General features: G+C 66.0%; 56 protein-coding genes and 1 riboswitch (2 of these 57 cut by a window edge). Of the genes, 12 read left to right on the top strand and 44 right to left on the bottom strand.

Annotated elements, in window-relative coordinates:
* Positions 1-532 carry the 5' portion of an alpha/beta fold hydrolase gene (locus CH291_RS13385; protein ID WP_094687701.1) on the bottom strand. The gene continues 206 nt to the left of window position 1, outside the view, so the window shows 532 of its 738 coding nt (coding positions 1-532); it begins with the start codon at positions 530-532; its stop codon lies beyond the left edge, outside the window.
* Positions 533-568: 36 nt separating this feature from the next.
* Here CH291_RS13385 and CH291_RS13380 point away from each other — a divergent pair, with 36 nt between their 5' ends.
* Entirely contained in the window at positions 569-880 is a 312-nt protein-coding gene (locus CH291_RS13380) for an antibiotic biosynthesis monooxygenase family protein (RefSeq protein WP_068053714.1), read from the top strand.
* 6 nt (positions 881-886) lie between these two features.
* Here CH291_RS13380 and CH291_RS13375 read toward each other — a convergent pair whose 3' ends face one another.
* On the bottom strand, positions 887-3,199 hold the full coding sequence (locus CH291_RS13375) for a putative bifunctional diguanylate cyclase/phosphodiesterase (RefSeq protein WP_094687700.1): 2,313 nt from the start codon (positions 3,197-3,199) through the stop codon (positions 887-889).
* Between the two features lie 175 nt (positions 3,200-3,374).
* Positions 3,375-3,812 carry an OsmC family protein gene (locus CH291_RS13370; protein WP_068053702.1) on the bottom strand — a complete coding sequence of 146 codons (438 nt, stop codon included), beginning with the start codon at positions 3,810-3,812 and terminating at the stop codon, positions 3,375-3,377.
* A gap of 101 nt (positions 3,813-3,913) precedes the next feature.
* On the opposite strand from CH291_RS13370, the gene CH291_RS13365 reads away from it, so the two are divergent.
* Positions 3,914-5,143, top strand: a complete 1,230-nt coding sequence (locus tag CH291_RS13365; RefSeq protein ID WP_255183034.1) for a lipase family protein — start codon at positions 3,914-3,916, stop codon at positions 5,141-5,143.
* Between the two features lie 76 nt (positions 5,144-5,219).
* Positions 5,220-6,548, top strand: a complete 1,329-nt coding sequence (locus CH291_RS13360) for a serine hydrolase domain-containing protein (RefSeq protein ID WP_094687699.1) — start codon at positions 5,220-5,222, stop codon at positions 6,546-6,548.
* A 122-nt stretch (positions 6,549-6,670) separates the two neighbouring features.
* Here the strand turns inward: CH291_RS13360 and CH291_RS13355 are convergent, their stop codons facing one another.
* From CH291_RS13355 to dacB, 19 genes are all read right to left on the bottom strand, one after another.
* On the bottom strand, positions 6,671-9,211 hold the full coding sequence (locus CH291_RS13355) for an ATP-dependent Clp protease ATP-binding subunit (RefSeq protein ID WP_094640916.1): 2,541 nt from the start codon (positions 9,209-9,211) through the stop codon (positions 6,671-6,673).
* Between the two features lie 275 nt (positions 9,212-9,486).
* Positions 9,487-11,010, bottom strand: coding sequence for a lysine--tRNA ligase (lysS, locus tag CH291_RS13350; protein ID WP_068283965.1), 1,524 nt, complete (start codon positions 11,008-11,010; stop codon positions 9,487-9,489).
* 36 nt (positions 11,011-11,046) lie between these two features.
* Positions 11,047-11,469 carry a rhodanese-like domain-containing protein gene (locus CH291_RS13345; protein WP_068053696.1) on the bottom strand — a complete coding sequence of 141 codons (423 nt, stop codon included), beginning with the start codon at positions 11,467-11,469 and terminating at the stop codon, positions 11,047-11,049.
* Between the two features lie 11 nt (positions 11,470-11,480).
* Positions 11,481-12,050 (bottom strand): cysteine dioxygenase, encoded by a 570-nt coding sequence (locus tag CH291_RS13340; protein WP_231893966.1) that lies wholly within the window; start codon positions 12,048-12,050, stop codon positions 11,481-11,483.
* 173 nt (positions 12,051-12,223) lie between these two features.
* On the bottom strand, positions 12,224-13,024 hold the full coding sequence (locus tag CH291_RS13335) for a type III pantothenate kinase (RefSeq protein WP_094687698.1): 801 nt from the start codon (positions 13,022-13,024) through the stop codon (positions 12,224-12,226).
* Positions 13,025-13,028: 4 nt separating this feature from the next.
* On the bottom strand, positions 13,029-13,460 hold the full coding sequence (gene panD / locus CH291_RS13330) for an aspartate 1-decarboxylase (protein WP_068053679.1): 432 nt from the start codon (positions 13,458-13,460) through the stop codon (positions 13,029-13,031).
* A gap of 4 nt (positions 13,461-13,464) precedes the next feature.
* Positions 13,465-14,373, bottom strand: coding sequence for a pantoate--beta-alanine ligase (gene panC / locus CH291_RS13325; protein WP_094687697.1), 909 nt, complete (start codon positions 14,371-14,373; stop codon positions 13,465-13,467).
* Positions 14,370-15,281, bottom strand: coding sequence for a Rossmann-like and DUF2520 domain-containing protein (locus CH291_RS13320; protein WP_068053674.1), 912 nt, complete (start codon positions 15,279-15,281; stop codon positions 14,370-14,372). The genes panC and CH291_RS13320 overlap by 4 nt, the downstream gene beginning before the upstream one ends.
* 114 nt (positions 15,282-15,395) lie before the next feature.
* Complete coding sequence (locus tag CH291_RS13315; protein ID WP_094687760.1) at positions 15,396-16,721, bottom strand: DUF6779 domain-containing protein; 1,326 nt, start codon at positions 16,719-16,721, stop codon at positions 15,396-15,398.
* A 90-nt stretch (positions 16,722-16,811) separates the two neighbouring features.
* Positions 16,812-17,282 carry a DUF3180 domain-containing protein gene (locus CH291_RS13310; RefSeq protein WP_094687759.1) on the bottom strand — a complete coding sequence of 157 codons (471 nt, stop codon included), beginning with the start codon at positions 17,280-17,282 and terminating at the stop codon, positions 16,812-16,814.
* On the bottom strand, positions 17,279-17,821 hold the full coding sequence (folK, locus tag CH291_RS13305) for a 2-amino-4-hydroxy-6-hydroxymethyldihydropteridine diphosphokinase (protein ID WP_094640913.1): 543 nt from the start codon (positions 17,819-17,821) through the stop codon (positions 17,279-17,281). Before folK ends, CH291_RS13310 begins: the two co-directional genes overlap by 4 nt.
* Positions 17,818-18,222, bottom strand: coding sequence for a dihydroneopterin aldolase (gene folB / locus CH291_RS13300; protein ID WP_068053664.1), 405 nt, complete (start codon positions 18,220-18,222; stop codon positions 17,818-17,820). Before folB ends, folK begins: the two co-directional genes overlap by 4 nt.
* Positions 18,219-19,067, bottom strand: a complete 849-nt coding sequence (folP, locus tag CH291_RS13295; RefSeq protein WP_179271960.1) for a dihydropteroate synthase — start codon at positions 19,065-19,067, stop codon at positions 18,219-18,221. The genes folB and folP overlap by 4 nt, the downstream gene beginning before the upstream one ends.
* Positions 19,068-19,086: 19 nt before the next feature.
* Positions 19,087-19,686 (bottom strand): GTP cyclohydrolase I FolE, encoded by a 600-nt coding sequence (gene folE, locus CH291_RS13290; protein WP_037195562.1) that lies wholly within the window; start codon positions 19,684-19,686, stop codon positions 19,087-19,089.
* A 219-nt stretch (positions 19,687-19,905) separates the two neighbouring features.
* Positions 19,906-22,782, bottom strand: a complete 2,877-nt coding sequence (ftsH, locus tag CH291_RS13285; RefSeq protein WP_094687696.1) for an ATP-dependent zinc metalloprotease FtsH — start codon at positions 22,780-22,782, stop codon at positions 19,906-19,908.
* Between the two features lie 297 nt (positions 22,783-23,079).
* The gene (gene hpt / locus CH291_RS13280) at positions 23,080-23,631 is read right to left on the bottom strand and encodes a hypoxanthine phosphoribosyltransferase (RefSeq protein ID WP_094641392.1); all 552 of its coding nucleotides are present in this window, start codon (positions 23,629-23,631) and stop codon (positions 23,080-23,082) included.
* Positions 23,632-23,642: 11 nt separating this feature from the next.
* Complete coding sequence (tilS, locus tag CH291_RS13275) at positions 23,643-24,635, bottom strand: tRNA lysidine(34) synthetase TilS (protein ID WP_094687695.1); 993 nt, start codon at positions 24,633-24,635, stop codon at positions 23,643-23,645.
* The gene (locus CH291_RS13270) at positions 24,635-25,720 is read right to left on the bottom strand and encodes a zinc-dependent metalloprotease (RefSeq protein WP_373455127.1); all 1,086 of its coding nucleotides are present in this window, start codon (positions 25,718-25,720) and stop codon (positions 24,635-24,637) included. Before CH291_RS13270 ends, tilS begins: the two co-directional genes overlap by 1 nt.
* Complete coding sequence (dacB, locus tag CH291_RS13265) at positions 25,717-27,120, bottom strand: D-alanyl-D-alanine carboxypeptidase/D-alanyl-D-alanine endopeptidase (RefSeq protein ID WP_094640908.1); 1,404 nt, start codon at positions 27,118-27,120, stop codon at positions 25,717-25,719. The genes CH291_RS13270 and dacB overlap by 4 nt, the downstream gene beginning before the upstream one ends.
* A gap of 142 nt (positions 27,121-27,262) precedes the next feature.
* Here dacB and CH291_RS13260 point away from each other — a divergent pair, with 142 nt between their 5' ends.
* Both CH291_RS13260 and CH291_RS13255 read left to right on the top strand, forming a co-directional pair.
* Positions 27,263-27,754: an inorganic diphosphatase gene (locus CH291_RS13260; RefSeq protein ID WP_068053642.1), complete on the top strand. Its 492-nt coding sequence runs from the start codon at positions 27,263-27,265 to the stop codon at positions 27,752-27,754.
* A 63-nt stretch (positions 27,755-27,817) separates the two neighbouring features.
* Positions 27,818-28,267 carry a PAS domain-containing protein gene (locus CH291_RS13255; RefSeq protein WP_032395173.1) on the top strand — a complete coding sequence of 150 codons (450 nt, stop codon included), beginning with the start codon at positions 27,818-27,820 and terminating at the stop codon, positions 28,265-28,267.
* A gap of 49 nt (positions 28,268-28,316) precedes the next feature.
* Here CH291_RS13255 and CH291_RS13250 read toward each other — a convergent pair whose 3' ends face one another.
* The 3 genes from CH291_RS13250 to CH291_RS13240 form a co-directional block, all read right to left on the bottom strand.
* Positions 28,317-29,393, bottom strand: a complete 1,077-nt coding sequence (locus tag CH291_RS13250; RefSeq protein WP_094640907.1) for a GGDEF domain-containing protein — start codon at positions 29,391-29,393, stop codon at positions 28,317-28,319.
* A gap of 78 nt (positions 29,394-29,471) precedes the next feature.
* Positions 29,472-29,936 (bottom strand): MarR family winged helix-turn-helix transcriptional regulator, encoded by a 465-nt coding sequence (locus tag CH291_RS13245; protein ID WP_256980836.1) that lies wholly within the window; start codon positions 29,934-29,936, stop codon positions 29,472-29,474.
* A 1-nt stretch (position 29,937) separates the two neighbouring features.
* Positions 29,938-30,765 carry a crotonase/enoyl-CoA hydratase family protein gene (locus CH291_RS13240; RefSeq protein ID WP_068053633.1) on the bottom strand — a complete coding sequence of 276 codons (828 nt, stop codon included), beginning with the start codon at positions 30,763-30,765 and terminating at the stop codon, positions 29,938-29,940.
* A 119-nt stretch (positions 30,766-30,884) separates the two neighbouring features.
* Between CH291_RS13240 and CH291_RS13235 the strand changes: the two genes are divergently transcribed.
* Positions 30,885-31,382 (top strand): 2-oxo-4-hydroxy-4-carboxy-5-ureidoimidazoline decarboxylase, encoded by a 498-nt coding sequence (locus tag CH291_RS13235; RefSeq protein ID WP_068053631.1) that lies wholly within the window; start codon positions 30,885-30,887, stop codon positions 31,380-31,382.
* Between the two features lie 37 nt (positions 31,383-31,419).
* On the opposite strand, the gene CH291_RS13230 is transcribed toward CH291_RS13235, so the two are convergent.
* Positions 31,420-31,644 carry a DUF6480 family protein gene (locus tag CH291_RS13230; RefSeq protein ID WP_068283967.1) on the bottom strand — a complete coding sequence of 75 codons (225 nt, stop codon included), beginning with the start codon at positions 31,642-31,644 and terminating at the stop codon, positions 31,420-31,422.
* A 28-nt stretch (positions 31,645-31,672) separates the two neighbouring features.
* On the bottom strand, positions 31,673-32,317 hold the full coding sequence (locus CH291_RS13225) for a TetR/AcrR family transcriptional regulator (RefSeq protein WP_179271959.1): 645 nt from the start codon (positions 32,315-32,317) through the stop codon (positions 31,673-31,675).
* 52 nt (positions 32,318-32,369) lie between these two features.
* On the opposite strand from CH291_RS13225, the gene CH291_RS13220 reads away from it, so the two are divergent.
* From CH291_RS13220 to CH291_RS13210, 3 genes are read left to right on the top strand one after another with little or no spacing between them, the layout of a single operon-like run.
* Complete coding sequence (locus CH291_RS13220) at positions 32,370-33,374, top strand: hypothetical protein (protein WP_094687692.1); 1,005 nt, start codon at positions 32,370-32,372, stop codon at positions 33,372-33,374.
* A 4-nt stretch (positions 33,375-33,378) separates the two neighbouring features.
* Positions 33,379-34,368 (top strand): allantoicase, encoded by a 990-nt coding sequence (gene alc / locus CH291_RS13215; protein ID WP_094687691.1) that lies wholly within the window; start codon positions 33,379-33,381, stop codon positions 34,366-34,368.
* 37 nt (positions 34,369-34,405) lie between these two features.
* On the top strand, positions 34,406-34,879 hold the full coding sequence (locus tag CH291_RS13210; protein ID WP_068053615.1) for a YbaK/EbsC family protein: 474 nt from the start codon (positions 34,406-34,408) through the stop codon (positions 34,877-34,879).
* Positions 34,880-34,909: 30 nt separating this feature from the next.
* On the opposite strand, the gene CH291_RS13205 is transcribed toward CH291_RS13210, so the two are convergent.
* Positions 34,910-35,410, bottom strand: coding sequence for a hypothetical protein (locus CH291_RS13205; RefSeq protein WP_094687690.1), 501 nt, complete (start codon positions 35,408-35,410; stop codon positions 34,910-34,912).
* Positions 35,411-35,561: 151 nt separating this feature from the next.
* Entirely contained in the window at positions 35,562-36,893 is a 1,332-nt protein-coding gene (locus CH291_RS13200) for an aminotransferase class V-fold PLP-dependent enzyme (RefSeq protein ID WP_094687689.1), read from the bottom strand.
* A gap of 54 nt (positions 36,894-36,947) precedes the next feature.
* A riboswitch (SAM riboswitch) is annotated at positions 36,948-37,063 on the bottom strand.
* Positions 37,064-37,272: 209 nt separating this feature from the next.
* Here CH291_RS13200 and CH291_RS13195 point away from each other — a divergent pair.
* Positions 37,273-41,205 (top strand): Pls/PosA family non-ribosomal peptide synthetase, encoded by a 3,933-nt coding sequence (locus tag CH291_RS13195; protein ID WP_256980839.1) that lies wholly within the window; start codon positions 37,273-37,275, stop codon positions 41,203-41,205.
* A gap of 6 nt (positions 41,206-41,211) precedes the next feature.
* Positions 41,212-42,549, top strand: coding sequence for a M1 family metallopeptidase (locus CH291_RS13190; RefSeq protein WP_094687688.1), 1,338 nt, complete (start codon positions 41,212-41,214; stop codon positions 42,547-42,549).
* 85 nt (positions 42,550-42,634) lie between these two features.
* Here CH291_RS13190 and CH291_RS13185 read toward each other — a convergent pair whose 3' ends face one another.
* The 13 genes from CH291_RS13185 to CH291_RS13125 form a co-directional block, all read right to left on the bottom strand.
* Complete coding sequence (locus tag CH291_RS13185; RefSeq protein WP_094640899.1) at positions 42,635-42,829, bottom strand: hypothetical protein; 195 nt, start codon at positions 42,827-42,829, stop codon at positions 42,635-42,637.
* A gap of 59 nt (positions 42,830-42,888) precedes the next feature.
* Complete coding sequence (locus CH291_RS13180) at positions 42,889-43,509, bottom strand: hypothetical protein (RefSeq protein WP_068053601.1); 621 nt, start codon at positions 43,507-43,509, stop codon at positions 42,889-42,891.
* Between the two features lie 30 nt (positions 43,510-43,539).
* Complete coding sequence (locus CH291_RS13175; protein ID WP_094687687.1) at positions 43,540-44,796, bottom strand: MFS transporter; 1,257 nt, start codon at positions 44,794-44,796, stop codon at positions 43,540-43,542.
* Positions 44,793-45,449: a GntR family transcriptional regulator gene (locus CH291_RS13170; RefSeq protein ID WP_094687686.1), complete on the bottom strand. Its 657-nt coding sequence runs from the start codon at positions 45,447-45,449 to the stop codon at positions 44,793-44,795. The genes CH291_RS13175 and CH291_RS13170 overlap by 4 nt, the downstream gene beginning before the upstream one ends.
* 123 nt (positions 45,450-45,572) lie before the next feature.
* A complete protein-coding gene (locus tag CH291_RS13165; RefSeq protein WP_094669129.1) occupies positions 45,573-45,770 on the bottom strand; it encodes a hypothetical protein in 198 nt (65 codons plus the stop codon).
* A 113-nt stretch (positions 45,771-45,883) separates the two neighbouring features.
* Positions 45,884-46,294 carry a DUF2752 domain-containing protein gene (locus tag CH291_RS13160; RefSeq protein WP_094687685.1) on the bottom strand — a complete coding sequence of 137 codons (411 nt, stop codon included), beginning with the start codon at positions 46,292-46,294 and terminating at the stop codon, positions 45,884-45,886.
* 31 nt (positions 46,295-46,325) lie between these two features.
* Entirely contained in the window at positions 46,326-46,667 is a 342-nt protein-coding gene (locus CH291_RS13155; protein ID WP_094687757.1) for a cupredoxin domain-containing protein, read from the bottom strand.
* A gap of 23 nt (positions 46,668-46,690) precedes the next feature.
* Complete coding sequence (locus tag CH291_RS13150) at positions 46,691-47,665, bottom strand: HEAT repeat domain-containing protein (protein ID WP_094687684.1); 975 nt, start codon at positions 47,663-47,665, stop codon at positions 46,691-46,693.
* Positions 47,666-47,674: 9 nt separating this feature from the next.
* Positions 47,675-48,301 carry a HEAT repeat domain-containing protein gene (locus CH291_RS13145; protein WP_094687683.1) on the bottom strand — a complete coding sequence of 209 codons (627 nt, stop codon included), beginning with the start codon at positions 48,299-48,301 and terminating at the stop codon, positions 47,675-47,677.
* A 34-nt stretch (positions 48,302-48,335) separates the two neighbouring features.
* A complete protein-coding gene (locus tag CH291_RS13140) occupies positions 48,336-50,390 on the bottom strand; it encodes an FUSC family protein (protein ID WP_094687682.1) in 2,055 nt (684 codons plus the stop codon).
* Positions 50,391-50,412: 22 nt separating this feature from the next.
* Entirely contained in the window at positions 50,413-51,705 is a 1,293-nt protein-coding gene (locus tag CH291_RS13135) for a GAF domain-containing protein (protein WP_068053582.1), read from the bottom strand.
* Between the two features lie 44 nt (positions 51,706-51,749).
* Entirely contained in the window at positions 51,750-52,517 is a 768-nt protein-coding gene (locus tag CH291_RS13130; protein WP_094687681.1) for an acetoin reductase, read from the bottom strand.
* A complete protein-coding gene (locus tag CH291_RS13125) occupies positions 52,514-53,572 on the bottom strand; it encodes a 2,3-butanediol dehydrogenase (RefSeq protein ID WP_094687680.1) in 1,059 nt (352 codons plus the stop codon). Before CH291_RS13125 ends, CH291_RS13130 begins: the two co-directional genes overlap by 4 nt.
* A gap of 229 nt (positions 53,573-53,801) precedes the next feature.
* Here CH291_RS13125 and CH291_RS13120 point away from each other — a divergent pair, with 229 nt between their 5' ends.
* On the top strand, positions 53,802-55,643 hold the full coding sequence (locus CH291_RS13120) for a flavin-containing monooxygenase (protein ID WP_094687679.1): 1,842 nt from the start codon (positions 53,802-53,804) through the stop codon (positions 55,641-55,643).
* Between the two features lie 61 nt (positions 55,644-55,704).
* Here the strand turns inward: CH291_RS13120 and CH291_RS13115 are convergent, their stop codons facing one another.
* Complete coding sequence (locus CH291_RS13115) at positions 55,705-57,078, bottom strand: NAD(P)/FAD-dependent oxidoreductase (RefSeq protein ID WP_094687678.1); 1,374 nt, start codon at positions 57,076-57,078, stop codon at positions 55,705-55,707.
* A gap of 63 nt (positions 57,079-57,141) precedes the next feature.
* Positions 57,142-57,328 carry the end of a carboxylesterase/lipase family protein gene (locus CH291_RS13110; protein ID WP_094687677.1) on the bottom strand. Its footprint extends 1,286 nt past the window's final position, so the window shows 187 of its 1,473 coding nt (coding positions 1,287-1,473); its start codon lies beyond the right edge, outside the window; its stop codon occupies positions 57,142-57,144.

Here is a 57,328-nt window from a genome sequence, read left to right as displayed (position 1 = left end):
AGAAATGCCGCGTCCCCCATTCCTGCGAGATCGACTCGAAGAAGTCCACCTCGCCGTGCAATCGCCAGCCGTCTTCGCTGCGAACGAAAGAGTCCAGAAAATATTGTCCCGCAACATCTCCGAAGAATGCGAGTACTGCGTCGGCGTCGGGAAAGGGCTGGGGCCAGGCCCGCATCATGGCGGCCCAGTCGTCTGCGGTGCGGCCCCGAAAGTCCGGGGCGATGTCTTCGATCACGAGCGCAGTCACCAGGTCGGGTCGCTGCGCGGCTGCACACCACCCGTGCAGTGCGCCCATCGAATGACCGATCAGCACGCTGGGACCCAGCCGGTCGAGATGCTCGAGCAGGTCGGCCACGAAGTACTCGGTGGTGGGCTCCGGCGGCGGAGGGCGACGATGCCCCGGTGCGTCGTAGGTGTGCACGTGCCCGAATTCTCGAAGCCACGGAACCTGCCTACGCCAGGTGGCAGCACTGCCCATCAGCCCGTGCAGCAGCAGAATCGAACGGCCGGATCCACCCTCGTCGTAGAGCATCACCGCCGAGCATAACGGCGGAGTAATCTCGCGAGCATGGCCATTGTGAAGATCAACGCGATCGACGTACCCGAGGGCGCGGGCCCCGAACTCGAGAAGCGATTCGCCGCGCGCGCCGGGTCGGTCGACGGCTCCCCCGGCTTCCTCGGGTTCCAACTGCTGCGGCCGGTCAAGGGCGAATCGCGCTACTTCGTCGTCACCCAGTGGGAGAACGAGGAGTCGTTCCAGGCGTGGTCGGCAGGACCGTCGCGGGAGGCTCATGCCGGTGCCCGTTCCCCGAAGCCGGTGTCGTCCGGAGCGTCGCTGCTCGAGTTCGAGGTCGTATTGGACGTGCCTGCTTCTTCGTGAAGCCGCTCAGATGTGTTGGCGCGCGAGCTTCCACTCGAGTTTCGTCGGCATCTCCGAATCCAGTTTTGCCACGGCATCGGCCAGGAACTCAGCGGGCATCGGTCTTCCCAGGAAGTAGCCCTGGGCACCGTCGCAGCCGAGTTCGCGAAGCGCATCCAGTGTGCCCGCGTCCTCGACCCCCTCTGCCATGACCCGCACCCCGAGGCTTCGAGCCAGGTCGATGGTCGAGCGCACGATCGACGCGTCGGTGTCGTCGGTGTTCATCTTCGACACGAACGAGCGGTCGATCTTGAGAGTCTGCACCGGCAGACTCTGCAGATAGGCCAGCGAGCTGTAGCCGGTGCCGTAGTCGTCGATCGCGATGGTGACGCCGAGGCCACGCAGAGACGTCAGCGCATTCACCGAACGCACCGGATCGGTCATCGCAGTCGTCTCGGTGACCTCGAATTCCAAGGCATGAGCGGGAACCGCGTATTTCGCCAGCGCTGCTGCGACCTGCTCGGTGAGTGTCTCGTCGAGTAGGTTTCTCACCGAAAGATTCACCGACACAGACAGATAGACACCGCGTCGACGCAATTCGCTGCACTGCGCCAACGCCTCGTCCAGCACGAGCGCGGTGATGGCGGGCAACATGCCGGTGCGCTCGGCGTCGGGCAGAAACATCGAGGGTCCGATCAGGCCCTCACGCGGGTGCTGCCACCGCAGCAACGCCTCGACGCGGTCCACGCTGCCGGATTCCAGATCCAGGCACGGCTGAAAGAACACTCGAAGCTGGTGGTCACGAATGGCTGTGTCGAGTTCACCCAGCAACCGCATCTGATCGTGGCGGTCGCGATCCATGTCGGGTTCGTAGCGGCCGACTCGAGTGTGGCCGGCCTTCGCGGCCGTCAACGCCACGTGGGCGCGCTGAAGCATCGCCTCACCGTCGATCGGACCGGCCTCCGGATTCTCGATGCCGCTTCGACTGACGTCCGGCTCCTCGGTCGACGCGATTCCGACGACCGCGTCGAGCGCAACGTTGATATCGTGCACGAACATCGTTCTGCTGACTGCGAATTGGAGCCGCTCAGCGGTATCCGACACGTCGATCTGGGCGGGACGCCGACGCATGGCGACGACGAACTGATCCCCACCGAGCCGACCCACCAGGTCATCGGATCGCACCGATGCGACCAGACGGTGACCGATCTCGCGCAGCACACTGTCTCCCACGCTGTACCCGAAGGTCTCGTTGATCTGGGCGAAGCGATCGATGTCCACCACGAGTGTGAAGACGTCCGACTCACCACGCGTGGCGAGCATCGTGTCCAACCGCTCTCGGAGCAGCCGTCGACTGGCCAGTCCCGTGACCGCGTCCGTGCGAGCCACGTCCTCGAGCACTGCGGCCTGCAGGCGCAGCGTGGTCAGGAAGCACGCCATGCGGCACCCGACGAGGGCGATGACCAAGGCCGACGAGGCCACGATCACCCAACCCCACTGATCGACGGGTATCCCTCGGGCCAACTGAACAGCCATAACGAAGGGCGTCACAGCGACCGCGACACTGAGTCCGAGAAATCTCACGCGCCCGAATCTGAACGGGCTGGACCGGTCCACACGCGAGACCGTTCTTTCCGGAATGTGCAGGGCGATCACCCCGAAACAAACGTAGGCTGCCAGCCACAGCGTGTTCAGGAGGGTCGAACGGTAGAGCTCGTGGCTGCCGACCGCCGCATAGGACGCGAAGTCGGCAGCCACGAGCAACACCACTCCCGCCGCGGCTGCCAGGAACGGCACCGTGGTCGCCCGGGTCAGCAGGTACAGACTGCCGACGAGCGTCAGCAGAAACGCGTCGACGGTGAGGTAGACCGTGGCCGGCCACAGTTCCAGCGCCGACGAAAACGACCACGACGAACCGTCTGAGATGACGAAGACCCAGGTGGCGAGTCCGAAGCCGACTGCAACCACCAGACATTCGAGGAGCTCCTCGACCCCGAACACGAGCCCGTTCTCGTCGGCGGCTCGGGCGAAACCGATGGCGATCACCAGATAGCCGATCAGGTAGAAGACGTCGGACGAGGAGAACGTCGGTACACGCCCGCCGCCGACCTGCGCCATCGACACCAACGCGTCGCCGATGCCCCAGGAGCCGACACCGACGGCCATGTACTTCCAGGTCCGCTTGTCCGGACCGGGTTCCCGACGGTATCGGTACACGAACGCAGCGACTGTGGCCAGGAGCACGATTGCGTACAACGCACTCTGGGGTAAACCCGCGGGGGCTATCGCGTACGCCGCGACTGCGAGAACACCGAGGCCCAGGAAGCGCGTCCACAACATGGTGGGGCTGATCCTTCCTAGGCCGGTCGGTGCATACCCCGAACGTACGCATCAGCCGATCGAACCCGACGTTTGATCACGATTCGTTGCTGATCCACCCTGCAGATGGGTCGAGAAACGAACTATTTCAAACCTGACGATTGTTCGCCAGTCTCACTTCGGGCGATTTGTCCGTTCAGCCCTCGAGAGCCGCGTCCAGCGTGATGTCCACGCCGGTGAGAGCCTTGCTGACAGGACAAGTTTCTTTTGCCGCCTGAGCTGCTTTCGCGAAGCCGTCAGCGTCGAGACCCTCGACTTCGCCCCGCACGGTCAGCTTGATGCCGGTCAGCTTGAAGCCCGGCTCGTCGGGCCCCAGCGAGACATCGGCGGTGACCTCGAGGCTCTGCGGGGTGCCGCCCGCCTCCGCGATCAACGCAGACAACTGCATCGCGTAGCAGCTCGAATGAGCCGCGGCGATCAGTTCCTCGGGACTGGTGGTGCCGTCTGCATTCTCGGCGGCGCGCTTGGGAAACGACACATCGAAAGTCGCTGCGCCGGAACTGGACAGCTCCACCTGGCCGGAACCCTGTTCCAGCGTTCCGTTCCAAGCTGTGCGTGAAGTGCGAGTTGGCATCGAACCGAATCCTTTCGTTGTCGACCCTGTGTAGGCCTGTTTCTCAGGCTAACGTCAGCGGGGTGACCGGGCTACCGAGTGCGAGGATGTCGACACGACGGGTGCGACAAACGATAAAGTTCTCGCGCACGGCGACGATCGCGGCAATCGCGATGCTGTCGATCGTCGGATTCTCGACGCCGACGGCCGAGGCAGGCCCTCTGACGGACTTCTACGACACGCCGGTCGCGACGGCCGCCACCGCGCCGCCCGGCGAGGTGCTTCGAACCCTGCCCGTCAACTCACCCAAGGGGTTCGGACTCGGATTCGACATCGAACGCATTCTCTATCGCTCCACCGACACCCACGATGACCCCATGGTCGTCTCCGGCTATTCGATGACACCCACGGCTCCGTGGACCGGCCCCGGACCGCGGCCGGTGATCGCCTATGCGCCTGGCACTTCCGGACTGGCGGACCGTTGCGCCGGTTCGGTAGTTCTCGGGACAGTCGGCTCGTCGCCGGCCATCCTGCCGCTTCTGCTCGCCGGATATCGCGTCGTCGCAACCGATTACCAGGGCCTGGGCACCCCAGGCGGACACACGTACCTCAACCGAATCGCCTCGGGCCGAGCTCTGCTCGACGCCGCCAGAACCGCCGACTATGACGCCCCCGTGGTGTTGTTCGGTTACTCGGAAGGCGGATTCGCGTCGGGGGCCGCTGCCGAACTCGCCGCCACCTATGCCCCGGAGCTGAACATCCGGGGAGCGTATGTCGGTGCGCCACCGGCAGATCCGACGCTCAACATCGACACACTCGACAACACCGGTCTCGGTAGCGCCGTGCTCTTCGCCGTCGATGGAATGATCAACGCCTACCCGGATCGGGCGGACAGCATCCGTAGCCTCTTCGACTCCGACGGAATCGCCGCACTCGACGCCGCACAGAACTGGTGTACCACCGACCCCGCGGCCGCCGCGACAGTGCGCACGACCGAACTGACCCGCGACGGACGACCCCTCGACGATCAACTGAGCAACCCGGTTCTGGCCGACATCATCGAGACCAACACCGTCGGGCGCATCGCCCCTGTCATGCCGGTGTACCTCTCGCACGCAGTCGAGGACGACACCGTGCCGATCGAGCAGAGCCGCACCCTGCTTCGACGCTGGAGCGATCTGGGTGCCGACATCACCTACCGCGAATACGACCTCCCGGCCATACCGGTCGAGGGCGCGAACCACCTGCCCGGAGCTCTCGCGGCCTACTCCGACGTGATGCCCTGGATCGCCGGGCTGATTCACGCAGGAGTGGAGCCTGCAGGAGTGGAGCCTGCAGGAAAGACCCGGTAGGCAGCAGCTGATCTCAGGTGTGAAATCAGGGTGTTCACCGAGGCGTCGACCTCGATGAGGTTGGTTCACTCCAACCATGCGCATCGTCCACGCCCTGCTCACCGTCGCAGCAGTCCTGACTGCGGGCTCCCCCACCCCACCGGACCCCGGCATGGCGTCGGAAATCCAGGTCGTCGCCGAGGAACTCGGATTGCCGGGGGTTGCGTTCCGCGTCGTCGCCGAGGACGAGGTGTTGGAGGACGTCGAGTACGGGGTGGACGGGGACGGGGTGCCGATCGACGAGAGCACGCCGTTCGTGTGGGGTTCGGTATCGAAGTCGGTGACGGCGGCGACGGTGTACTCCCTCGCCTCGCAGCATCGCCTCGATCTGAACGGAACCGTGAATTCGATTCTCCCGGAGGTCGATTCGGTCGTTCCCGGCGATGTCACGATCGACGACCTGATCCACCACACCAGCGGACTCCCCCACGACGTCACCGAACTGGACGTGTGGGGACGTTCCGAGCGAGCGCTCGACGTCGTCCCCACCCTGGACGTCACCGTCGCCGACCGCGGCCCCTTCCGCTACTCGAGCCTCAATTACCTACTGCTGCAGGCGATCGTCGAGAAGGTCACCGCCGAACCCTTCGCCGACGTCGTAGCCCGCGAGACCGGAGTGCACACTGCCGGTGCCGTCACACCCGGCCACGTACCGTTCTTCACCTTCCCGCGCAGCATCGACACCGGCATCGACTCCGCGGGATTGGGCTACGGCTATCTGAGCGGATCCATCGCCGAGCTCTCCCGCTACGTATCCACGCAACTGACCGCACCGGCGTCGAACAGTTCGGATACGGTGCCGACGGGTTCGGGCACGGCGTACGGATACGGGTGGTACGTCGAGACGCTGCCCGACGGTACCGAGATGCGATGGCATTCCGGCGCCGTCCCTGGCTATTTCACTCACGTCGCACTCGTTCCGGAACGACACCTGGCCGTGGTGTTCGCGACCAACCGATACGGTGAACTCGACGCCGACCACCTCGCCTCCGCGGCCCGCTCCCTCGTACTCACCCGACTCGGTATCGACGAACCCCGCGCCGCCGGACTCGGTCTCTACGAGATAGCCCTGATCGGATCGACTGCACTCGCGATGTTGTTGGCGATATGTGTCACGAGAACCCTCCTCGGATTCGGAGCCGCTCCCGGAAGATGGGCACTCGCGCGTGTTCTGACTGCCCTCGGCGCAGGCGGACTGCTGTACTACTCACTGCCCGCACTCGCCGGAGCACCGATCTCGACCCTGGCCCGCTGGGCTCCTGACCTCGCGCTGCTGTTCTGGATCCTGCTCGCCGAACTTGCCCTCATCGCCGTTGCCCTCGGCGCTCGGGTCTGGATCAATGCGCCTTTGTTGCAGTCTGACTGACTGAAAGCCACATTGATCCACAAAGGGGACGGGCGAACGGGGCGGGCGAACGGGGACGGGCGGACACACGACAACGGGCGACCCTCCGAAGAGGATCGCCCGTTGGTTGGGATTGGTGAAATTTACTCGCTGTCGCTGTCTCCGGTGGCCTTGGCCAGGTCGACCGGGACCTCGTCGGGGACGATGATGGCTTTCTTCTCGCCGCGGAACGTGAACTTCGCGTCCTCGCCTGCGCCTTCGCCGTCCCAGTTCTCGACGTCGACCAGGATGATCTGGCCGGCTTCGATTTCGCCGAAGAGGATCTTCTCCGACAGTGCGTCCTCGATCTCGCGCTGGATGGTGCGACGCAGTGGCCGCGCACCCAGTACGGGGTCGAATCCGCGCTTGGCCAGCAACGACTTGGCCTTCTCGGTGACCTCGATCGCCATGTCCTTGTTCTTGAGCGCACCTTCGACTCGGTTGAGCATGAGATCGACCATCTGGATGATCTCGTCGCGCGTGAGCTGGTGGAACACGACGATGTCGTCGATGCGGTTCAGGAACTCGGGGCGGAAATGCTTCTTCAGCTCGTCGTTGACCTTCAGCTTCATCCGCTCGTAGTTCGAGCCGGTGCCTTCACCCGAGGAGAAGCCGAGGCCCACTGCCTTCGAGATGTCTGCGGTACCGAGGTTCGAGGTGAAGATCAGCACGGTGTTCTTGAAGTCGACCGTGCGTCCCTGGCCGTCGGTGAGACGCCCGTCTTCGAGCACCTGCAGGAGCGTGTTGTAGATCTCCGAGTGGGCCTTCTCGATCTCGTCGAACAGCACGACGGAGAACGGCTTGCGGCGGACCTTCTCGGTGAGCTGGCCACCCTCTTCGTAGCCGACGTATCCGGGAGGAGCACCGAACAGACGCGACGCGGTGAAGCGGTCGTGGAACTCGCCCATGTCGATCTGGATCAGTGCGTCGTCCTCGCCGAAGAGGAAGTTCGCGAGAGCCTTCGACAGCTCGGTCTTACCGACACCGGACGGGCCGGCGAAGATGAACGAGCCCGACGGACGCTTCGGGTCCTTCAGACCTGCACGGGTACGACGGATCGCCTTGGAGACGGCCTTGACTGCCTCGACCTGGCCGATGATCCGCTTGTGCAGTTCGTCTTCCATGCGGAGCAGACGAGTGGTCTCCTCCTCGGTGAGCTTGAAGACGGGGATGCCGGTCCAGTTGCCCAGAACCTCGGCGATCTGCTCGTCGTCCACCTCGGCAATGACGTCGAGGTCGCCCGAGCGCCACTGCTTCTCGCGCTCGGCACGCTGACCGACGAGGGTCTTCTCCTTGTCGCGCAGGTTCGCAGCCTTCTCGAAGTCCTGTGCGTCGATGGCCGATTCCTTCTCCCGGCGTGCGTCGGCGATCTTGTCGTCGAACTCACGCAGGTCTGGCGGCGCGGTCATCCGGCGGATGCGCATTCGCGCGCCCGCCTCGTCGATGAGGTCGATCGCCTTGTCGGGCAAGAACCGATCGTTGATGTACCGGTCGGCCAACGTGGCGGCCGCGACGAGGGCACCGTCGGTGATCGAGACGCGGTGGTGTGCCTCGTAGCGATCGCGCAGACCCTTGAGGATCTCGATGGTGTGCTCGACGGTCGGCTCGCCGACCTGAACGGGCTGGAAACGACGCTCGAGGGCGGCATCCTTCTCGATGTACTTGCGGTACTCGTCGAGGGTGGTGGCACCGATGGTCTGCAGTTCGCCACGAGCCAGCTTCGGCTTGAGGATCGACGCTGCATCGATGGCACCTTCGGCGGCACCTGCGCCGACGAGCGTGTGCAGCTCGTCGATGAACAGGATGATGTCGCCGCGGGTGTTGATCTCCTTGAGCACCTTCTTCAGGCGCTCCTCGAAGTCACCGCGGTAACGGCTGCCGGCCACGAGCGAGCCGAGGTCGAGGGTGTAGAGCTGCTTGTCCTTGAGCGTTTCGGGAACCTCGCCGTTGACGATGGCCTGCGCGAGGCCCTCGACGACTGCGGTCTTACCGACACCGGGCTCACCGATGAGGACGGGGTTGTTCTTGGTACGACGCGAGAGCACCTGCATGACGCGCTCGATTTCCTTCGCGCGACCGATGACCGGGTCGAGCTTGCCCTCGAGCGCGGCCTGCGTCAGGTTGCGACCGAACTGGTCGAGGACCAGCGACGTCGACGGGGTGCCCGCCTCGCCGCGGCCACTGCCGGACTCGCTGGGCTCCTTGCCCTGGTAACCCGAGAGCAGCTGGATGACCTGCTGGCGCACGCGGTTGAGGTCGGCTCCGAGCTTGACCAGAACCTGAGCTGCGACGCCTTCGCCTTCGCGGATCAGTCCCAGCAGAATGTGCTCGGTGCCGATGTAGTTGTGGCCGAGCTGCAGTGCTTCACGCAGACTGAGCTCGAGTACTTTCTTGGCGCGCGGGGTGAACGGAATGTGACCGGACGGAGCCTGCTGGCCCTGGCCGATGATTTCCTCTACCTGGCTGCGTACTCCTTCGAGGGAGATGCCCAGCGACTCGAGAGACTTGGCTGCGACGCCTTCGCCCTCGTGGATGAGGCCGAGCAGAATGTGCTCCGTGCCGATGTAGTTGTGGTTGAGCATCCGGGCTTCTTCTTGAGCCAGGACGACAACACGCCGCGCGCGATCGGTGAACCTCTCGAACATCGCTCTCCCTCACTTCTTGGCGGGTGGTTGCTCGCCCGCCAGTTCTTCTAGCGCTGCAGTGTCCATAACACTGCGGTCGCTTGTGCATTTGAAGGTAAGACTGCTTCTCACTGTAGTTGGCCGACGTTACGAACGCCGACCCTCCACCCCTGAAATGCTGCGCAACCGCCCACTCGTACGGACTTCCGTGGCTGCTTACTGTTCATAACGCAGGCACTATGCAAAACGTTTCCCATCGGCTGTCCGCTGCTGGCGAACAGTCCTTTACCGTCCGATCAGGCCTGGGACGGCTTGACGATCGGAAACAGGATCGTTTCGCGGATGCCGAGGCCGGTCAGCGCCATCAACAAACGGTCGATGCCCATGCCGGTTCCGGTGGTCGGCGGCATGCCCTGCTCCATCGCGGCGAGGAAGTCCTCGTCGAGCACCATGGCCTCGTCGTCGCCGGCGGCGGCCTGACGGGCCTGATCCTCGAAACGCTCGCGCTGGATGATCGGATCGACCAGCTCGGAGTAGCCGGTGGCCAGCTCGAACCCACGGACGTACAGGTCCCACTTCTCGGTGACGCCGGGCTTGCTGCGGTGCTGACGCGTCAGCGGGGACGTCTCGACCGGGAAGTCGCGGACGAACGTGGGCTCGGTCAACGCGTCGCCCACCTGGTGTTCCCACAGCTCCTCGACGAGCTTGCCGTGGCCGTAGATCGGGACGCCGTCCTTGCGCGGCACCTCGACGCCCACCTTGTCGGCGATCGCGAGCAGCTCGTCGACGGTGGTGTCGGGGGTGACGTCGAATCCGAGCGATTCCGACAGCGACGGGTACATCTCGAGCGTCGTCCAGTCGCCGCCGAGGTCGTAGGTGGTGCCGTCGGGCAGCGTCACGACCGTGGATCCGAGCGCGGCCATGGCCACTTCCTGAACCAGCTCACGGGTCATCTTCGCCGAATCGTCGTACGTGCCGTAGGCCTCGTACGTCTCGAGCATCGCGAATTCCGGCGAGTGGGAGGAGTCGGCACCTTCGTTGCGGAAGTTGCGGTTGATCTCGAAGACCTTCTCGATGCCGCCGACGACGCAGCGCTTGAGGAACAGCTCCGGTGCGATGCGGAGGTAGAGATCGGTGTCCATCGCGTTCGAGTGGGTGACGAACGGGCGAGCCGCCGCGCCGCCGTGCAGCGTCTGCAGCATCGGCGTCTCGACCTCGAGAAAACCACGACGCTCGAGTGCGTTGCGCAGTTCACGAACGACGGCGATGCGCTTGCGGGCGGTCTCGCGCGAGACCGGGTTGGTGATCAGGTCCAGGTAACGCTGCCGGATGCGCGTCTCCTCGTTGAGCTCCTTGTGCGCGACGGGCAACGGCCGCAACGACTTCGACGCGATCTGCCAGGCGTCGGCCATGACGGACAGCTCGCCGCGACGGGAGCTGATGACCTCGCCGTGCACGAACACGAAGTCGCCGAGATCCACATCGGACTTCCACTCCGCCAGAGCGTCCTCGCCGACGCCGGCCAGGCTGATCATCGCCTGCAGTTGAGTGCCGTCACCCTCCTGCAGCGTCGCGAAGCACAGCTTGCCGGTGTTGCGCACGAAGATGACGCGGCCGACGACTCCGACGATCAGGCCGGTCGTCGTATCGGGTTCGAGCTCGGGGAATTCGGTTCGGATCTCGAGCAGCGAATGGGTCCGCGGAACCGACACCGGGTACGCCTCGACCCCGCGCTCGAGCAACGAAGCGCGCTTGGCGCGACGAATCCGTAGCTGCTCCGGGGTGTCGTCGGCCGGCTGGGTAGAAGCTGTATCACTCACGCGCAGACACTTTACAGTCCAGGACTGTCGAGACGATCAGTGCGCTGCGACGGCCTCGGCTTCACGAACGCAGTGCTTGGCCTGCGTCAACACCCCGAGCAACCCTGCCGACTTCAGTGCTTGATAGCCGCCGACCAGATCGGTGGCCTTGTGCAGACCCAGCAGCTTGAGCGACGCGGCCGCGAGCGAGGAGGTGTAGCCCTCCGAGCAGATGACGACCCACTCCACGTCGTGATCGACGGCGATCGCCAGGCGCGCATCGCTCGTCGGGTCCAGACGCCATTCGAGGACGTTGCGTTCGATGGCGAGCGCTCCGGGCAGGGTCCCCTCGACGGCGCGCTGCGCCTGCGGGCGGATGTCGACGACGACGGCTCCGCGGGCGACGGCGTCGCGCAGCTCGAAGACGGTCATGCGATCGATGGTCTCGCGCGCGGATTCGAGCATTTCGACGATGGTCATGGTCTGGATGGTCACAGTGCGGCCTTTTCGGGTGCGTCGGTGAGCTCGCTACGGGTACGACGCAGCGTGGACCGTTCGGTCACTTCGTAGTAGGACATCGCCGTCAGCGGCGGTGAGTAGGCGTGCACGCTGAGGGTGGGCCCGGTCGTCGCCGACGTCGGATCGTGCATCACGTCGTGCACCCAACCGAGCGGGAAGGACGCCTGGTCACCGGCGTCGAGACGACGCTGCTTCAGTCCTGTTCCAGCCCAACGATATTCGAGTAGCGATCCACTCAGAACGGTCAGCGCGCCGAGCGACCCCGCATGGTCGTGCAGTTCGGTGGAACGATCGGGAACCCAGCTGATCAGCCAGACGTCGAGATCGTCGTCGGAATGCAGCCTGGCGGCCCAACGCTCCTCGCTCGGCCAACGGTCACCATCGGGGAGCAGGTGGTCGAAGCGGCCCTCGAGGACGTCGGATGCGCCCTGGTCGGTGATACGCAGCAGGTCGGGTGGACGCAACCGGGTCGGAAGAGTCGAGACCGAACGCGACGACAATCGGGTACGGGAGGGTGCAGAAAGTACAGGTGTGGAAAGCATGAAGCTCTACTCCAGGGGTGTGTTACGAACGAGGCAGGGTTCAGCCTCGACAACACTCCTGGGTGGCCATGCACGTCATCACGCCGACGATTCTGACACACGCGGCGGCGATGCGCTAGCGCTGGTCCGAAACGCCTCGCACCAAACACTCAACGCGGGCGCCGCTGAAACATCTAGCGTGGCCGCCGCTTTGCCATGTTGCGTTCGTAGACCAGTCGCAGGCCCTCGAGCGTCAGATCCGGTTCGTGGTGCTCGATGGTGGTCGACTCCGGCAGGATCAGCGCGGCGATGTCGCCGGTGCCGATGATCGCGACATCCGTTCCGGTCACCTCGGAGACCTCGCGTCGAATTCGCCCGACGAGGCCGTCCACCAGTCCCGCGAACCCGAAGATGGTGCCCGACTGGATGCACTCGACGGTGTTCTTGCCCAGCACCGAACGAGGCCGAATCATCTCCACCTCGCGCAACGTGGCCGTGCGAGTCGACATGGCCGACGCCGACATCTCGAGTCCGGGAGCGATGGCACCGCCGAGGAATTCGCCCTTGGCCGAGACGACGTCGACACAGGTGGTGGTTCCGAAATCGACCACGATGCACGCCGAGCCGTACAGGTCGTGTGCGGCAAGGGTATTGACGATGCGATCGGCACCGACCTCTTTGGGGTTGTCGACCAGCAACGGCACGCCGGTCCGCACACCGGGTTCGACCATCACGTGCACCACGTGATCCCAGTAGCGCGCGAGCATCGTCCGCATCTCCCGCAACACCGACGGCACGGTGGACAGCGCGGTGACTCCGGTGATCCGTTCGGCATCCTCACCCAGCAGACCACGCAACATCAGCGCCAGCTCGTCGGCCGTCACATGGGGGTCGGTCCGAATTCGCCAGTCCCGCAGCAGTTTCGAGTGATCGCCGGTGCCGGTGAACAGACCGACCACGGTGCTGGTGTTGCGCACATCGATCGCGAGGAGCATCGAATCAGACCAGCACGGAATCGGCCCGCAGATCGCGCGGCGTGATCAGACCCGAGCCCGCAGGCGCATGGGCCGGGTCGCTGCCGAGTTCTACAGGCCGGTTCTTCTCGTCGACGAACACCACCCGCGGCGCATAGTCGGCAACCTCCTGCTCGTTCATCACCCCGTAGGCGATCAGGATGACCAGGTCGCCCGGGTTCACCAGATGTGCTGCGGCTCCGTTGATTCCGATGACACCGCTGCCGCGCTGGCCGGTGATGACGTAGGTTTCCAGTCGAGCACCGTTGTCGATGTCGACGATGGTGACCTGCTCGCCTTCGAGCAGATCGGCTGCCTCCATCAGATCCTGGTCGACGGTCACCGAGCCCACGTAGTGCAGGTCTGCGTGCGTGACGGTGGCGCGATGGATCTTGGACTTCATCATGGTACGAAACATCGTGTCACTCTCCATTTTTGGGATCGTCGGGGTACTCGAGGAAACCGGTGCCGACGGCGACACCGACGTTGTCGATCAATCTCGTGGTGCCGACCTTGGCGGCCACGAGCAGTCTTCCGTCTCCACGTTCGGGAGCGGGGCCGAGATGCGGGTCGCGCACCTCCAGGTAGTCGACCTGCACCAGCGGTGCCTCGTCGAGGACGGCACGCGCGGTGGCGATGATGGCCTCGGGACCGCCCGCCGCAGCGTGCGCCCCGGCCACCAGCGCGGCCGACAATGCCATCGCCGCGTCGCGCTGCTCGGCATCGAGATATCGGTTACGCGAGGACAGTGCGAGGCCGTCCTGCTCGCGAACCGTCGGCACCCCGATGACCGCGACGTCGAAGTTCAGATCGCGCACCATCTGTCGGATCAACGTCAGTTGCTGGTAGTCCTTCTCCCCGAAGTACGCGCGATGGGGAGCCGCGATCTGCAGCAGCTTGGCCACGACGGTGAGCATTCCGGCGAAATGCGTTGGTCTGCTGCGTCCTTCGAGTTCAGCGCCGAGCGGTCCGGGATTGACCGTGGTGCGCGGACCTGACGGATACATGTCCGAAGCCGACGGCGCGAAGACCAGTTCGACGCCCTCCTCGCGCAGCAGTGCGACGTCGGCGTCGAGGGTCCGCGGGTAGGAATCGAGGTCCTCACCCACACCGAACTGCAACGGGTTGACGAAGATCGACACGATCATAACGGCACCGGTGAGCTTGGCCTGCCGCACCAACTGCAGGTGCCCGGCGTGCAGCGCGCCCATGGTCGGGACCAGAGCGACCTGCTTCCCGACGCCTCGCAGCGCTTTCGACACCGACGTGATCACCGCGGGATCGTGGTGAACCGTCAACTGCCCCTTGGTGTAGCTGCCCGCGAGGGTCATCGATTCCCTTCCAGAAGTTCGATCAGGTCTGCCTTGGCGCCGATGCGCTGCGCCGAGCGCAACGACAGGGCGCGATATCCGGCTGCGATCCGCGAATCCACGGATTCGAGCACGTCGAGATGCTTGCCGACTGCAGCGGTGTCGCCGCGAGCCACCGGTCCGGTGAGCGCCGACTGACCGTTGCGCAACGCGTTGTCCAGCGCAGCTTCGAGCAGAGGAGCCAGAACCCGCTCGGGTACACCACGTTCGGAGTCCGAACCGGGAAAACCCGGTCCCGCCAGGGCAACCCGGAGCGCTTCGACCGCGTCGACCACCAGAGTGACGAGGTGATTGCTGCCGTGAGCGAGCGCGGCGTGGTAGAGCGCTCGATTGTTCTCGGGCACGTGCACCGGCTCGCCGCCGATCTCGAGGACGAGAGCCTGCGCCACCGCATAGCCGATCTCGTCGCCTGCAGTGATGCCGAAACACGCCGCCGTCATCCGGTCGGTGTCCTCGACTCCGCCGCTGAACGTCATCGCCGGATGGATGGCCAACGGCACGGCTCCGAGGGCAGCCAGGGGCCCGAGCACCGAAATTCCGTTCGCGCCGGAGGTGTGCACCACCAACTTTCCCGGTGCAACCGCCCCGGTGGACGCCAGGCCTGCGACGATCGACGCCAACTCGCTGTCCGGTACGGCCAGAACGAGCAGCTCTGCGCGACGAGCAACCTCGTCGACGGGCAGAACCTGGGACTCGGGAAGTCGCTCACGCACCCGTGCGAGGGACGCATCGGACACCGCGGCAGCACCGACGACGACATGCCCGACGCGTTCGAGCGCCTCACCGAATGCGGTACCGACCCGTCCCGCCGAGACGACACCAACCGTCAGGCGAGCCGGCGACAGACCACCGGTGCCAGAAAAGGTCACCGAAAAATTCCTCTCGTTCGTTCCAGTCCCGCTCGGCGGGTACCAGACGTCCTGCACGGAACAATAGCGACCGCGACCACTCGCAGGCCATGGGAGAGCAGTGTGATCTGGTTCTCAGTCTGCGCGACGACGACGGCGACGGGTACCCGGATCGGTCACGGCCGCGTCACCGGACCCTCCGCCTTGCAGACCGGCCATGATCTCGGCAACCGATCGACCGTTCGAGTGTGCGCCCGACGCATCCTCGTCGTCAGCCGATTCCGCGCGCCTACGACCTCGCCGGGACGAGACGGCAGTGTCCTCGGCCGGTGTCTCGTAGTCGTGATCGGCCGCGAAGAACGCGTCGGCCGATTCACGCAACGAGGCGCGCGAGGTAGAGAGGTCGTCGCCGTTCGGTTCCGCTGCAGGTTCGGTTTCGTACTGCTCGGCCGGCTCCGCCGCAAACGACTGCGTGGAAAACGACTCCGTGGAATACGAACCGGCCGCATCGACGTCCGCGTGTCCGGTCTCGTACGTCTCTTCCTCGACCTGTGGCTCGGGCTCCGCCGCCGGTTCCGGCTCGGCAACGGGTCGACGCGTCTGCTCGAAGTCGTATGCGGTGAAAGGCGAGCTGGGCGGAGTGACGCGCCCCGCAGGCCTCGGTGCGCCGTAAGGACGTGCCTGCGCCCCGGTTCGCTCGACCGAGTCCGCATCGGAGGACTCGGTGTCGTAGCTCGTTTCCGCGAACGAATCCTCGGCGTACCGATCCTGATCCGCCTCGGCGGCCGCCGCCGGTGCGGAGGCTGTGGCCTGCGGCATCTCGTCCGGATCCTCGGGGTACACCACCGAGGTCTCGGCCGTGACCGGCTCATCGTAGGGCGTTCCGACACCGTTGAGGCCGGTTCCCGGTGCCATCGCACCGTTGCCGTTCCCGCGACCGGGGACGTACAGGCCGGACGGCGCAGGCTGGTAGCTGTCGTATCCGCGTCCGCCGAGTTCCTGCATCCTCATCGCTTCGGCCCGCAGTGCCACACGTTCGGTGGGCAGGTTGCCGTCGAAGAGCACCTGGAGATTCTGGCGAAGGGCAGCGAGTTCGTTGCGCAGCGCTGCGACCTCGTCGATCTCGAGCTGCGATTCGCCACGAACCCGAGCTTCGACGCTCATCTCGTATTCGCGTCGCGCCGAGATCTCCCGAGCCAACTGCAGCTCGTAGACCGTCTGCAGGTCCTTGGCCTTGGTTTGATCTGCGGCCGCCTCACGCCGGTACTTGGTCATCGCGAACGCACCGATCACCGCAGCCCACAACGCCGAGAGAACACCGACTCTCATCCACTGCACGCTCTCGGTGAAGAGCAACAACACACTGGCGATGATGCCGAACACGACGAGCGCCGCGAGGAACAGCTGGCTCGCACTACGCCTCTTACGGCGTCCCTTCTTTGCGCGAGTCTGATCTGTCATGTTCACAAGGGTAACTGGCAAATCGTTCGCAAATAGTCATCCTCGACCGATCACTTACACAACCGAGGTAACAATCAAATGTTTCGAGGGTTACCGAGAACGCTCGTCGTCACGGTCTTCCGGGGCACGGCAGCACTGTTCGAGCCACACCGCGGCAGCGACGACGGCCAGTCCGGCCACGAGCGCAACGACGGCTCCGGCCCGGTCCGACGACGCTGCCCGTATCGTCGCCGCACGCGGCAGCACGTACACCAGAAATCCGACGCACACGCCGACGACGGCAGTCCCCACCAGCATCGATGCCTTCGCCAACACCAACGCCCTGAACACCGTCAGCGGATGCAGATCGTGCAGACCGGTGCCCACCCGGTGCTCGGCGATGCGGTTGCGCACGATCACCGCAGTCACCACTTGCACCACCGCCACCAGATACAACGACGCCCCGGCGTACACCGGAATCGGCGGCAACGAGCCGTAGAAGACCCGAACCAACAGCCACGTACCGATTGCGGCCACCAGGAAAAGACCCAAGACGTCCCAGACCTTGGTGGGATTGGTCACCACGACCCATCACCGACACCGTCGTGCTCCACGGGTCGTTCTTGCAGGCTCCATTCCTGCTTCGTCACCCCGGCCCGCTCCTCCGGACTCAGTCGCGCGAGCAACTCGGACACCGAAATGTCGTTGTCGCCCACACGCAGGGTGGCGTCCGGTTCGACGTCCAGCCACGGCAGCAGTACGAACGCTCGTTCGTGCGCGCGCGGGTGCGGAAGGATCAAACGAGGGTCCTCGCTGATCACGTTCTCGCACGTCACCACGTCGACGTCGAGGCTCCGTGGCCCCCACCGCTGCACTCGAACGCGATCGGCCGCCTCCTCCAGACGCTGACCGAAACGCAACCAATCCCAGGCGTCGAAGGCATCGTCCTCGACCACCACGACGGCGTTGAGGAAGTCCTGCTGCTCGACGCCGCCCCAGGGAGCCGAACGATACACCGGTGAGCAGGACACCAGGCGGGAGCCCAATCCGGTTGTGACAGAACGTAAGTGGGCGAGGGAGTCGCCGATGTTGCTGCCGATGGACAGCACCGCGCGGGTCACGCCCGCTCCCGGTACGCCACCACGGCAACGTCCCCGAACGTCAGTGGGATCGGGGCCGACGGCTTGTGCAGCACCACTTCCACCGCGTCGACGCGTGAGTCGTACGCCAACACGACCTCGGCGATCTCGGCCGAGACCGTCTCGATCAGGTCCCTGGACGGGCCCGCGACGACGGCCGCAGCGTGCTCGGCCAGTTCTCCGTAGTGCAGCGTTCGGGTCAGGTCGTCGGTCTCGGCCGCGGGCCGCAGGTCCATCCACACGGTGATGTCGACGACGAAGTCCTGCCCGTCTCGCTTCTCGAAGTCGAAGACGCCGTGATTGCCGCGCACCGTCAGGCCCCGCAGTTCGATGCGGTCGCCGCGACGCGTCCCCGCGCCGACGCGGCTGCTGATCTCGCTCATGCCCGATCACCCTGCCATGCCCGGACGACGGCGACCGCGTCGAGTGACGCCTGCACGTCGTGTACCCGGACACCCCATGCACCCGCAGCGACCGAGAGCGCCGACACCACGGCCGTGGCGATCTCTCGCCCGTCCGGCGGCCGCGGAGTACCGTCGTCGTCCGCCAACAGCGAGCCGAGAAAACGCTTCCTGGAAGCACCGACGAGTACTGGGAAGCCGGCCGACACCAAGTCCGGCAGGCCCCGCAGCAGTTGCCAGTTGTGCTCGGCGTTCTTGGCGAATCCGAGGCCGGGATCGAGCACGAGCATCGCCGTGTCCACGCCCGCGGCCACCGCGTGATCGACCTGTTCGAGCAGTTCACCGCGGACGTCGGCGACCACGTCGTCGTATCGATCGGCCGGTCCGGCGTGCCGATACTCGGATCCGGCGGCCCGCCAGTGCATCAGGATCCACGGCAATCCGCCGTCCGCAACGACCCCGGCCATGGCCGGATCCGCCCGACCACCCGAGACGTCGTTGACGATCGAGACCCCGGCATCGATCGCCGCCTCGGCGACCGAGGCACGCATGGTGTCGACGCTGGTGGTCACCCCTGCTGCGGCCAGCGCGGCGATGACCGGCACGACACGCTGCGCCTCGAGCGTCGGGTCGATCCGGTCTGCTCCGGGACGCGTCGACTCGCCACCGACGTCGACGATGTCGACTCCGCGACGGTGCATCGCCAGTCCGTGTTCGACGGCGGCATCGACATCGAGGTACCTACCGCCGTCGGAGAACGAATCGGCGGTGACGTTGAGGACACCCATGACGACCGGTGCCGGGGGGATACTGCGCGCCGGGTTCATCGGGACTCGACCGGACGCGTCATTTCCGCAGGATCAGGTCCAGAGCTTCCGAACGCGATGCCGCGCTGGACTGCAACAGACCCCGCACCGCCGACGTGGTGGTGCTGGCTCCCGGCTTGCGAATGCCGCGCATGGCCATGCACAGGTGCTCGGCCTCGATCACGACGATCGCACCGCGCGGGTCGAGTTTGCGCATCAACGCGTCGGCGATCTGGCTGGTCAGCCGTTCCTGAACCTGCGGGCGCTTGGCGTACATGTCCACCACGCGCGCGAGCTTCGACAGGCCGGTGACCTTGCCGCTCTTGCCCGGGATGTACCCGACGTGTGCGACGCCGTGGAACGAGACCAGGTGATGCTCGCACGTGGAGAACATGGGGATGTCGCGGACGAGCACCAGTTCCTGATGCCCCTCGTCGAACGTCGTGTTCAGCGCCGTGTCCGGGTCGGTGTAGAGCCCGGCGAAGATTTCCCGATAGGAACGCGCCACACGGGCCGGCGTGTCGAGCAGACCCGGACGGTCCGGATCCTCGCCGACGGCGATCAACAGCTCACGCACTGCGGCCTCGGCACGAGGCTGGTCGAAGACCGCACCGGTGGCGTAGGCCACTGTCTGTTCCACTGCCCGCTGCTGCGCTGCTGGGACTTCTGCCGAGTCGATTATCGACTCGTCGGTCCGGTTGACTGACACGAGAACGTACCTCCGGTTGGGCTCCGCGAATGTGACAGCTGGGCCGAACCGCACCTGTTCCTCACGGAGCAGCTGCGCCGACCTGCAGCACGGTTCGAACGACGGACTGGGCCGACCGAAACGGTCGACCCAGCCAGCCTAATGACCGACCTAGCGGTACGAACCGCCCGGCCCTTCCCAGCGTTGGGTGCGTGGACCTTCGTCGCCGTCGTCCTCTGCTCGCTCGTCTCGGCGCGAGTCCTCGGACGGGTTGTGCGAGGGACGATCGTCTCCGGGCAGCGGATAGCTCTGCGATGGAGTCGGAACCTCCCACGTGGGTGGCGACGCTTCGGCCGGTCCGGCATCGTCCTCGTGCTGGCCGTACGGGGGCTCGTGCCGAGAGTTACGACCCTGGTCCCGAGTGTCCGGCCGGAACGGATCCGGCTGATACTGCGGCGGCTGATATCCCGGCGGTTGGTTCGACGGCGCAGCGGTCGGTGGCTGGTACGCCTGTGGCTGCTGGTAGGTCGGGTGCTGTCGGTACGTCGGAGGCTGACCCTGCGGCGGCTCGTACCGATTCTGGTCCGATCCCGACTGCTCGCGGTTCGGCTGATCGTGAACCGGCGGCGTGGTCGGTCCCTGGTACCGGGGAACCGCAGGCTGGTCGCGCGGAGGCCACCCCGGAGCCGACCATCCGGCCGGGGCACCGTAATCGGGACGCGAGCCCTGGCCGGGGCCGCTCGGGCGAGGTTCCTGCCGACGCTGGCCTTCGGAGTATCCGCCCCCGTTGGGAGCGCCTCCGTTGGTCGGGCCGCCGTAACCACCGTTGTAGCCACCGCCGTTGTAACCGCCGGTTGCGGGGGCGCTGCGTCGGCCACCACCGGTGTTCGGCGCATCGACGTCCCCGGTGCTCGGTGATCCGTTGACCGGGCCACCGTTGGTCGGAGCACCGTTCGACGGGGCGCCGTTGGTGGGCACGCCGTTGGTCGGTCCGCCGTTGTATCCGTTGCTTCCGTTCGGGTAGCCACCCTTGGTCAGCTGCGGAGAACCGGCGAAGCTGGGCTGCGGAAACTGTTGCGGCGGAAGCTGCTTCGGGGCCGGCGGTACCGGAGGCCACGGCTCACCGCGCTCGGCGGCGAGTTCGCGGGGCGTCTTGACCGGTGGCTTGTCCGAGGGCTTGCGATCACCGAAGTCGTTGAACAGGGTGATGCGCGGACGCTTGGTGACGCTGTGGAAGATCTTCTCGAGGTCCTTGCGGGTGAGCGTCTCACGTTCGAGCAGCTCCGAGGCAAGGGTGTCGAGCAGGTCGCGGTACTCGTTGAGGATGGCCCACGCCTCGGTGTGCGCCGCCTCGATGAGTTTGCGCACCTCCTCGTCGATCTCGCGGGCTACCTCGTGCGAGAAGTCGGACTGCTGGCCCATCGAACGGCCGAGGAACGGATCGCCCTGTTCCTGCCCGTACCGAACGGCTCCGAGCTTGCTGCTCATGCCGTACTCGGTGACCATCGCGCGGGCGATCTTGGTCGCCTGGTCGATGTCCGAGGACGCACCGGTTGTCGGCTCGTGGAAGACGAGCTCCTCCGCTGCGCGGCCACCCATGGCCATGACGAGTCGAGCGATCATCTCCGACCGCGTCATCAGGCCCTTGTCGTCCTCGGGCACCGTCATCGCGTGGCCGCCGGTGCGACCGCGAGCAAGGATGGTGACCTTGTAGACGGGCTCGATATCGGGCATCGCCCACGCGGCGAGAGTGTGACCACCCTCGTGGTACGCGGTGATCTTGCGCTCGTGCTCGCTGATGATGCGGCTCTTGCGGCGCGGGCCACCGACGACGCGGTCGACCGACTCCTCTAGCGACGCCTCGGTGATGACGGTGCCGTTCTCACGAGCGGTGAGCAGTGCTGCTTCGTTGATGACGTTGGCCAGGTCGGCACCGGACATCCCGACGGTTCGCTTGGCGAGACCTTCGAGGTCGGCGTCCTGAGCAACGGGCTTGCCTGCCGAGTGCACCTTCAGGATTGCTCGACGGCCGGCCAGGTCGGGGGCACCGACCGGGATCTGGCGGTCGAAGCGGCCCGGACGCAGCAGGGCGGGGTCGAGGATGTCGGGGCGGTTGGTGGCGGCGATGAGGATGACGCCGGTGCGCTCACCGAAGCCGTCCATCTCGACGAGCAGCTGGTTGAGTGTCTGCTCGCGCTCGTCGTGGCCGCCGCCCATGCCCGCGCCGCGCTGGCGACCGACGGCGTCGATCTCGTCGACGAAGATGATGCAGGGGCTGTTCTGCTTGGCCTGCTCGAAGAGGTCGCGCACACGGGATGCACCGACGCCGACGAACATCTCGACGAAGTCCGAGCCGGAGATGGTGAAGAACGGGACGCCGGCCTCGCCTGCGACGGCGCGCGCGAGCAGCGTCTTGCCGGTTCCGGGAGGGCCGTACAGCAGCACACCGCGCGGAATCTTGGCACCGAGCGCCTGGTAGCGCGCCGGGTTCTGCAGGAAGTCCTTGATCTCGTAGAGCTCTTCGACGGCCTCGTCCGCGCCTGCGACGTCGGCGAACGTGGTCTTGGGCATGTCTTTCGTCAGCTGCTTGGCCTTGGACTTGCCGAAGCCCATGACCCCGCCGCGGCCGCCACCCTGCATGCGGCTCATGACGAAGATGATCACGCCGAGGATCAGCACCATCGGAAGAATCAACAACAGGAACGAGCTGAACCAGCTCTCCTGGGTGACGGTGGTGTTGTAGCTCGCCAGGCCCTGCGAGTCGACCTTGTCGAAGATCTGCTCCGACGCCGAGTCCGGGTACTTGGCGATGATCTGCGTCTCGTTGTCGGTGGCGTCGGACGCCTCCCGCAGAGTCAGCCGGATCTGCTGCTCGCGGTCGTCGATCTGCGCGGACTCGACATTGCGATCGTCGAGCTGGGCGATCGCCACCGAGGTGTCGACCGTCTTCCAGTCCCGCGTGTCGTTACCGAAGTAACTGAAGGCATAGATCACCAACAGAATGCCGAAAACGATGGCAAGATTTCGTATTACTGTCTTCCGATTCATACAGCTTCAGCCGAGTCGGCCGTGTCCTTTCAGTCCGCTCCCGCGCGCTGGCTGCTCCCTGCCCGCCGGATACTCCAGGCTAGCGCGAGACTCGGACATCTGACTCGCTCATACCTGGCGCTGTGCGTCCACGCACCTGTTTGCGTCGACGCTTCTTCCCTCCAACGACTGCACTCCCCCGGCAGTTCCCCACCTGTCGGGCACACTATCCGCATCGATGGACCCTTGCACACGTCTCGGCGCGGCAATGGTCCATTCACGCGAACGGGGTGGACCGGACGAACAGAAGAAACCAGCTCAGCTGTAGACCTTGGGATCGAGCAGACCGATGTAGGGCAGATCTCGGTAGCGCTCGTTGTAGTCGAGGCCGTAGCCGACGACGAACTCGTTGGGGATGTCGAAGCCCACGTTCGCGACCTCCACGTCGACCTTGATGGCGTCGGGCTTGCGCAGCAACGTCACCACCGACAGCGAGGCAGGCGAACGGGTCGCGAGGTTGCGCTTGAGCCAGCTCAGCGTCAGACCGGAGTCGATGATGTCCTCGACGATCAGCACGTGGCGTCCGGTGATGTCGCGGTCGAGGTCCTTGAGAATCCGGACGACACCCGACGACGAGGTGGACGAGCCGTAGGAGCTGACCGCCATGAACTCGAGCTGCGCCGGGATGGGCAGGGCCCGGGCGAAGTCGGTCATGAACATGATCGCGCCCTTGAGGACACCGACCAGGAGCAGGTCACCTTCGGGTGCGCCTTCGGGATACCGCTGGGCGATCTCTTCTGCGAGTTCCGCAGTGCGCGCTTTGATCTGTTCCTCGGAAATGAGAACCGATTCGATGTCGCCCTCGTACACGGGGTTTCCCTTCATTCGTTCTCCAGGCCGACGCTCAGCCTGCCATGCCGACGCGAGCACACCAACCTGGCGTCGGGCGTTCCTCCCGGCAGCGCAACCCCGCCCTGGCCGGTCCACCGTCCGACGAGGGCGTCGACGGCCCGGATCTGCCGGTCGGTCAGCGACGTCACACCCCGGCCGAGCAACCATCGGCGCAGTACGCGGCGACGAATCGCGGTGTCGAGCGAGTCGATCGAGGACACCTCCAGTTCCGGTGTACCCAACGCGACGACGGATTCGGCCATCGCGTCGAGCACCCGGCCGTCCTCGCGCAACTGCTCGGCGGTCCGGGCGAGCGCAGCGGCGACACCACCGCCGAGCACGTCCTCGAGCAGGGGCAGCACCTCGTGACGCAACCGCACCCGAGTGAAATCGGGATCGCCGTTGTGCGGATCCTCGAACGGCTCCATCCCCAACTCGACGCAGGCAGCCCTGGTCACACTGCGCCGAACCCCGAGCAGCGGCCGACCCCACGGCGCATCGAACGACGCCATGCCCGCGATCGACCGCGGGCCCGATCCGCGCCCCAGCCCGAGCAGCACCGTTTCGGCCTGATCGTCGAGGGTGTGCGCCACCAGCACCGACGCGTCGCCGCGCTCGCGATCCAACGCGTCGTACCTGGCCCGGCGGGCGGCGGCCTCCGTCCCACCCGAGCCGGTCACCTGCACCGGCAGCACGCGCGCATCGACCACTCCCAACTCCGACGCCCGCGCCGCAGCCGTCGCCGCAACCTCCGCCGAGCCGGACTGCAAACCGTGATCGACGATCAAGGCGCGCACGTTCGAAGCCTCGGCCACGGTCGCCGCGGTCAACGCCAACGAGTCCGCGCCACCGGACAGCGCGACGGCCACCGGTCCCGGATGAACCGCGAGCCACCCACGCACCGCGTGCCGAATCTCCAGCAGGGCAGGCCCCTCGGGCATTTTGGGTCGTTCCGCAGGCTCCACTCCCTCAGGCAGGAGCATCAGCCCAGAACTCGCGCGATCCAGGCGTCCGGGTCCTCGATCTCCGACAGCAACGGCAGCGTGTCGGGCCCGGTCCACACGGTGTTGAAGCGTTCCATTCCCACCGTGGCGACGACATGATCGACGAACGCCTTGCCGCGCACGTACTGCGCCATCTTCGCGTCCATGCCGAGCAGTGCCCGGACGACGCGTTGGAGCGGGTTCACCTTGCGTTGCCTGCGCTGATCGAAGGCACCGCGAATCTGCGTCACGGTCGGCACGACGGCCGGTCCGACGGCGTCCATCACGTGGTCGGCGTGACCCTCGAGCAGGGTGCCCAGCACGAGGAGTCGGTCGATGGCGTCGCGTTGCGGCTGCGGTTGAGTGGCGCGTAGCAGTCCGACGATGCCTGCGTCCTCGGACTTGGACGACCCGTTCGGATTCTTGCGGGCCTTGAGCGCGCCGGTCAGCCGGTTGGCGACATCGGTGAGCGGCTCGTCCGTGCCGTCGGAGAGCACCCCCACGTTCTCGCGCATGTAGTCGCCGAGCCAGGGAGCGGAGGAGAACTGCACTCGGTGTGTCACCTCGTGCAGGCACACCCACAGCCGGAAGTCGCTCGGCGAGACACGAAGCGCCCGCTCGACGGCAATCACGTTGGGCGCGACCAGGAGGAGCGTTCCGTTCTCGCCGGTGAACGGGTCGTACTGTCCGAGAATGGCGCTGGAGAGGAACGCCAGCATCGCTCCGGCCTGCAGCCCGGCCGGCTTTCCGCCGAGCAGACCCGACGGCGGCGTACCGTCGTCGTCTCCGGTCAGGTGCTTCATCGACGACGCAGCCGCGGCGATCCAGCCGGCGCGATCGACCACCTGGGCGTCGGGCACGGGGAGTCCGTCGGCCAGACCGGTGGTCTCGCGAACCGGCCCCTCGGCCCGAATGGATGCGGCGGCAAGCTCTTCCACGGCTGCAGCGGCGGTGTAGCGAGAGGTGGCCGGGCCCTTGCGGACCAGCTTCGCTCCGGTCTTGGCCGCAACGGACCAGTCGACGGCTCCGGCGAAACCGGAGGTGGCCGCACTGTCGTCGGCTTTCGTAGCTGCGTCCGTGTTCACTGGCAACCACACAATCTCAGGGTCGATGCGACGGCATCGAGGGCGGGGCGACTGACGTCGGGCGGCCGGTCGTTGGACATCAGGGCGAAGGTCAGGATTCGGCCGTCGACGTCGACGACATATCCCGCCAGAGCGCTTGCAGCAGAAAGGGTTCCGGTCTTGGCTCGAACCCACCCCGCTCCGGTTCGGTTTCCCGAGGCATATCGATCCGTCAGGGTTCCGGTGGCACCGGCAACGGGAAGGTAATCGAGCATCGGACGCAGCGCAGGCTGCTCGGTTCCGGCTGCCGACGTCAACACCTGATCGAGCAGCCTGGCCGGAATCCTGCCGTCGACCGACAGCCCGCTGGCGTCCTCGAGCGTGAGTCCGGTCATGTCGAAACCTGCGGCGTACAGGGTCTGCCCGATCGCTGCCGTTGCACCGGAAAAGCTTGCGGCCGTGTTCATCTCGAGTGACAGTTCGCGTCCGATGGCCTCGGCGAGGACGTTGTCGGAGCGATAGATCATCTGCTGCAGGCGGTTTCGCAGCGGCGCGGATTCGACGGATGCGATCTGATCGGCCCCGTCGGCGGCCTTGCCGGTCGTCACCGCCGCCGGGTCGACGCCCAGCCCGGCGGCCAGTGCGCGGCCCGCGTCCAGTGCCGGGGTGGTGCTGCGTGGGGACTCGTCGACCAGTGGGTTCGATCGTCCGCCGTCGAGCATGATCGGTTCGATCGGAGTGATCGAACCGGCGGCGATGTCGGCGGGAAACCAGCCCTGCGCCATCGTGTCACCGGAGTAGATCGAGGTGTCGACGCCGATGCTGCGCACCACCGTTCCGCTGCGCCGAATCTGCTCCACCAGGTCGTCGATGCGCGCCGCCCCGGGATAGAACCCGTCGGTGCCGACCGGCAGCGCGGTGAGGGTGGGGTCGCCGCCCGCGATCAGCACGATGTCGCCCTCGCCACTGCCCTGGACCACGCGAGTGGTGACGCGATGATCCGCCGGCAGCCCGAGCATCGCAGCCGCCGCGGTGAGCACCTTGGTGGTCGAGGCAGGTGTCATCGGGGTGTCGGGGTTCTGGGACCAGAGCACCTGCCCGGTCTGCGCGTCGGCGACGGTTCCGGTGAAAGTGCCGAGGGCTGGATCGTCGACCACCTGGGCCAGCGCCGCTGCCAGACCTGCAGCGTTCGGCATCGGTGCCGATTCCGGGAACGGGGTGATCAGCGGGTTGGGCAGCACTGTCTCGGGCGGAGGCTCGATGGCGGTCTCGGCACCGTCGGACACCGACGGCAGCACCAGCGCGGCGGTCGTCGCAGCGAGGATCACCACGAACAGCGCACACAGCGTCAGGATCACGCGCTTCTTCCTGCGCCGTCGACCCGCTGTGGGGCCGAGGAACCGCCGTGTCAGCCCCGCCACCGTTCCTCCGTAACTGCCGTGGTCGTACCCATGATCGTCCAGTCAACAGTATCCTCGGGTCCGGTAGCCTTGCGCCGCCACCATCGACACATTCCCAACGACTCGAGCCGTTCCGGCTCGACGACAACAGTGAGGACTGCACGTGCCGTTCGACGTCACCATCGAGATCCCCAAGGGGCAGCGCAACAAATACGAGGTAGACCACGTCACCGGACGTGTTCGCCTCGATCGCTACCTCTACACCGCGATGGCGTATCCAGCCGATTACGGCTTCATCGAGAACACGCTCGGCGAGGACGGCGACCCGCTCGACGCACTGGTGCTGCTGCCCGAGTCGGTGTTCCCCGGCGTCATCGTCGAGGCCCGCCCCGTGGCGATGTTCAAGATGGTCGACGAGGCCGGCGGCGACGACAAGGTGCTGTGCGTTCCGGCCGGTGACACTCGCTGGGATCACATCCAGGACCTGAGCGACGTCTCGACGTTCGAGCTCGATGCGATCAAGCATTTCTTCGTCCATTACAAGGATCTCGAACCCAACAAGCACGTCACCGGGGCAGACTGGGTGGGGCGCGCAGAGGCAGAGGCCGAAATCGCTGCATCATTCAAGCGCTTGGCGGACAATCCGGGTCACTGATCGTTTCGGCACCACACACCTCGTCTCGGCCGTGGGCCGACGAAACATAGTTTGGGGAGACGTATGACCGACAGCACTTCCAACGGTGATCGGCGCAATCTCGATTCGCGACCGATTTCGGATCCGACTCAGTTTCCCGATCTGCCGGTGACGGTCGTCCTCGACCGGATCCCGGTGCCGATCCTCGCGGTCGACCCCACCGGTGCCATCGTGTTCGCGAACGAGGCCTTCGACGATCTGTTCGGTCTCGACCGCACCGAGCGGGAGGACTTCCACCTGCACGACATCTTCCCCGACCGGGCTCCGGAGGGTGTCAACGTCGCCGACATGTTCCTCACGACGGTGGCCACCCGCGCGGATTCTCTGTGGCGGATGACCGACAAGACCGGCGATATCGTGCAGGTGCGCGCCAGCAAGTCGATCCTGCGCCGTACCGAGGACACCATCGTTCTCGTCGCGTTGGAGGACTTCACCGATCAGCTGTGGAACGACCCCAAGAGCGCCTTGCGCTGACGCACGGAACACGTTCTTCCCCGAACGACGAACGGTGTACGCCGGCGGATCATTCGCCGGCGTACACCGTTGCTCTGTTTCCGCCCGCGTGCTTGGACTCGTACATCGCCGTGTCGGCGTCGAGCAGCACGTTGTGGACCAGATCGGCACTGTCACCGGACTCGGTGGCGGTGGACCATCGACTGCCGTCGAGCAGGGCCACCCCGACACTGACCGTCACCGGCACGTCGTCGGCTGGGTCGTGAATCGACTCGAGGATCTCGTGGGCGATCCGGTGCGCGGCGGCATCGTCGACCGGTAGCGCGATGGTGAACTCCTCGCCGCCGGTGCGTGCCACGCACGGCCGCGTGCCCGTGACCGCCGTCAGCCTGCGGGCCGTCCGGCGCAACACTCGGTCCCCCACCGCATGACCGTAGGTGTCGTTGACGCGCTTGAACTGGTCCAGATCGACCACCATCAGTGCGACGGAACGGTGCTCGTCCAGCGAGTTCATCATGCGTTGGAGCCGCAATTCCAGGCCGCGTCTGTTGAGCAGTCCGGTCAGCGAGTCCGTGTTGGCGAGATCGAGTTGGCGCTGGATCACTGCGCGGAACGCGAGTACCGAGTTGACCACCAGAACCGTCACGAGGGTGCGGGCGAGGATCGACGCCGGATCCTCCGGCCGCTCGACCAGGGCGAGTACTGCGAGTAGCAGAATGACCGCGTTGACGAATGCCGTGTGGAACTTGAGCACGGTTCGTCGCGAGAAGTACGCGATGTAGGTCCCGATCACGGCGAACAGGGCAGCGCCGTACAGCGCGAGATCACGGTCGTCGAAGGTCAGCAGCATCGTCGACACGCCCACGTCGGCGTACACGACGAACCATCCCGGCATGTGGGAGGCGTCCGCCGAGCGCAGCCACCACCATGCCCCTACCGGGAGAGTCGACAGCAAGACCATCAGGCACACGACAACAGCCGTCGGTCCAACGGGACCGTCCGAAGACAGCATCGCTATCGCCCCGATGAGACCGAACGAGGGCACCAGCACGGCGATTCCTCGCGCCACCCGGCGTTCGAGTCGTACCGAGTTCCGACGGGTCCCGGCATCGGACGCGAGCGACGGCTTGTCACGACCGATCGGCACAGCATCCCCTCCGTCCGCGCTTGCTCTACGAGCGACTGCGCACTGCCTCGATCGCCCCGATCGTGGATCGCCCGCCGATCAGACGCTACCTGCGCGACGGTCGGGCAGGTCCGGCCTGATGGTTTCGTAATCGGTCAAGAAACGATCGAGCAACGTCACGAGCGATTCTCGGTCCTGCCGTGTCCACCCCTCGATCACCCGTCCGAGATTGTCGGTTCGTCGTTGCTGGATCGCCGCCGCTGCTTCCTGACCCGACGCGGTCACCGCGAGCACGAACGCTCGACCGTCATGTTTGTCGGGCAGCCGCTCGACGTGCCCCCGTTCGACCAGCTGAGCCACCTGCCTGCTCACCGTCGACGGATCGGAATTGACCATGGCGGCGAGTTCACTCGACCGCATCGGTCCGTCGCGCAGGAGCCGGAACAAGCATACGTACGCGGCACCGTCGACACCGCCCGAGGACGAGATCGCAGCGATGTTGCGCTCACGCAGGCGTTGCAGCCGAACCAGCTGCGTGCCCAGCTCCTCGGCGAACTCGACCACGTCAGTTACCGGTGAACTGCGCCGGTCGCTTCTCGAACACCGAGGTGATCGCCTCGGTGAGGTCGTGCGAGGCGAGGAAGGCGGCGTTCCAGGCCGCGACGTAGCGCAGGGAATCATCGACACTGGAGGATCGAGAATGATCCAGCACGGTCTTGATGCCCTGCACCACCAGGGGCGGATTGGCGGCGATGGCGGCGGCGCATTCGCGAGCAGCGGCGAGGGCGGCGTCATGGTCCTCGAACACATCGTTGACCAGGCCGATCTTCTCGGCGCGCGCGGCGTCGATGTCCTTGCCCGTCAGTGCCAGCTCACGCATGTGCCCATCGCCGATGATCGCGGGCAGTCGAGCCAACGACCCCATGTCCGCGACGATCGCGACCCGCACCTCGCGCACGCTGAACTTCGCGTCGGCACTGGCGTAGCGCACGTCCGCGGCGGTGATGAGGTCGACGCCACCGCCGATGCACCAGCCCTGCACGGCCGCGACGACGGGCTTGCGGCAGTCCGCGACGGCGTTGATGGCCTTCTGCATCGTCTTGATTGTGTCGTGGAACGTCGTTCGGGGACCGGCCAGTGCCTTGTCCGCCATGAGCGGACCGAAGGTTCCTGCCATCGCGGCGAGGTCGAGTCCGTAGGTGAAGTTCTTGCCCGAGCCCGCGAGCACGACTGCACGAACCTCGGGATCGGCGTCGAGCTGAGCGAACAGCTCGGGGCTCTCGCTCCAGAAGTCCGGGCCCATGGCATTGCCCTTGCCCGGTCCGAGGAGGGTCACTTGCGCGATGTGGTCGGCGATCTCCACGGAGAAGGCTTTCCAGGTTCGTTCCGTCATGCCTGCGAGCCTAGCGGCAGAGTCGCCCATCCCCGCACCGCATGTTACGGCGCGTAACATCTGCGCTAAGTCCCTGCTCAGCTCTGGTGCATACGCCGAATGAGGCTCACCATCTATCCATGCTGATGCATCAGGGACTCGGCCTGGAGACGTTCAACGATCTGCCGCGCCGCAAGGCGGTGCATGCGTTGTACGAGTGTTGTTGCTCGGTGGCGTGGGCGTCGAGGGTGGCGGACGGCCGCAGGTATCGCTCACGGGCAGAGCTGTTCTCGGCAGCCGACGCGGAACTGGCGGAGCTGTCGGACGGCGACATGGACATGTTGGCCGCAACGCGTCCCGAGCCGAGCAAGGTGTGCGCAGCCATCAACGCCGATACGCGAGGCGCTCTGGTGACCGCGGCGCGCGCGTACTGCGAGCGATTCGGCTATCCGTACATCTGGAGCGGGTTGTTCGAGCCCGAGGGCTTCGAGCCGCGCGACATCCTGGTGGATCTGGGCCATCGACTCGACAACGACGATCGGACCGAACGCAAGATCATGCGCGACGAGCTGGCGAAGATCAACCACATTCGATTGGATCGCCTGCTCGGGCCCGAGGGCGGCTGGCCGCAGTACTGACCTGTTCGCCGAGTACGGACGGGCCGCCGACCCGGGATCAGCCGAATAGACCGACGACGCGACCGATCAGTCCACCGGCGATCAGGATCGCCAGCAACGCCACCACACCGATGATGAGGATCGGCATGACACGGCTGCGCTGCGGCGGTTCGTGATTGGGGCCGCCGACTCCCGTTTCGGCGGGCGGGGTGTCTCCTGGCGTGACACTGCCACCGGCTTCGAGTCCTGCGGTGACGTCGGGATCGGGATTCTGAGCATTCATCTGTCCCGGTTACCCGGTGCCGTGTCCCTCAATCGAGATGTGCCCTAGCTATCGCTCCCGCGAACAGTTCGGAGACCGCGTCGGCGATGACTCCCTCGTCGATTTCCTCCGGATCCACCGAATGTTCGACGGCCAATCCGGAGATCAAGGCCGCCAGTGACGTCGCGAGGCGTCGGGCATCGAATTTCTCGCCGACTCCCCAGTCGTCCGCTCGCTCGGCGATGAGGCGTTCGAGCTCGCGCCGGAGTGCTCGACGGTCGGTGCGATAGCGCTCCGCGACGGCCGGGTCGCGTCCGGCGAGAATCCCGAATTCGACGGTCAGCAGCGGCCAGCGGGGTTCGGCGACCACCCACGACGCGATCTCTCCGCCGCCCGCTCCGGCGGCCGCGCCGGGGTCCAGATCGGAAATGTGAGCCAGTACGCGGGCCGCGAGGTCGAGGGACCGCCTGGCCAGCAGCTCGGCGAACAGCGCTTGCTTGGACTCGAAATTGGAGTAGACGGCTCCCTTGGTGAAGCCGGCGCGGTCTGCGATGTCGGTGAGTTTGGCTGCGGCATAGCCATTTTCGGTGAACTCGTCCGCTGCGGCGGCGAGCAGTCGATCTCGAACGTCGGCACGCTGCGGTCGTCGCTGCGACTGTGTCGACCCCCACTTTTCTTGCTCGTCGGCATTCACGATACCTAGAGTATTGAATACCTCGGGTATCGACAAGATTCAGGAGTCACCCATGCGCAAGATGTCACTGCTCGCCGCCGCGGTGCTGATACTTCAGCTCGGCTTCATCCTCAGCTACGTCTCGGCGTTTCATCAGCCGACTCCGCATGCGATCCCCATCGCGGTGGTGACCGAAGCCGGTCTCCCCGAGGGGCTGGACCAGCAGACGACCGATCGCCTGAACGCCATCGACGGCGCCCCGCTCGAGGCACGCACCGCGGCCGATACCGCCGAGGTCCGTTTACTGCTCCGCGACAGGGAAGTCATCGGGGCCTATGTCGTCGGCGCGAACGGGACGGACACGCTCATCACCGCCAGCGCAGCAGGCAGCTCCGAAGCCACCGCGCTGCAATCGATCTTCACCGAGGTCGACGCCGCCCAGGGCCGCCAGTTCGTGGTGCGCGACGAGATCCCGGTCGGTGTGCACGACAACCGAGGGTTGTCCGGTTTCTATCTCTCGGTCGGGTGGGTCGTCGGCGGCTACCTTCTGGCTGCCGCATTCGGACTGTTGATCGGGGCACCGACCTCGCGCCGCGAAACCTGGATGCACGTCGGCATTCTCGCGGTGTACTCCCTCGCTTCCGGCACTCTCGGCGCATTCCTCACCACCCATGTACTGGAAACCTTTGCCGGCCATTGGTTTCCACTGACCCTGCTGGGCACCGGGGTCGTCTTCGCCACCGGACTGTTCACCATGGGCCTGCGCGCCCTGATCGGTGTCGCGGCGGTGCCCGCCGCCATCGCGCTGTTCGTCATTCTCGGAAACCCCAGTGCAGGAGGCGCTTTCGGGTCCGATGTACTGCCGTCGCTCTACGCCTCGATCGGTCGGTGGATCACCCCTGGCATCGGCACCGAGGGCGTACGCAGCATCGTGTACTTCTCCGGCACCGGACTGGGGCAACCCGCACTCGGCCTGACGCTCTACATCGTGATCGGCGCGCTACTGATGGTCGCGGCAGCTCTGCGGCGTCGGTCTGCACACAACCCGATGAGCTCACGCGAGACCAGTAAAGTGTGATCCCATGACCTCCACCTTCCCGCTGCCTCTGCCCGATCTCGCTGTCCGCACTCTCGGAGGCGCAGTCGTGTGGGCGAACGACGAGACGTTCGCGGAGAAGGAGAATCTCGTCAGTCCCGGCAAGGCCGACTACTCGACCGCGACGTTCGGGCACAAGGGTCAGATCTACGACGGGTGGGAGACGCGTCGGCGACGCGAGGCAGGCTACGACGAGGCCATCGTGCGTCTCGGCGCACCGGGCGTCGTCTCGGCAATCGTCGTCGACACCTCGTGGTTCACCGGAAACTACCCGCCGGAGATTTCGGTCGAGGCCGCCGAGGTGCAGGGCTTCCCGTCCCCGGACGAGCTGCGCACGCAGACCGAGTGGACCACCATCGTCGCGCGCAGCCCGGTCGACGGCGACAGTGAGAACAGGTTCGCCGTCGCCTCCGACGCGCGGTGGACGCACGTGAAACTGTCGATCTACCCGGACGGCGGAGTGGCGCGGTTGCGGGTACTGGGCCGCGGCAAGCCCGATCCCGAGTTCCTCGCGGCCGGGCCGGTCGACCTGGCAGCGCTCGAGAACGGTGCCTACGTCTCGGCGTGCTCCAACATGTTCTACAGCTCCCCCAACAATCTGCTGTTCCCCGGCCCGCCGCGGTCGATGGGTGAGGGTTGGGAGACCTCGCGTCGACGCAACGACGCGAACGACTGGGTTCAGGTACAGCTGGCAGGCAGCGGGCTCGTTCGCCTCGCCGAGCTCGACACCACCTGCTTCCTCGGCAACGCCCCGGGCGCGGCGTCACTGCGCGGACGGCTCGGTGAGGGCGAGTGGATCGAGCTGTTGCCGCGAACGACGTTGCAGCCCGACACCCGTCATCGCTTCGTACTCGACCACGAGACCCCGGTCTCGGAGGTTCGGATGGACATCTTCCCGGACGGCGGCATGGCGCGACTGAGACTGTTCGGTGATCTGGACACGGGAGTGGAGCCTGCAGGAACGACCCAGGGATAGAGCGGCGTAAACGGTCGCGGGGCAATAGGGTTGGTTCATGTCCCGGCTACTTCATCCGAATGCAGCCCATGTTGCCGACACGCTGATTTCACGTGGTCATCACGGGGTGGTGGTCAGTAGTCCGGAGGGCACGCACACTGCCGCCGATGCTGCTGCCGCCCTCGGTGTCGACGTGGGCGCGATCGTGAAGTCGATGGTGTTTCTGCTGGGCGACGAGCCGGTGCTGCTGCTCGTCTCCGGTGCCCACAACGTTCATCTCGAGCACACCGGTGAGCGTCTCGGCGGCGTGTTGACGCGTGCGCCTCTGGACACGGCCAAGCATGCCACCGGCCAGCCGATCGGTGGGATCGCCCCGGTCGGCCACCCCACCAACCTCGATACGTTCGTCGACCAGGATCTGGCCGGCTACTCGGAGGTGTGGGCGGCCGCCGGTCACACCAACACGATCTTTCGGTCCACGTTCACCGAGTTGGTGCGCATCACTGCGGGTCTGGCGATCGACGTCACCTGACCGCCGCGCACGTCCCGAGGACGCGAATCCTCAGGACGCGAGAGTCGGGGCGATCGGTGCGCCGAGGACCGCGTCGACGACGTCGATGTCGAGTCGAGTCCCGCGGGATTCCAGCAGCGGCAGTACGCCGTTGTTGATGAGAACCGACTGGCGAGCGACGTCGCCGAGCGCTGTCAATGTCACGCCGTCGGCCACGTCGGCCGCGGTGACGTCGGAGATCAAACTGGCCAGTCCCGCCGGTGTTCCGACGTAGCGGATCGACGACGGGCTGCTCGGCGCATCCAGTGCGGCAAATTCCCGACGGGCCGTCCGGGCATCGGCCGCGATGTGGATCTCCAGGTCGAGAAACACTGCCGTGCTGTCGGCAGATTCGCCGCGGTCCACTGCCTCGGCGCGGAGCCGCGCGCGTTGCTGCTGGGATTCCCGCAGGTCGGAGGCCTGGATTCGGACCACATCCGTTTCGGGAGCGGCGGTCAGTTCGGTCCAGCCCGCAGTGAATTCGACGGCGACGCGGGTGAAGTTGTGCGACATGAGTGGTGGTCCTGATTCTTCAGACGGTGGCATTCGGTCGGAGCGGAGCCGAACTCGAACACGACCCGGACGCAGTGCGGCACAGATCCACGTATCTGTTGCACCAGTGACGGTTGCCCGTCCACACGACACTCACGGTCATGACGCCATGCTAACGGCCTGCGGGGCTGCACGGGGATCCAACCCCGGCGGCCCCATCGGCCAGCTCGGGGAAGGGCCGCGGGTCGGGTACGGGGTTCCACCAGCCTGCGTCCTCCGCGTAGTGCCAGTTCGGTCCCGACTCGACCAGGGCGGCGAGGGCGTCGACGAGTCGGTCCACATCGGCCGACGAGCTGCCGAGGCCGATACTGGCTCGAACCGCTCCGGCCGCGTGCCCCAGCCTGCTCAGCAGGGGGTGTGCGCAGAACTTGCCATCGCGCACGCCGATTCCGTGTTCGGCGGACAGGTACGCAGCCACCTCACCGGGATCGCGCCCGGCAACGGTGAAGGTGACGATGCCGACACTGTCGGGCGCATCGGCCCAGACCTGGAGCTGCTCGACGCCGTCCAGCGCTGCCAGGCCGCCCCGCAATCGCGAGGACAGCTCGTGCTCGTGCGCCTGGAGCTCGGCATCGTCGAATCCGGCGATGGCCTCGCAGGCCGCGGCCAATGCGGCAACCCCGAGCACGTTGGGGGTGCCCGCCTCGTGCCGCTGCGGCGCCGGGGCCCAGTCGGTGTGGTCGATGCCGACGCTGCGCACCGCGCCGCCGCCGGCCAGGTGCGGTTCACCGGCGTCGAGCCAATCACGTGCGCCCACAAGCACTCCCGCGCCGAACGGGGCGTAGAGCTTGTGGCCGGAGAAGGCGAGGTAGTCCACCCCGAGTGCGGCGATGTCGACCCGCCGATGCGGAACCAGCTGGGCACCGTCCACCGCGATGCGTGCGCCGTGCCGATGCGCCAGTGCCGCGAGTTCCGCGATCGGCAGAACTTCTCCGGTGACGTTCGATGCGCCCGTGATCGCAAGCAGAGCAGCAGGTTTCGCGGCGAGTTCGGCGTCGAGGCGGGCGATGGTCTCGGCCAGGGTCGACGCAGCCACCACCACTCGTCGGTCACGCCACGGCAGCAGGTTCGCGTGGTGTTCGATGTCGAGCACCACGGTCTCACCCGGCACACATGCGGCCAGCAGGTTCAGCGAGTCGGTGGTGTTCCGAGTGAACACCACCACCGAATCCGACTGCGCACCAATGAAATCGGCGACCGTCACCCGCGCCTTCTCGTACGCTGCCGTGCAGACCCGTGAGGCGTACCCGGCACCGCGATGAACACTGGAGTAGAACGGCAGCAGTTCCGCGATCCGATCGGTCACCGCCGCCAAAGCCGGTGCGCTGGCAGCGTAGTCGAAATTGGCGTAGGTGCAGGTGCCGCCCTGCACCAGAGGTACCTGCAGATCCGTGCCCGAAACAGGGGCAAAAGGAGCACAGGGGCGGGAAAGTACAGATGTCATGACAGATCAAGCCCTCACGTTCGAGGGACCCGCAACCGAAGGATGTGGTGAACGAGTCCGCGCTTGCCGCGCCGGTTTTCCGACATCAGCCTGGTCGTCACCCGGAGCACCCCACCGCGGAGGAGGGTTGCCGACCAGCGAGCCGGGGCTTGACGCTGGTACTCGTGACCGTGGAGAAGACACTGGCAAAACCACTGCGGTTTTGTCAAGCCGGAACTCACGCGTGGGCAGCAGTAGGATTCCCGCGGTGGGAAGGAGCGCTCGTTCACCTGCTGGCAAACAGAACGTGAGATAACCAACGGCGCTGCTCTCTCAGCAGAACAGAGTCCCAGCACCACAGAGTCACTTGCCAACGAACGAGAAGGACGCCCGGTTGTCTGTGCATCAAGAGAACGATCTGCCGGGTTCGAGCGCGGACACCGCGCCTGCACCGGCGGCGTTTCTTCGCTCGTCGCTCGCCCCTCCTGCCCGGACTCTCATCGACGTTCTCCGTGATACCGCTCATCGTTTTCCCGACGCCCCCGCCATCGACGACGGTGCCGTCTCGGTCAGTTACGCCGAGTTGTTGGACGACATCGCCGAGGGCGCCCAGTGGCTCGCCGATGCCGGTGTCAGGCGCGGTGATCGCGTCGGCATCCGCATGCCGTCGGGTTCCTTCTCCCTTTATGTCGCGATCCTGTCCATCCTCGCGGTCGGTGCCGCGTACGTGCCGGTGGACGCGGACGATCCCGAGGAGCGGGCCGAGTTGGTCTTCGGTGAGGCGAAGGTGACGGCCATCGTCACTGCGGGCGGCATCGCCGCCGGTACTGCTCCCAAGCAAGACGGCCTTCCCGAGACCGACCCACTGCCGCCGACTCCCGAGGACGACGCGTGGGTCATCTTCACCTCCGGTTCGACGGGCACGCCCAAGGGTGTCGCGGTCAGTCATCGCAATGCGGCGGCGTTCGTCGACGCCGAGGCCCGCATGTTTTTGCAGAAGGATCCACTCGGCCCGGGTGATCGGGTGCTGGCCGGTCTGTCGGTGGCGTTCGACGCGTCGTGCGAGGAGATGTGGCTGGCGTGGCGGCACGGTGCGTGTCTGGTTCCGGCACCCAGGTCGTTGGTGCGGTCCGGTTTCGATCTGGGCCCGTGGCTCGTCTCCCGCGACATCAGTGTCGTCTCGACGGTGCCCACCCTCGCGTCGCTCTGGCCCGCGGTGGCTCTGGAAGCGGTGCGGTTGCTCATCTTCGGCGGCGAGGCGTGCCCGCCGGAACTGGCCGAGCGGCTCGCCGTCGAAGGCCGTGAGGTCTGGAACACGTACGGCCCCACCGAGGCGACGGTCGTCGCGTGCGCGGCGATCATGGACGGGAAGGGGCCCGTCCGCATCGGATTGCCGTTGGACGGCTGGGACCTGGCCGTGGTCGACGCTTCGGGCACCCCGGTGCAGGTCGGCGAAGTCGGTGAGTTGGTCATCGGCGGCGTCGGACTCGCTCGGTATCTCGATCCGGCCAAGGACGCCGAGAAGTACGCGCCCATGCCCTCTCTGGGATGGGACCGGGCGTACCGCAGCGGCGATCTGGTCAAGCTCGAGCTCGAAGGGCTCTTGTTCCAGGGCCGCGCGGACGATCAGGTCAAGCTCGGCGGTCGACGCATCGAGCTCGGCGAGATAGACAATGCGCTGCAAGCACTTCCGGGCGTCGGCGGCGCGGCGGCCGCCATCCGCAAGACCGCTGCCGGAAACTCGGTGCTCGTCGGGTATCTCGCCAGCACCAATCCCGATTTCGATCTCGAAGCCGCACGCGAATTACTGGCCGAGCAGTTGCCCGCGGCATTGGTGCCCAGGCTTGCGCTGGTGGACGAGATGCCGACGCGCACCTCGGGCAAGGTCGACCGCAACGCGCTGCCGTGGCCCCTGCCCGGTATGGCGGGCGCGTCTGCGCTCGGCGGTACGGCGGGGTGGGTGGCCGAATTGTGGACCAACATCCTCGGCGCGCAGGTTTCCGACGAGAACGCCGACTTCTTCGCCAACGGCGGCGGTTCGCTGTCGGCCGCTCAGTTGGTGACGGCGTTGCGCGAACGGTTCCCCGAGATCACCGTCGCGCAGCTCTACGACCACCCACGGCTGGGTTCACTGGCGCAGTATCTCGACGATCTGAAGCCTGTCGTCGAGGCCGTTCCTCGTGGCGTGGCCCCGACGTCGCGTACCGCGCAGTGGGCTCAGATCGCGGCAACGGTTCCGTTGACCACCCTGACCGGATTGCAGTGGGTCACCTGGCTCGGACTGCTGTTCAACGTCATGTCCTGGTTCGGCGACGTGCCCTGGGCCCCGACGCTGTCGTGGTGGTGGGTGCTCGTGGCGTTCGTCCTGTTCATCACTCCGGTCGGCCGGATGGCGATCTCGGTGATCGGATCTCGCATCCTGCTGGCCGGGCTGAAACCCGGCGCGTATCGACGCGGCGGGAGCATGCACATCAGGCTGTGGGCAGCAACGAGATTGACCGATGCCAGTGGTGCGTCGAACCTTTCGGGTGCACCGTGGATGGTCTACTACGCGCGCGCTCTGGGTGCCAAGATCGGCAAGGGTGTCGACCTGCACACGATGCCGCCGGTCACCGGCATGCTCGAGCTGGGCGACGGCTGTTCCATCGAGCCCGAGGTGGATTTGTCCGGGCATTGGATCGACGGAGATCTCGTCTACATCGGCGGCGTCGAGATCGGTGCCGGTGCCACCGTCGGCGCCCGCTCGACGCTCTTGCCCGGCACCAAGGTCGGCAAGAACGCTGTCGTCACGGCAGGCTCCGCCGTCGTCGGACGGGTGAAGGCCGGTCAGATGTGGTCCGGTTCGCCGGCTCAGAAGGTCGGCAAGGCCGATCATCCGTGGCCCGCAGAAACGCCACCGCGCGCGACCAAATGGGTGTTCGCGTACGGCGTCGCGTCGCTGTTCCTGTCCGGCATGGCATTGTTCTCGATCGGCGTCAGCCTGGTGCTGATGGGCTGGTGGATTCACACCGCGGACTCCGTGTTCGACGCCTTCGAACGTGGTCTGGTGATGTTGCCCGTCGCGACGATGGTGTCGTTGGCGGTGTTCGCGGTGATCACCGTAGTCGCGGTGCGATTGCTCAGCATCGGTCTCGTAGGCGGCTACCACCCCGTGCGCAGCCGTATCGGCTGGCAGGTCTGGGCCACCGAACGGTTGATGGACTCCGCGCGCACCTTCCTGTTCCCGCTCTACGCGTCACTGTTGACGCCGCATTGGCTGCGGCTTCTCGGCGCGAAGATCGGCAAGGACGTCGAAGCGTCGACGGTGCTGATGATTCCCAAGTTCACCACCGTCGCCGACGGCGCGTTCCTCGCCGACGACACGATGGTCGCCAGCTACGAACTCGGCGGCGGCTGGATGCATCTGGGCGACGCCAAGGTCGGCAAGCGGGCGTTCCTCGGCAACTCCGGCATGACCGGACCCGGGCGAACCGTCCCCAAGAACGGCCTCGTCGCGGTGCTGTCCGCGACTCCGGACAAGGCGAAGTCCGGCTCGTCGTGGCTCGGCAGTCCGCCGGTGCGGCTGCGTCGGGCCGCCGGTAGTGCGGATTCGTCGCGCACGTTCGATCCGCCCCGCAAGCTCAAGGTCGCCCGGTCGTTCGTCGAGACGTGCCGGTTGATTCCCGTCGTCGTGACGTTCGGCATCGGACTCGGAGTGCTGTTCACGCTCACCGCCATCGCCGACGCCGTCGGGTACTGGTTGGCTGCGTTGCTCAGTGGCGTCGTCCTGCTGGTCGCCGGTTTCGTGGCTGCTGCGGTATCGGCGTTGGCGAAGTGGTTGTGGGTGGGCCGGATCGGCAAGACCGATCATCCGCTGTGGAGTTCGTTCGTGTGGCGCAACGAGGTGGCAGACACGTTCGTCGAGACCGTTGCCGCACCCTGGTTCGCGCGCGCCGCCGAGGGCACCGCGGTACTGAACATGTGGTTGCGGTGGCTCGGTGCGGATATCGGCCGCGGCGTCTGGTGTGAGACGTACTGGCTTCCCGAGGCCGATCTGGTGACGTTGGCCGACGGTGCGACGGTCAACCGAGGGTGCGTTGTGCAGACGCACCTGTTCCATGATCGGATCATGTCCATGGACACGGTCGATCTCGGCAGAGGCGCAACACTGGGACCACACTGTGTCGCGCTGCCTGCATCGGGTATAGGTGATGGTGCGACGGTGGGGCCTGCCTCTCTGGTGATGCGCGGCGATACGGTTCCCGCGCACACTCGTTGGCAGGGCAATCCGATCGCGCCGTGGGCCAAGGGTGATCCCTTTCCGCGTATTCGCGACGACCGAAACGAGGGGTGATCTACCGTGCCGGACAGGCTCGTGGCACCGGTGTTCGACGTCGACTCCAGTGACAATCCGATCGATACGTATCTCCCCCAGAACGGCAACCGCGGCTATCGCGTCTCGCGCTACGAACTCGACCTCGAGTACAAGGTCGAGAGCAACCGGCTGGCGGGTAAGGCGAAGATCACCGCGGTCACCACTGCGACGGTGTCGAAGTTTGCGCTCGATCTCGGCCCGGCGATGAACGTGTCGAAGGTGTCGGTCAACGGATCGCGTTCGGTGAAGTTCAGCCACCAGCGCGGCAAGCTGAAGATCACGCCCGCCAAGCCCATCGCGTCGGGTGCGGCACTGGTGGTGACGGTCGCGTACGGCGGAACCCCGAAGCCCATCAACGGTTTGTGGGGTGAGGTCGGCTGGGAGGAGCTCACCGAGGGCTCGCTCGTCGCCAGCCAACCCAACGGCGCTGCGTCGTGGTTTCCGTGCGACGACCATCCGGTGTCCAAGGCCAGCTACGGCATCACCATCACCACCGATTCCCCGTACTACGCGGTGGCCAACGGAACGTTGGTGCGCAAGCAGACTCGCGCCAGCCGCACCACGTGGGTGTACGAGCAGCCCGAGCCGATGGCCAGCTACCTCGCAACCATCCAGATCGGTCCGTACGAGCATCGCATCGTCAGCCCGGGGCCGGTGCCGATGAAGGCGATCACTCCGCCGCGCCTGCGAGCGCAGTTCGATCACGACTTCGGTCGTCAACCGCGGATGATGGACACATTCGTACGGCTCTACGGCCCTTACCCTTTCGCGTCGTACACCGTGGTGGTGACCGACGACGACCTCGAGATTCCGATCGAGGCGCAGGGGTTGTCGATCTTCGGTGCCAACCACTGTTCCGGCTCCCGGTACTACGAGCGTCTGGTGGCGCACGAGCTGGCGCACCAGTGGTTCGGCAATTCCCTCACCCTCGGCAAGTGGGCCGACATCTGGCTGCACGAGGGATTCGCGTGCTACTCGGAGTGGATCTGGGCCGAGAACTCCGGCGGCGCAACGGCTCACGACAAGGCCAAGCGCGCGCACACCATTCAGCGTGGTCTGGCGATGGACCTGCAACTCACCGACCCGGGGCCCGAGCGCATCTTCGACGACCGCGTCTACAAACGCGGCGCACTGGCACTGCATGCAGTGCGACGCACCATCGGCGACGAGCGATTCTTCGGACTGATCCAGGAATGGACCTCCAAGTACCGCTACTCGACGGTCGCAACGGCGGACTTCACCGACCTCGCCAGCCGCTTCGGTTGCCCCCGAAGTCTGTGGGACGCCTGGCTGGTGGACAAGCACCTTCCGTCGTTGCCGTAGCTCCCGCGGGCAATCGGCTCCCCAGTTTCGGATATCAGCCTGCAATCGGAGGCCTGAATCCAAGTCTGGGGAGCCGATCCGCCGATCAGACCCGCCGACGCCGTTTCTGCGCGTAGCCGATGGTCAAGAAGCCCGCCGACATCAACGCGAAAAGATTGATCGGCGACGCGATCGCACGGCCGACACTCGCATCGAGTGCCACGACCTGAAACAGCACCCAACACACGATGACGCCCAGCACGGCGAAAATCGGCCATGGTCCGGAGTAGTTGTACTTCATGCTCGCTCCCGTCGGACGAGGGATGTGCCCGCTCCACGGTACCCACCGCATCGGCTGTGTCAGCGAACTCCGATTGACAACACCAAGCCGGCCACGGCGTAGCCGTACAGCGCTACCGTTGCCAGTGCTTGTCGCCAGAAGCCCGGCGGGAACGACGCCGCCCAGCGTCCCCTGCCGTCCAGTTGCAGATCGCAGGGGAAGTCGCTGATGGCCATGGCCGATCCAGGATTCTTCGAGTGCGCGAGCACCACGCCGGTGGTGAACGGCAGTCCCCGAACGAACAGATGGCCGCGCGCTTCCCCGGCCCGGTACCGCACCGTTGATTCGGTGACAACCCCTGTGTACCAACGTCGTTGGACGTTCCAGCCGGTGGCGTGCGCGAGGCGAAGATTGCGGTCACCACGCGGTGCCGTGTCCACGGTCTCGACGTCGGCGATCAGTCCCCAGCGCAGCATCGACGCCCACCAGGCAATCCGTCGGCTGCGAAATACCACTGCACCCAGCAGCACGATCGCGAAGACGTAGGGCACCATCGTCGGAAATCTCGACCAGCATGCGGCCGGCACGATCACCGCGACGAGGAACCAGTACGCCTCACGCCGGTTCCATACTGTGGCACCCGCGATCGCCACCGTCGGAGGCACCCGATGCGGCGGGACCGTGCGCGAGGACTGCAGCATGATGCCGCTGATCCTAAAGCCGAACCGCCCCTACGCGCTCGGCAAGTGCGCAGACGTTTTCGATCGCACCACCAGGCCACACAGTGCCGCCATCACCGCGCCGAAGCCGAAGATGATCGGATACGTGACCACGCCGGGCCATGTCTCGGTCAATGCCGACAGCAGGGCGGGCACCGCGAAGCCCAGGTAGGTCAGCGAATAGAACACCGCGGTGAGGCCGGCGAGATCATCGGGGCCCGCAATGCGTTGCACCTCTTGCAAACCCGAGACCAGTGCCATGCCGTACCCGCACCCCAGCACTGCCGCCGCGATCAGGGCCGCGGCGATGGTCAGCACCGACGCCGCCCACGCCGCGACAGCCATGCCGACAACAAGCAGTGTCAGCGCAACCAGAGCGCCTCGCGCACTGGCGGGAGTGTCGATTCGACGCCCGACGGCCTGGATCGCGAAGCCGGAACCGAGCGCGATCACCGCCATCGCGGCAGACAGAGCGACGGGATAGCCGCCCCCGGGCTCGTCGGCCAGCGCGTCGGCCATCAGTGACGGCAGCACCGCGTACGCGACGCTCGCGGCACCGAACACCCACGGGGCCAACGGCAGCACGACGAACAGGAACCGTCGATGGGAGGCGGACGGAATCCTCAGGTCGTCGAGCAGCTTCTTGTTCTTCGATGCCGCTGTGGCAGTGCGAGTTTCGGGAACCGACAGCATGCCGACACCGGCGACGATGCAGATCAGCACGTGCACGCTGTAGGCGAGGTGCGTCGGCCACGGCGCCCACTGCGCGAGCACACCGGCAACTCCGGCACCGAGGGCGAAGCCCGCGGTCAGCGACATCGCCGCACGGCGCGCTCCGGCACCGGGTTTGGCGGTGGCGTCGCGGCTCGAGAGTTCCTTGACCCAGCTGCCGCCCACGGCCATACCGATTCCGAGCGCGATACCGCTGAGCACGCGACCACCGAAGAGCAGGTACACATTGTCCGGTCCGAGTGCGATCAGGATGGACCCGGCCGCGGCAATTGCTGTAGCGGGCAACATGATCGGGCGTCGACCGAGTCGGTCGGACAGCGGTCCGCAGATCAGCATCGCCGGAATGATGCCCAGAACGTAGGCGAACAGGAACGTATCGACCACCACGGCCGAGAACCCGTGGTCGAGCCGATACATCACCAACAGTGGCGTGAACTCGTTGCCGCCCCACGCCACAGCGAACATGCCCGACGCCACCAGTAGCCAACGTCGCGCAGTCGTCTCGATGTCCCGATCGTTCGTGATCGTCTCGCTCATCGTGCTCCCCCTCTGTCCGGTCGTAGGCCGTGCACCCCGAGCATGTGTTGTTCGACGGCGCGCTCGAATCCGTCTGCGTCGCCGGCCTCGATCAGGTCGGCCAGCCGGCGATGGTCGTCGACGATGCGGGAGATCTGGCCTGGGTCACGCGTCACCGAGGCTGCGGTCATTCGGCGTTGACGCTCACGAAGTCCGTCGTAGAACGCGTCGAGCAACGGGTTGCCGCCGGCATGGACGACGGTGCGATGGAAGTCGGCGTCGACGGCGCTGAACTGCGCGGCGGTACCGTCCACGGCCAGCTGCTCTTGTAGCTGCAGGTTCTCCCGCAGCGCGGACACCACGGATTCGCGGGCTGACGCGTCGTCGATGAATGCTCGGACGCTGCCTGCCTCGACGAGTCGACGCGCGTCGACGACGCTCTCGGCCTCACCCACCGCGATCGGCACCACCAGTGCCCCACGCTTGGGGTAGAGCCGCATCCACCCCTCGACCTGCAGACGCAGAAACGCCTCACGTACGGGTGTGCGACTGATCTCGAGCCGGGTGGCGATCTCACCCTCACTGACGAGCTCACCGCCGGGAAGTTCTCCCGAGACGATGAGCTCTTTGACCGTCGCATACGCCGTATCGGCGGCTGATCTCGTCTCGGACACAACATAGATACTAGATGCACCTCAACTGTGCACCAATTCGGGAGCCAAAAAAGTCCACTCAACGTGACATTGACTGCCGAAAAGGCCACCGAACGTCACATTGACTCCCCAGGGGCAGGGCGGTCAGGGCACCCAGTGTCTCGCGGCGATGTCGTCGATCAGCGGATCTCCGTCCTGCGCAGCATCGAGTGCTTCGAGGTCGTCGCGCAGTGCGTTCAGTCGCGGGTCGTCGCCCTCCGCTTGTTCGGCGGCCGTTCCTCCGTCGTCGGCGAGTTGGGCGAGCAGTTTCGCGCGCACGCGATCCTTCAGCGAGTCGCTCATTCGTCGTCACCCTTCTTGAAGACGCGGCGGGCCGTGGGGATGAGCGCGATGAGCACGCCCAGCAGCACGATGATCGAGAAGATTTCCAGCAGCATGTTTAACTCCTAGTGATGTCAGGTCGGGGCGATCGCGGTGCCCCACGGGGTGTTGCGCACCACGGTGAACACGGTGAGGACGGCGATCAGGACGATCACCGTCGGGCGGTTGAATCGCGGGAGTTCGAGCGGGTGTCCAGTCCAGCGAGCGCGCAGCCACAGCGCCCACACTGCGAGCGCGCCGACGGCAACCACAACCGCAACGACATTGCTCGACGCGGCCGCCGCGATGTCTCCGCGGGTGAGGTCACCGAGAGCCCGGGTCGTGCCGCATCCGGGGCACCACAATCCGGTCAGCGCGTGGAACGGGCAGGGAAGGTACGTCGAAGTGCGAGGGTCACGAACGTGCAGCAGCGCTGCCCCACCGACAGCCGCAGCGGCCACACCGAGGGGTGCGGCGATGCTGCGCGATCGAGTGGGTGCCGTCATGACTACCAGTCCATCACGGTTCCAGCGTGCATCAAGGTTCAACGACGATCGTCGCCGTCATGTCCGGATGCGGGGTGCAGTGGTAGGTGAAGGTGCCTGCGGTGTCGAAGGTGTGCGTGAACTGACCGGTCTCCATCAATTGACTCCGGAACGAGTTGTCGTCGGCGACCACGTTGTGGGCCATGCCGCGGTCGGCGAATACCCAGGTGACGGTGTCCCCCACGGAGATCGTCAGCGACTTCGGCGAGTACATCCGATCGGCGACGGTCACCTGGTTCTCGGCAACGGGTTCGGCGGGTGCGGCCGGGGTGGTTGCGGTGGAGCAGGCAGTCAACATGATCATCGATGCCGCGAGCAGTCCGAGAGCCTTCATACCTCCGACGGTACCGAAGGTCTTCACCCCCTCCGGCCGAGGATGTACTGGGCCGTCAGTGCAATCGATCGCTCCGAATCCTGGGACAGTTCCTGCAGCGCCGCGAGCGCTGCCGAGCCCGGAATGCTCGCCAACGCCTGCGTCACTCGCTGTCGCACCACGGCGTCGTCGATGCCGTCCATCAACGCCGCCACTATGGAGTCAGCGGATCCCAGCATGCCCAGGGCATCCGCGGCATCCACATCGTTCGTTCCGGCGTGCACCATCGGGATCAGCGTCGGAATGGCGTCGGCGACGCCTCGCGCTGCCAGTTCCAGTGCAGCGACCCGCCGGACCTGCTCGTCGTCGTGGACCAGCGACTCGGTCAGCAGTTCGGTGGAAGCGGGGTGAGATATCTCGACGACGGTATCCACGGCGCGGCGTCGTACCTCGGGGTTCGGTGAGTTCAGGCCCTCCTGCAGCGGCCCGATCGCGTCCCCACCCGACTGAGCGAGAGCCCACCGCAGTGCGCCGGCCACGTTGGTTGCGGGCTCACGCAGCACCGCCTCGGCCAAGGCGTCCGCCGGAATGGGTCGATCTCCGGCAGACGACAGCGCCGCCGTCTGCCGCTTCCCTGCACTGACAGACCCGAGATCACTCAGCAGCGCCACAGTGTCGAGTACGTCCTCCCAGTCCGCCGGCCGCAGGTCGCCGATGCGACGCAACCGCGTGAGCAACTCGGTATCCCGAGCGATGCGTTCCTCCGTTCGGGCGGCGAGCTCGTCGACGAGTCCCGAGGCCGCGAAGTTCGGGTCGTCGAGCGCTCGCCCGACGTCGTGCAGGGACAACCCGAGCGAACGCAGAGACTCGACGTGGAAGAGGCGTCGAACATCATCCGGGGAGTACTCGCGGTAGCCGGTGCCGCTACGCGACGTCGGGCGCACGAGTCCGAGCCTGTCGTAGTGCCGGAGCATGCGCGCACTGACGCCCGACCGCCGCGCCACCTCACCGATCAACATCGTTCTATCTCACCCCGCCGAGTCGACCACGCCAAGGGCATCGACACGTTTGGCCTCGAACACTGCGAATCCGGTATCCGGGTCTCGGAGCAGCGCCTCGGTTGCCAGCGCATGGGCGCGAACGGCTGGATCCGTGCTCGACGCGGCCTCGCGCAGCATCTCCTCGATCACCGATCCGAGCGCAACGAGCGCGCGGCTGAGGCTCCGCTGGACGTCGTGCCCACCTCGGCCGAGCTGGGTGGACAGCATTGTCGCCAATGCTGATTCACTTCCTGCCGGCACCAGAACGACTGCGGCTCGCCATGCGCTTCGGGCCACTTCGTCGTCCGGATCAACAAGCACGGAAGAGGTGATCGCCTCCCACGCCGACGGGTTCTGGACCTTGGACAACGTATGCAACGCCTGGCTGCGTGCCTGCGCGCCGCCCCATCTCACCTCCTCCATCAACCGCGGAACCGTCGCCGACGCAGGAAGTCGAATCAGCGCCCACGTCAACATCTCTCGCACCTGAAAATCCGGTTCGACGGCACACCGCTGCAGCAACGCGTCGAGAAACTGTAGGTCCGGCGTGGTGCCGATATCGAGCGCTGCTCGAAGCCGAACCGAAGAAGCGTGGTGCCGAAGTAGTTCGTTCATGGCCGTCAGCCAAGACCTTGTCACGATGTGAAGGTCAACCCCGAGTCAACACATCGGCGAGTGTTCGGTTCATCGTGTTCAGTGCGCGCACCGCACCCCGCAGCGGACCGGGCGCGTTGGTGGAGGTGAGCAACACATCCAATACCGTTGTCTCGGTGATCTTCTCCGGCGGCTCGACGTGATTTCCGGCAACGGCTGCCTCGACGTGACGCACAGTGTCGCGCACCAGAGCCGCAGCGTCGCGTAGCGCCTGGGCAGTCTCGGCCGTCGGAGCCGTCTCCGCCTCGGCGCGGGAGGCGAGCACGCCCGCGCGGGCCAGAGCGTGCGCCGATCGGCCGCTGACTGCCAGCACTCGTAGCAGTCGTTTCGCGCCTCGCCTGCTGCGGGTCGTCGGCCCGAGCACCAGCGGCTTTCCGGCCGACACGACGTCCTTCAACGCATTGTCGAGCGTGCGCGTCGACGCCACCAGGTCGGTCTCCTCGCCCGGAGCGATGACCGATTCCACGCTGGATTCGATCAACGTATCCAGCTGTTCGAGGTACGTATCGACCCTGTCCACCAATGTCTTTCGAGTACTTGTCGAGAAGATGAAGTAAGCGGAGACCATACCGACCACGCCGCCGACCGCGGTCTCGACGATCCGAAGCTCGAGCACTTCGATGCTGAACGTTCCCAGTAGCCCGTAGAGCATCGCGAGCAGAATGGTGACGAAGAACGACAGCAGCGCATACGCCACCGTCACCAGATAGAACGCGAAGAAGACACAGACGACGATCAGCACCAACTGCAGGGGTTGATTGTTGCCCACCAGTGCGGCGATCACCACCCCGGCGAGCACACCCGCGATGGTCCCGAGGACGCGTTGGCCAGCGCGCGTGAGGATTTCACCGCGCGTCGACGCCCCCGTGAACACCAGGAACGCCGTCAGTACGGCCCAGTACCAACGGTCGGGTGAGACCAGTTCACCCAGCACGGTCGCCGCACTGGTGGCGACGGCCACCTGGATGGCGGCCTTGGTGCTCGGATTGAGTCCGCTCGGCGTGTCCTTCGTCGCAGGTTCGGGGACGACTCGGGGACCCGCATCAACGGCAACCGCATTGGTGGTGATGTGATGAATAGCGATGTGCGCCTGCACAGCTCGTTGCGCCGAGACCGTGGCAATCCCCGCGGGGGTGGACGGGTCGGCGCGCTCGGCTGCTGTGGACGCCAACCGACGGGCTGCACGCAACTGCTCTGGCGACGGTGTGTTCTGCAGAACCGACCCGAGTGCCGTGGTCGCCTGCCCCAGCGCTGTCGGCCAGGGCTTCGCGGGATCCAGAGCCCACAGTGAGCTGACGAGCTGCTCGGTGGCGATCTGGGCGTCGAACACGCGGAGCGACAGATCTGTGCTTGTGACGCTGAGCAGTTGCCCGGCATCGTGTCGGTCGAGCCAGTCGTCGATCATCAGCGCCGTGTTGCCGAGTCGGTCGAGTCTGCGGCGCACCAGGTTCAGGTCGCGGCTTTCCCCTGCCGACGCCGCCTCGAGCACCGACACCGAGACCGCCCGCATGGCGAACAGCAATCGACGAACCTCCACGATCGGCCGATCGGGGAAGATGACCGCTCGCACGAACAGGGCAATCACCAAGCCGCCGAGTATTGCCGCGATGAGCATCGGCAGCTGCCCCGGCGTCGCGCGCAGGAACAGCGCGAAGAAGTACGAGATGAACGAGACCATGCCCAGCGCCGTGCCGCGCGGGCCGAAACGGCGCACCCACACGGCCGTGAACAGCACCGCGATGAATCCGACGTCGGCCACCTTGCCGAGTTCGGAGAGCAACGCCGCCAACGTCACTGCTGCCGAGGCCGGCAGCGCCATCAGTGCGGTGGTGACCAGCCGACTGTGCTGGTCCTTGTCCTTCACCGCGGCCGATGCCTGCATCGCCACGACGGTTCCGAGCATCGCCACCGTCACCGGCTGCCCGATGGCGCGCGTGATCAGCACCAACGTCACCATCGCCAGCAGTACCGTCAGCGTCGTCGCCGAGGCGCCGCGCAGCCGTACCTGTCCCGGATCCGAGGCGTCGAGGATTCGGGCGAGGCGGTTCATTCCCTCGATTCTGCGCTACGGCTCAGCCCCGTGCCGCCCGGATCGCCGGGGCCGACGAATGCGGCAGCAATCGGCTCATGTCCGATGGCATGACCAGTTCGACGGTCGCGGATTCGTCCAGTCGGTACGGCTGCGTGGAGATGATGCCGGCGAGGTGTTTGCGCAGCCGCGACATCTCGGCCCGCACGGTGATGGCACGTCCGTCGTCGCCGAACAGATCGGCGGCCATCTGCGACGCGGTTCGCCCCTGCCGATGCGTGGCGAGAAGGTACAGAATTTCGGCGTGCCTGGGCGTCGGCTCGTGGGTCCACTCCCCCACCTCGCTGCGCACTTCGATGCGAGGTTTCTGCGAATTGCGCAGGTCGATGCGAATTCTCGTCGATCCGACATCGGCGACGCCGGAATCCATCGTGCTGGTGGGTCGGACGAGCCATCCACCGGGCAGCGGCTCGAAGTCGCACACGCCGAGGGTCGGCAGCCAGAAGCGTCCGGTCGCCAGATCCTCGGGCAACAGAATGCGATTGCGCAGCGCCACCGATTCGACAGCCGCGACCCAACCGTTCGCGTCCACGGCGAGGGCCGGGGACTGCAGGCGCGCGAGCATCGGTGCGGCCACCGAGCGCAGTCGATCGAGGGTGCTCCGATGAAGTTCCCGCAGTTGAGATTCCGCCAACCGTGCGACGGCGTCGACGAGTGCGATGGTGGTGGGGTGGACAGTCTTGGCCGGGCCGCTGACATCGATGGCTCCCAGCACCTGACCGGTCCGAGGGTCCCGAATCGGCGCACCGGCACACGTCCACGAATGATGGCTGCGCACATAGTGTTCGGCCGAGAAGATCTGCACCGCGCGCCGGGAGACCAGCGCGGTGCCGATGGCATTGGTGCCCACCGAGTCCTCGGCCCAGTTGGCGCCTTCCACGAAGCCGAGGTCGTCGGCGCGGTCCAGTACCGCCGTCGATCCGCTGCGCCACAGCACCCGGCCGTGCCGATCGGCGACGACCAGGATATTGTCGCCGTCCTGCACCACCGATTCCAGGCCGCGGGCCAGATCGTCGAGGATGTCGAACAGCCCCGATTCCCGACGGCTCAGCTCGAGATCGGAGACGTCCATCTGCGTCTCGGCGGGGTTACCCAGTTCCGGGTCGATGCCCAGGGTCTGCAACCGACGCCACGAGTCCCCGATGACCTCGCGGGGACGCGCGGGTGACTTGCCGCCGGTCATGGTCGCGTCGTACACGGCAGTGAGAATCTGCGCGTAGCGGCGCGGGTCTTCGCCGGCCGCCAGCGCAGGTTCAGGACCTGTCGACTGCGTCATCACAGTCAATTGTGCTCCAGCTCACAGATCGACATCAACGGGGGTTACCGATAGACCAAACCACCGTCGATCAACGGTGCCTGGCCGGTCATGTAGTCCGAGTCCGGCCCGGCGAGATACGAGACGAACGCCGCGACATCCTCGGGGGTCTGCGCGCGACCGAGGGCGATGCCGCCGACGAATTTGTCGTAGGTCTCGCCTTCCGCTGCGCCCGTCAGCTCGGCGAAACGCTTGTCGATGGTGACCCACATATCGGTGCCCACCACGCCGGGGCAGTACGCGTTGACGGTGATCCCCTCGGCTGCGTATTCCTTCGCTGCGGCCTGGGTCAGTGCACGAACAGCGAATTTCGTTGCGCTGTAGACCCCGAGCATGGCGAACCCGTCGTGGCCGGCGATCGACGACGCGTTGATGATCTTGCCCTTCTGGCCGAGAGACCTGAATTTCGCTGCAGCAGCTTGGATTCCCCACAGCACACCGTCGACGTTGACGGCCCAGATCTTCTTCGTGTCCTCGGGGCGCACATCGTCGAGCGGTGCCACCTGCGCGATGCCCGCGTTGTTGACGATGACGCCGAACCCGCCGAGCGCCTCGTGCGTGTGCTCGACGGCGGCGAACACCTGATCGCGGTCGCTGACGTCGGCCACGAATGTCGTTGCTTTCGAGCCGGTTTCACGTACCTCATCGGCGACGCCGGCGATCTTGTCCTCGACCAGATCCACCAGGGCGATGTCGTGTCCGTCGTTCGCCAACCGCAGCGCGATGGCCCGGCCGATGCCCTGGCCCGCACCGGTCACCAGCACCGCGCTCATGACGCTGCCCCGGTGGAAGGGTCGACCAGAACCTTCATCTTGGTGCCCGCATGCAGCGCCTCGAAGCCGTCGTCGATGACTCCGTCGAGCGTGATCTTGTCCACCCAGCCCGTCGTGTCGTAGTGGCCCTGGCTCATCAGATCGATGACGGCCTCGTAGTCGGCCGAGGTGTAGCAGAGCGAGCCCTGGATGCGAGATTCGTTCATCACCAGCTTCTGCAGCGGTGTGGTCAGGGGTTTTTCGTAGATCGCGACGCTGACCAGTGGCTTTCGCGCACCGATGCATCCGAGCGCTGTCTCGACGGCCGGTTGAACGCCGGCCGCGTCGTAGATGGCATCGGCTCCGTTGCCGTCGGTGAGATCGGCGATGAAGGCGGGGACGTCGACAGCCGTCGGGTCCAGGGTCTTCGCGCCCAGGGCTTCGATCGATGCTCGACGCGTCGGCGATGGTTCGACGACGTACACGTTCTCGACTCCCTTGCCGCGCAGCGCGAACCACAGTCCGATGCCGATAGGGCCGGCCCCGAACACCATCGCGGTGTCGTCGGGCTTCGGATCCCCCAGTGTCGCAGCGTGATAGGCGACCGACATCGGCTCGACGAGCGCACCGAGTTCGAGGGAGACGTTGTCGGGCAAGGCATGAATCATGTCGGTGGGCACCACGGTGTATTCGGCCATTCCGCCGTCGGACATCAGTCCGTGGAAGCCGATCTGCGCGCAGATGTTGTAGTTCCCCGCGCGGCACGGTCCGCAGTGCCCGCAACGGTAGAGCGGCTCGATGGCGACGCGGTCGCCCACGTTCACCCCGGTGACACCCTTGCCGAGTTCGGTGACGGTGCCCGAGAACTCGTGGCCCAGCACCAGCGGCATCTCCTGGCCGGTGAGCGGGTGCGGCGAGGTGGGGATGAAGATGGGGCCGGCGTAGTACTCGTGCAAGTCGGTTCCGCAGATTCCGTTGAACCCGACTCGGATCTTGACCTGCCCTTCACCTGGATTCGGCTCGGGTACGTCGGTGATCTCCACCTTGTTGGGGCCGTAGTACACAGCTGCGCGCATCGCTTCACTCCTGATCGTCGGATGCACTCATGTCTATGTGACGCCGACCACTTCGGACAGGGTTGCAGCGCGTTGCAGTCACTGCCCTCGGAATCGGGTGCATTCGACCGCGCTGAGCGCGGTCAGCTGCACCGGATTCGCACTGCAACCCCCTGCAACTCTCGACCACCCACCCCTGAAGGAGTGTGCTGGGTCACACAGAAGGTCCCGCACACCGCTAGGAGTTTTGATGACCCAGACCATCGAGCCGGTCGACATCGCCCGCACCCACACCCCGCAGGAACGGGTCGACGCCTGGCTGTCGGAGTTCGAGCAGGCGCTGGTCGCGCGCGATATTCCTCGCGTTGCCGGCATGTTCGCCGTCAGCAGCTTCTGGCGCGATCTCGTCACCTTCACCTGGAATCTGAAGACGGTGGAGGGGCGCGACGGCGTGTCCGACATGCTCTCCGAGCGGCTCGACGACACCGATCCGACGGGTTTCCACACCACCGAGACTCCCGACGAGGCAGACGGCGTGGTGTCGGCGTGGATCGAGTTCGAGACCGCGACCAGCCGCGGCAAGGGTCATCTGCGCCTGACCGTCGACGCCGATACCGGCCAGGACGTCGCGTGGACGCTGCTGACCACGATGCAGGAGCTCAAGGGTTACGAGGAGCGTCAGGGCAGCTCGCGCATCAAGGGCGCGGTGCACGGCTCGAATGCCGATACCCAGAACTGGGCGGAGAAGAAGGAGATCGAGGAGAAGGAACTCGGCTACAGCGTGCAGCCGTACGCCCTCGTCGTCGGCGGCGGCCAGGGCGGTATCGCTCTCGGCGCTCGGTTCCGTCAGCTCGGTGTGCCTGCGATCGTCGTCGACCGTGCCGAGCGCCCCGGCGACCAGTGGCGCGGCCGCTACAAGTCCCTGTGTCTGCACGACCCGGTCTGGTACGACCACCTGCCGTACCTGCCGTTCCCGCCGAACTGGCCGGTGTTCGCGCCGAAGGACAAGATCGGCGACTGGCTCGAGATGTACACCAAGGTCATGGAGGTCCCCTACTGGACCAAGACCACTGCCAAGTCCGCTACCTACGACGAGGTGGCGAAGGAGTGGACGGTCGTCGTGGACCGCGACGGTGAAGAAGTGATCCTGCGGCCCAAGCAGCTGGTGATGGCCACCGGAATGTCCGGCAAGAAGAACGTGCCGAACTTCCCCGGCATGGACGAATTCGAGGGCGAGCAGCACCATTCCAGCGAACACCCCGGTCCCGACACGTATGTCGGCAAGCGGGTCGTGGTGGTGGGTTCCAACAACTCCGCGCACGACATCTGCAAGGCGCTGTACGAGACGGGTGTCGATGTGACGATGCTGCAGCGCTCGTCGACACACATCGTCAAATCCGATTCGCTCTGCGATATCGCGCTGGGTGATCTGTACTCCGAGCGGGCCGTCGAGTCCGGAATGACCACGGGCAAAGCCGATCTCACGTTCGCGTCCTTGCCCTACCGAATCATGCACGAGTTCCAGATCCCGGTGTATCAGCAGATCGCGGAGCAGGACAAGGACTTCTACGATCGGCTCGAGAAGGCCGGCTTCCAGCTCGATTTCGGCGACGACGGGTCCGGGCTGTTCATGAAGTACCTGCGCCGCGGCTCGGGCTACTACATCGATGTCGGCGCGTCCGAGCTGGTCGCGGACGGCAAGATCAAACTCGTTGCCGGGCAGGTGGATCGGATCAGCAAGACCGGCGTCGTGCTCGACGACGGCGCCGAACTGCCTGCCGATCTGATCGTCTACGCAACCGGCTACGGCTCGATGAACGGCTGGGTGGCAGACCTCATCGATCAGGAGACCGCAGACAAGGTCGGCAAATGCTGGGGCCTCGGCTCGAACACCACCAAGGATCCCGGTCCGTGGGAGGGCGAGCAGCGCAACATGTGGAAGCCGACGCAGCAGGAGAACTTCTGGTTCCACGGCGGCAATCTGCACCAGTCGCGGCACTATTCGCTCTACCTCGCACTGCAGATCAAGGCGCGCTACGAGGGCATCGACACCCCGGTCTACGGACTGCAGGAAGTGCATCACCTGCGGTGACCCAGGTGCGCGGTAACTCGTAGCCTGCTACGAGTTACCGCGCACATGCGGCACGGCCGCTCTACTCGTACAGATCGATTGCCTGAGCTTTCTTGATCAGCGCGTCCTCGGATCGCACCTGGGCCAGGTTTACGACGCGCGTCGGCAGCACCGAGGAGTACAGCCAGTCCGTTGCCACCCGCACTCGTGCAGACACCGTCGGCAACGCGTACAGGTGATAGCCGCGCGCGACGAACTTCGCGACGGGTCCGGTCAACGGAATACCCAGAGGCTTTGCCACACCGTCGAATCCGCCGAGATCGGCGACGAGCCCCAGATCCGTGTGCTTGTACGGACGCGCCTGCCCGACACCGAGGGACGCCGCGACGTTCCGGGCGACGGCCACACCTTGGCGCTGGGCGTGCTGCGCCGTCGGCGGCGTTGGCGGCGTTGGCTTCGACGGGTCGGCGGCGAGGTCGGGGACTGCCGCCGCGTCGCCGATCGCCCAGACATCTTCTACGCCGGGGACGGTCATGTCCGCGCCCACCACCAGGCGTCCGCCCGCTGTGGGCAGACCCAGCCGTGCGATGAGCGGGCTCGCGGCGACGCCTGCTCCCCAGACGAGCGTCCGGGACGGGATCACCTCGTCGTCGGTGAGCGTCACCGACGTTGCGGTGGCCGATGCCACCGACACCCCCAGCCGGACGTCGACACCCCGCTCGGCGAGTACGGCAAGCGCTTCCTTGCCCAGTCGCGCGCCGAGCTCCGGCAGCACCGCGTCGGCCACGTCGACGAGCACCCAGCGCACCTCGTCCGGGTCGACGCTCGCCCAACGGGACGCAATGCCTTTGACCCAATTCTGCATCTGCGCAACGAATTCGGTGCCCGTGTAACCGGCCCCCACGGCCACCACCGTCAGCCGCTCGGCTCGTTCGCTCCGGCCTTCCGGGGTGTCGGGCAGAGCATCGGCTGCGTCGAGTTGCGCGAGCACATGGTTGCGGATGTAGACGGCTTCACTCAGCGTCTTTAGCCCGTACGCATGCTCGTCGACGCCGGGGATGTCGAACTGCTTGGTCACCGACCCGGGCGCGAGTATCAGCTTGTCCCACTCGAGCGTCGAGTCGCCGTCGGGTCCGATCACCGTCAGCTCGCGCGCGTCGAAATCGACGGTCGTGACGTGACCGAGCACCAACTTGACGCGCGGCAGCGCTTGACGGGTCGAGACGGCGATGTCCCGCGGATCGAGAACGCCGGTGGCGACCTCGGGTAGCAGCGGACTGTAGAGCAGGTAGTCGGTGGGGGCCACCAACGTCAGCACGGCGCGATCTGGCCCCAGCAGCTTCGTCAGCCGCTGCAAGGCGTTGAATCCGCCGAAGCCCCCACCGACCACCACGACGCGAGCAGGCCGCGCGGGGACCGGAGAACTCGTACCGAAACCAGGAAGGAATCTGCGCATATCCGAGATTAACCCGCCGGTGAGCCACCCCGCAGACGACGTTCGGAGGTTGCCGAGAGAACGTCAGCGAACCCCGTCCCACACCGCGCGGGTTGCCGGCCTCGGGTCGAGGGAGACGCCCGGCTCGTTGCCGAACATCATCACGGCCCGGTCGGTGCCGTACGGGTCCCAGCCCGGAGAGCCGTCGCGCACGAAATCGACCCAGGCACGGTGCATCTGGTCGGCCACCTGCTGCGGCGGATTCGGGCCC

The organism is Rhodococcus sp. 14-1411-2a, assembly GCF_002259485.1.
Classification (GTDB): domain Bacteria; phylum Actinomycetota; class Actinomycetes; order Mycobacteriales; family Mycobacteriaceae; genus Rhodococcoides.
Note: the sequence above shows the minus strand (reverse complement) of the source record. Positions and strands in the feature narration are given on the sequence as shown.

Bases quoted from the DNA above. Each gene is read 5' to 3' on its own strand.
- CH291_RS13380 (WP_068053714.1), top strand. From the start codon at position 569: ATGGCCATTGTGAAGATCAACGCGATCGACGTACCCGAGGGCGCGGGC.
- CH291_RS13375 (WP_094687700.1), bottom strand. From the start codon at position 3,199: ATGTTGTGGACGCGCTTCCTGGGCCTCGGTGTTCTCGCAGTCGCGGCG.
- CH291_RS13370 (WP_068053702.1), bottom strand. From the start codon at position 3,812: ATGCCAACTCGCACTTCACGCACAGCTTGGAACGGAACGCTGGAACAG.
- CH291_RS13360 (WP_094687699.1), top strand. From the start codon at position 5,220: ATGCGCATCGTCCACGCCCTGCTCACCGTCGCAGCAGTCCTGACTGCG.
- CH291_RS13355 (WP_094640916.1), bottom strand. From the start codon at position 9,211: ATGTTCGAGAGGTTCACCGATCGCGCGCGGCGTGTTGTCGTCCTGGCT.
- CH291_RS13345 (WP_068053696.1), bottom strand. From the start codon at position 11,469: ATGACCATCGTCGAAATGCTCGAATCCGCGCGCGAGACCATCGATCGC.
- CH291_RS13340 (WP_231893966.1), bottom strand. From the start codon at position 12,050: ATGCTTTCCACACCTGTACTTTCTGCACCCTCCCGTACCCGATTGTCG.
- CH291_RS13335 (WP_094687698.1), bottom strand. From the start codon at position 13,024: ATGCTCCTCGCGATCGATGTGCGCAACACCAGCACCGTGGTCGGTCTG.
- panD (WP_068053679.1), bottom strand. From the start codon at position 13,460: ATGTTTCGTACCATGATGAAGTCCAAGATCCATCGCGCCACCGTCACG.
- panC (WP_094687697.1), bottom strand. From the start codon at position 14,373: ATGACCCTCGCGGGCAGCTACACCAAGGGGCAGTTGACGGTTCACCAC.
- CH291_RS13315 (WP_094687760.1), bottom strand. From the start codon at position 16,721: ATGACAGATCAGACTCGCGCAAAGAAGGGACGCCGTAAGAGGCGTAGT.
- folB (WP_068053664.1), bottom strand. From the start codon at position 18,222: ATGAGCGAGATCAGCAGCCGCGTCGGCGCGGGGACGCGTCGCGGCGAC.
- folP (WP_179271960.1), bottom strand. From the start codon at position 19,067: ATGAACCCGGCGCGCAGTATCCCCCCGGCACCGGTCGTCATGGGTGTC.
- ftsH (WP_094687696.1), bottom strand. From the start codon at position 22,782: ATGAATCGGAAGACAGTAATACGAAATCTTGCCATCGTTTTCGGCATT.
- tilS (WP_094687695.1), bottom strand. From the start codon at position 24,635: ATGCTCCTGCCTGAGGGAGTGGAGCCTGCGGAACGACCCAAAATGCCC.
- CH291_RS13255 (WP_032395173.1), top strand. From the start codon at position 27,818: ATGACCGACAGCACTTCCAACGGTGATCGGCGCAATCTCGATTCGCGA.
- CH291_RS13240 (WP_068053633.1), bottom strand. From the start codon at position 30,765: ATGACGGAACGAACCTGGAAAGCCTTCTCCGTGGAGATCGCCGACCAC.
- CH291_RS13235 (WP_068053631.1), top strand. From the start codon at position 30,885: ATGCTGATGCATCAGGGACTCGGCCTGGAGACGTTCAACGATCTGCCG.
- CH291_RS13230 (WP_068283967.1), bottom strand. From the start codon at position 31,644: ATGAATGCTCAGAATCCCGATCCCGACGTCACCGCAGGACTCGAAGCC.
- CH291_RS13220 (WP_094687692.1), top strand. From the start codon at position 32,370: ATGCGCAAGATGTCACTGCTCGCCGCCGCGGTGCTGATACTTCAGCTC.
- alc (WP_094687691.1), top strand. From the start codon at position 33,379: ATGACCTCCACCTTCCCGCTGCCTCTGCCCGATCTCGCTGTCCGCACT.
- CH291_RS13210 (WP_068053615.1), top strand. From the start codon at position 34,406: ATGTCCCGGCTACTTCATCCGAATGCAGCCCATGTTGCCGACACGCTG.
- CH291_RS13205 (WP_094687690.1), bottom strand. From the start codon at position 35,410: ATGTCGCACAACTTCACCCGCGTCGCCGTCGAATTCACTGCGGGCTGG.
- CH291_RS13200 (WP_094687689.1), bottom strand. From the start codon at position 36,893: ATGACATCTGTACTTTCCCGCCCCTGTGCTCCTTTTGCCCCTGTTTCG.
- CH291_RS13185 (WP_094640899.1), bottom strand. From the start codon at position 42,829: ATGAAGTACAACTACTCCGGACCATGGCCGATTTTCGCCGTGCTGGGC.
- CH291_RS13180 (WP_068053601.1), bottom strand. From the start codon at position 43,509: ATGCTGCAGTCCTCGCGCACGGTCCCGCCGCATCGGGTGCCTCCGACG.
- CH291_RS13175 (WP_094687687.1), bottom strand. From the start codon at position 44,796: ATGAGCGAGACGATCACGAACGATCGGGACATCGAGACGACTGCGCGA.
- CH291_RS13165 (WP_094669129.1), bottom strand. From the start codon at position 45,770: ATGAGCGACTCGCTGAAGGATCGCGTGCGCGCGAAACTGCTCGCCCAA.
- CH291_RS13160 (WP_094687685.1), bottom strand. From the start codon at position 46,294: ATGACGGCACCCACTCGATCGCGCAGCATCGCCGCACCCCTCGGTGTG.
- CH291_RS13155 (WP_094687757.1), bottom strand. From the start codon at position 46,667: ATGAAGGCTCTCGGACTGCTCGCGGCATCGATGATCATGTTGACTGCC.
- CH291_RS13150 (WP_094687684.1), bottom strand. From the start codon at position 47,665: ATGTTGATCGGTGAGGTGGCGCGGCGGTCGGGCGTCAGTGCGCGCATG.
- CH291_RS13145 (WP_094687683.1), bottom strand. From the start codon at position 48,301: ATGAACGAACTACTTCGGCACCACGCTTCTTCGGTTCGGCTTCGAGCA.
- CH291_RS13140 (WP_094687682.1), bottom strand. From the start codon at position 50,390: ATGAACCGCCTCGCCCGAATCCTCGACGCCTCGGATCCGGGACAGGTA.
- CH291_RS13135 (WP_068053582.1), bottom strand. From the start codon at position 51,705: ATGACGCAGTCGACAGGTCCTGAACCTGCGCTGGCGGCCGGCGAAGAC.
- CH291_RS13130 (WP_094687681.1), bottom strand. From the start codon at position 52,517: ATGAGCGCGGTGCTGGTGACCGGTGCGGGCCAGGGCATCGGCCGGGCC.
- CH291_RS13125 (WP_094687680.1), bottom strand. From the start codon at position 53,572: ATGCGCGCAGCTGTGTACTACGGCCCCAACAAGGTGGAGATCACCGAC.
- CH291_RS13120 (WP_094687679.1), top strand. From the start codon at position 53,802: ATGACCCAGACCATCGAGCCGGTCGACATCGCCCGCACCCACACCCCG.
- CH291_RS13115 (WP_094687678.1), bottom strand. From the start codon at position 57,078: ATGCGCAGATTCCTTCCTGGTTTCGGTACGAGTTCTCCGGTCCCCGCG.